45 protein-coding genes (2 of these 45 cut by a window edge) are annotated in these 57,671 nt (G+C 73.2%); 22 read left to right on the forward strand and 23 right to left on the reverse strand.

Annotated elements, in window-relative coordinates:
* Positions 1-587: the 5' portion of a UDP-galactopyranose mutase gene (gene glf, locus J4709_RS21690; RefSeq protein ID WP_307801417.1), read on the reverse strand. It extends 583 nt beyond the left edge of the window; 587 of the gene's 1,170 nt are visible here — the first part of the coding sequence; the start codon lies at positions 585-587; its stop codon lies beyond the left edge, outside the window.
* A gap of 134 nt (positions 588-721) precedes the next feature.
* On the opposite strand from glf, the gene J4709_RS21695 reads away from it, so the two are divergent.
* The 4 genes from J4709_RS21695 to J4709_RS21710 are packed head-to-tail and all read left to right on the forward strand — an operon-like array spanning position 722 to position 5,850.
* Positions 722-2,008, forward strand: a complete 1,287-nt coding sequence (locus J4709_RS21695) for a hypothetical protein (protein WP_208243552.1) — start codon at positions 722-724, stop codon at positions 2,006-2,008.
* A 2-nt stretch (positions 2,009-2,010) separates the two neighbouring features.
* Positions 2,011-3,207, forward strand: a complete 1,197-nt coding sequence (locus J4709_RS21700; protein WP_208243555.1) for a hypothetical protein — start codon at positions 2,011-2,013, stop codon at positions 3,205-3,207.
* Positions 3,204-4,181, forward strand: coding sequence for a glycosyltransferase (locus J4709_RS21705; RefSeq protein ID WP_307801418.1), 978 nt, complete (start codon positions 3,204-3,206; stop codon positions 4,179-4,181). Before J4709_RS21700 ends, J4709_RS21705 begins: the two co-directional genes overlap by 4 nt.
* Complete coding sequence (locus J4709_RS21710) at positions 4,159-5,850, forward strand: glycosyltransferase family 39 protein (protein ID WP_208243557.1); 1,692 nt, start codon at positions 4,159-4,161, stop codon at positions 5,848-5,850. Before J4709_RS21705 ends, J4709_RS21710 begins: the two co-directional genes overlap by 23 nt.
* Here J4709_RS21710 and J4709_RS21715 read toward each other — a convergent pair.
* Complete coding sequence (locus J4709_RS21715; RefSeq protein ID WP_208243558.1) at positions 5,847-7,280, reverse strand: family 43 glycosylhydrolase; 1,434 nt, start codon at positions 7,278-7,280, stop codon at positions 5,847-5,849. The two genes, J4709_RS21710 and J4709_RS21715, sit on opposite strands and share 4 nt — an antisense overlap.
* Before the next feature lie 304 nt (positions 7,281-7,584).
* On the opposite strand from J4709_RS21715, the gene J4709_RS21720 reads away from it, so the two are divergent.
* The 3 genes from J4709_RS21720 to J4709_RS21730 all read left to right on the forward strand — a co-directional run bounded on the left by J4709_RS21720 (position 7,585) and on the right by J4709_RS21730 (position 13,700).
* On the forward strand, positions 7,585-9,069 hold the full coding sequence (locus tag J4709_RS21720; protein WP_208243561.1) for a sulfatase family protein: 1,485 nt from the start codon (positions 7,585-7,587) through the stop codon (positions 9,067-9,069).
* A gap of 89 nt (positions 9,070-9,158) precedes the next feature.
* Positions 9,159-10,283 carry an alpha/beta hydrolase gene (locus tag J4709_RS21725; RefSeq protein WP_208243563.1) on the forward strand — a complete coding sequence of 375 codons (1,125 nt, stop codon included), beginning with the start codon at positions 9,159-9,161 and terminating at the stop codon, positions 10,281-10,283.
* A gap of 111 nt (positions 10,284-10,394) precedes the next feature.
* On the forward strand, positions 10,395-13,700 hold the full coding sequence (locus tag J4709_RS21730) for a WD40/YVTN/BNR-like repeat-containing protein (protein WP_208243565.1): 3,306 nt from the start codon (positions 10,395-10,397) through the stop codon (positions 13,698-13,700).
* A 100-nt stretch (positions 13,701-13,800) separates the two neighbouring features.
* Here J4709_RS21730 and J4709_RS21735 read toward each other — a convergent pair whose 3' ends face one another.
* Positions 13,801-14,901, reverse strand: coding sequence for a glycosyltransferase (locus J4709_RS21735; protein WP_232383853.1), 1,101 nt, complete (start codon positions 14,899-14,901; stop codon positions 13,801-13,803).
* Between the two features lie 327 nt (positions 14,902-15,228).
* Positions 15,229-16,662, reverse strand: coding sequence for an LCP family protein (locus tag J4709_RS21740; protein ID WP_208243568.1), 1,434 nt, complete (start codon positions 16,660-16,662; stop codon positions 15,229-15,231).
* A 140-nt stretch (positions 16,663-16,802) separates the two neighbouring features.
* On the opposite strand from J4709_RS21740, the gene J4709_RS21745 reads away from it, so the two are divergent.
* The 4 genes from J4709_RS21745 to J4709_RS21760 all read left to right on the forward strand — a co-directional run bounded on the left by J4709_RS21745 (position 16,803) and on the right by J4709_RS21760 (position 21,117).
* Entirely contained in the window at positions 16,803-17,747 is a 945-nt protein-coding gene (locus J4709_RS21745; RefSeq protein ID WP_232383854.1) for a DUF6177 family protein, read from the forward strand.
* A gap of 121 nt (positions 17,748-17,868) precedes the next feature.
* A complete protein-coding gene (locus tag J4709_RS21750; RefSeq protein ID WP_208243570.1) occupies positions 17,869-18,609 on the forward strand; it encodes a VC0807 family protein in 741 nt (246 codons plus the stop codon).
* 45 nt (positions 18,610-18,654) lie between these two features.
* A complete protein-coding gene (locus J4709_RS21755) occupies positions 18,655-19,653 on the forward strand; it encodes a glycoside hydrolase family 113 protein (RefSeq protein WP_208243572.1) in 999 nt (332 codons plus the stop codon).
* Between the two features lie 33 nt (positions 19,654-19,686).
* Entirely contained in the window at positions 19,687-21,117 is a 1,431-nt protein-coding gene (locus tag J4709_RS21760) for a DUF1266 domain-containing protein (RefSeq protein WP_208243574.1), read from the forward strand.
* 14 nt (positions 21,118-21,131) lie between these two features.
* On the opposite strand, the gene J4709_RS21765 is transcribed toward J4709_RS21760, so the two are convergent.
* Positions 21,132-21,599 carry a hypothetical protein gene (locus tag J4709_RS21765; RefSeq protein WP_208243576.1) on the reverse strand — a complete coding sequence of 156 codons (468 nt, stop codon included), beginning with the start codon at positions 21,597-21,599 and terminating at the stop codon, positions 21,132-21,134.
* A complete protein-coding gene (locus J4709_RS54815; RefSeq protein WP_208243578.1) occupies positions 21,596-23,398 on the reverse strand; it encodes a MinD/ParA family ATP-binding protein in 1,803 nt (600 codons plus the stop codon). The genes J4709_RS21765 and J4709_RS54815 overlap by 4 nt, the downstream gene beginning before the upstream one ends.
* A 225-nt stretch (positions 23,399-23,623) precedes the next feature.
* On the opposite strand from J4709_RS54815, the gene J4709_RS21775 reads away from it, so the two are divergent.
* A complete protein-coding gene (locus J4709_RS21775; protein ID WP_208243580.1) occupies positions 23,624-24,457 on the forward strand; it encodes a hypothetical protein in 834 nt (277 codons plus the stop codon).
* 94 nt (positions 24,458-24,551) lie between these two features.
* Here J4709_RS21775 and J4709_RS21780 read toward each other — a convergent pair whose 3' ends face one another.
* A complete protein-coding gene (locus J4709_RS21780) occupies positions 24,552-24,752 on the reverse strand; it encodes a hypothetical protein (RefSeq protein WP_208243582.1) in 201 nt (66 codons plus the stop codon).
* A 301-nt stretch (positions 24,753-25,053) separates the two neighbouring features.
* On the opposite strand from J4709_RS21780, the gene J4709_RS21785 reads away from it, so the two are divergent.
* From J4709_RS21785 to J4709_RS21820, 8 genes are all read left to right on the forward strand, one after another.
* A complete protein-coding gene (locus J4709_RS21785) occupies positions 25,054-25,461 on the forward strand; it encodes a YbaB/EbfC family nucleoid-associated protein (RefSeq protein WP_208243583.1) in 408 nt (135 codons plus the stop codon).
* A complete protein-coding gene (locus J4709_RS21790) occupies positions 25,458-25,760 on the forward strand; it encodes a WXG100 family type VII secretion target (RefSeq protein WP_208243585.1) in 303 nt (100 codons plus the stop codon). The genes J4709_RS21785 and J4709_RS21790 overlap by 4 nt, the downstream gene beginning before the upstream one ends.
* Before the next feature lie 9 nt (positions 25,761-25,769).
* Positions 25,770-35,933 carry a WXG100-like domain-containing protein gene (locus tag J4709_RS21795; protein ID WP_208243587.1) on the forward strand — a complete coding sequence of 3,388 codons (10,164 nt, stop codon included), beginning with the start codon at positions 25,770-25,772 and terminating at the stop codon, positions 35,931-35,933.
* Between the two features lie 81 nt (positions 35,934-36,014).
* The gene (locus J4709_RS21800; RefSeq protein WP_208243589.1) at positions 36,015-36,929 is read left to right on the forward strand and encodes a hypothetical protein; all 915 of its coding nucleotides are present in this window, start codon (positions 36,015-36,017) and stop codon (positions 36,927-36,929) included.
* A gap of 79 nt (positions 36,930-37,008) precedes the next feature.
* Positions 37,009-37,809 (forward strand): hypothetical protein, encoded by an 801-nt coding sequence (locus tag J4709_RS21805; protein ID WP_208243591.1) that lies wholly within the window; start codon positions 37,009-37,011, stop codon positions 37,807-37,809.
* Positions 37,806-38,696, forward strand: a complete 891-nt coding sequence (locus J4709_RS21810; RefSeq protein WP_208243598.1) for a glycohydrolase toxin TNT-related protein — start codon at positions 37,806-37,808, stop codon at positions 38,694-38,696. Before J4709_RS21805 ends, J4709_RS21810 begins: the two co-directional genes overlap by 4 nt.
* The gene (locus tag J4709_RS21815; protein ID WP_208243600.1) at positions 38,693-40,117 is read left to right on the forward strand and encodes a glycohydrolase toxin TNT-related protein; all 1,425 of its coding nucleotides are present in this window, start codon (positions 38,693-38,695) and stop codon (positions 40,115-40,117) included. Before J4709_RS21810 ends, J4709_RS21815 begins: the two co-directional genes overlap by 4 nt.
* Positions 40,114-41,016 carry a hypothetical protein gene (locus J4709_RS21820; protein WP_208243602.1) on the forward strand — a complete coding sequence of 301 codons (903 nt, stop codon included), beginning with the start codon at positions 40,114-40,116 and terminating at the stop codon, positions 41,014-41,016. The genes J4709_RS21815 and J4709_RS21820 overlap by 4 nt, the downstream gene beginning before the upstream one ends.
* Before the next feature lie 22 nt (positions 41,017-41,038).
* Here J4709_RS21820 and J4709_RS21825 read toward each other — a convergent pair whose 3' ends face one another.
* Positions 41,039-41,740, reverse strand: coding sequence for a DUF2510 domain-containing protein (locus J4709_RS21825; protein WP_208243605.1), 702 nt, complete (start codon positions 41,738-41,740; stop codon positions 41,039-41,041).
* Between the two features lie 170 nt (positions 41,741-41,910).
* Between J4709_RS21825 and J4709_RS21830 the strand changes: the two genes are divergently transcribed.
* Positions 41,911-42,450 (forward strand): hypothetical protein, encoded by a 540-nt coding sequence (locus J4709_RS21830; protein WP_208243607.1) that lies wholly within the window; start codon positions 41,911-41,913, stop codon positions 42,448-42,450.
* A gap of 10 nt (positions 42,451-42,460) precedes the next feature.
* On the opposite strand, the gene J4709_RS21835 is transcribed toward J4709_RS21830, so the two are convergent.
* From J4709_RS21835 to J4709_RS21870, 8 genes are all read right to left on the reverse strand, one after another.
* Entirely contained in the window at positions 42,461-42,973 is a 513-nt protein-coding gene (locus tag J4709_RS21835) for a hypothetical protein (protein ID WP_208243609.1), read from the reverse strand.
* 52 nt (positions 42,974-43,025) lie between these two features.
* The gene (locus tag J4709_RS21840; protein WP_208243611.1) at positions 43,026-43,715 is read right to left on the reverse strand and encodes a hypothetical protein; all 690 of its coding nucleotides are present in this window, start codon (positions 43,713-43,715) and stop codon (positions 43,026-43,028) included.
* Between the two features lie 9 nt (positions 43,716-43,724).
* Positions 43,725-44,051: a hypothetical protein gene (locus J4709_RS21845; protein WP_208243612.1), complete on the reverse strand. Its 327-nt coding sequence runs from the start codon at positions 44,049-44,051 to the stop codon at positions 43,725-43,727.
* A 14-nt stretch (positions 44,052-44,065) separates the two neighbouring features.
* The gene (locus tag J4709_RS21850) at positions 44,066-45,091 is read right to left on the reverse strand and encodes a hypothetical protein (protein ID WP_208243614.1); all 1,026 of its coding nucleotides are present in this window, start codon (positions 45,089-45,091) and stop codon (positions 44,066-44,068) included.
* Positions 45,092-45,730: 639 nt separating this feature from the next.
* Positions 45,731-46,504, reverse strand: a complete 774-nt coding sequence (locus tag J4709_RS21855) for a hypothetical protein (RefSeq protein ID WP_208243616.1) — start codon at positions 46,502-46,504, stop codon at positions 45,731-45,733.
* Positions 46,505-46,744: 240 nt separating this feature from the next.
* Positions 46,745-47,272, reverse strand: a complete 528-nt coding sequence (locus tag J4709_RS21860; RefSeq protein WP_208243618.1) for a hypothetical protein — start codon at positions 47,270-47,272, stop codon at positions 46,745-46,747.
* Positions 47,273-47,302: 30 nt separating this feature from the next.
* Positions 47,303-49,348, reverse strand: a complete 2,046-nt coding sequence (locus J4709_RS21865; protein ID WP_208243620.1) for a hypothetical protein — start codon at positions 49,346-49,348, stop codon at positions 47,303-47,305.
* A 6-nt stretch (positions 49,349-49,354) separates the two neighbouring features.
* Entirely contained in the window at positions 49,355-49,687 is a 333-nt protein-coding gene (locus J4709_RS21870) for a hypothetical protein (protein WP_208243622.1), read from the reverse strand.
* A 610-nt stretch (positions 49,688-50,297) separates the two neighbouring features.
* On the opposite strand from J4709_RS21870, the gene J4709_RS21875 reads away from it, so the two are divergent.
* Positions 50,298-50,990: a hypothetical protein gene (locus J4709_RS21875; protein WP_208243624.1), complete on the forward strand. Its 693-nt coding sequence runs from the start codon at positions 50,298-50,300 to the stop codon at positions 50,988-50,990.
* A gap of 34 nt (positions 50,991-51,024) precedes the next feature.
* On the opposite strand, the gene J4709_RS21880 is transcribed toward J4709_RS21875, so the two are convergent.
* The 7 genes from J4709_RS21880 to eccD all read right to left on the reverse strand — a co-directional run.
* Positions 51,025-52,431 (reverse strand): S8 family serine peptidase, encoded by a 1,407-nt coding sequence (locus J4709_RS21880; RefSeq protein WP_208243626.1) that lies wholly within the window; start codon positions 52,429-52,431, stop codon positions 51,025-51,027.
* 83 nt (positions 52,432-52,514) lie between these two features.
* Positions 52,515-53,681, reverse strand: a complete 1,167-nt coding sequence (locus tag J4709_RS21885) for a hypothetical protein (RefSeq protein ID WP_208243628.1) — start codon at positions 53,679-53,681, stop codon at positions 52,515-52,517.
* 30 nt (positions 53,682-53,711) lie between these two features.
* Positions 53,712-54,290, reverse strand: coding sequence for a hypothetical protein (locus tag J4709_RS21890; RefSeq protein ID WP_208243630.1), 579 nt, complete (start codon positions 54,288-54,290; stop codon positions 53,712-53,714).
* Positions 54,291-54,387: 97 nt separating this feature from the next.
* A complete protein-coding gene (locus J4709_RS21895) occupies positions 54,388-54,681 on the reverse strand; it encodes a WXG100 family type VII secretion target (RefSeq protein WP_173098462.1) in 294 nt (97 codons plus the stop codon).
* A 46-nt stretch (positions 54,682-54,727) separates the two neighbouring features.
* The gene (locus J4709_RS21900; protein ID WP_307801423.1) at positions 54,728-55,129 is read right to left on the reverse strand and encodes a WXG100 family type VII secretion target; all 402 of its coding nucleotides are present in this window, start codon (positions 55,127-55,129) and stop codon (positions 54,728-54,730) included.
* Between the two features lie 135 nt (positions 55,130-55,264).
* A complete protein-coding gene (gene eccB / locus J4709_RS21905) occupies positions 55,265-56,710 on the reverse strand; it encodes a type VII secretion protein EccB (protein ID WP_208243632.1) in 1,446 nt (481 codons plus the stop codon).
* A gap of 7 nt (positions 56,711-56,717) precedes the next feature.
* On the reverse strand, positions 56,718-57,671 hold the 3' portion of the coding sequence (gene eccD, locus J4709_RS21910) for a type VII secretion integral membrane protein EccD (RefSeq protein WP_208243634.1). Its footprint extends 447 nt past the window's final position; the window shows 954 of its 1,401 coding nt (coding positions 448-1,401); its start codon lies beyond the right edge, outside the window; the stop codon is at positions 56,718-56,720.

The following is a 57,671-nucleotide window of genomic DNA, read 5'->3' on the forward strand; positions in this document are numbered from 1 at the left end:
CCGTCGACCGGCAGGCCCTCGTACACGTCGTTGAAGTAGCGGTTGTCGAAGGTGTACCGGACCGGCAGCCGCGTGATGATCTCCGCCGGCAGGTCGCGGGGGTCGGTCTGCCACTGCTTGGCGGTGTAGCCGCGGATGAACGCCTCGTACAGCGGCCGGCCGATCAGCGAGATCGCCTTCTCCTCCAGGTTGGAGGGGGCGGTCACCTCGGCGGCCTGCGCGGCGATCAGCGCGCGCGCCTCGTCGGGGGTGAAGGCGCGTCCGAAGTACTCGCAGATGGTGCCGAGGTTGATCGGCATCGAGTAGACGCGGCCCTTGAAGGTGGAGTAGACGCGGTGCCGGTACCCGGTGAACGAGGTGAAGCGGTTGGCGTACTCCCAGACGCGCTCGTTGGACGTGTGGAAGAGGTGGGCGCCGTACCGGTGGACCTCGATGCCGGTCTCCGGCTCGTCCTCGCTGTAGGCGTTGCCGCCGATGTGCCCGCGGCGGTCGAGGACGAGGACGCGCAGGCCGAGGTCGGCCGCGCACCGTTCGGCGACCGTCAGTCCGAAGAATCCGGAACCGGCCACCACGAGATCAATGTTCACTGGACGGCGTCCATCCCCGTTCGGGAGAGCGGAAGACTCGGCTGTACAGACAGGCATCAGCCGGGCCAATGGTACGGAATGGGGCTAAGATACCCGGCGTTCGATCGGTACCGAGGCACGAACTCAGGAACGCGGTGGCAGCCCCGACCTCCCAGAGCACGGCGCAGCGCGCGCGCCCCGCGGTCTTCCTGCATGTCGGAGCCGCCAAGAGCGGCACGACGTACCTGCAGAACGTCCTCTGGCACAACCGGGACCGGCTGCGCCGGCACGGCTTCAACTATCCCGGCCGCGACCCCGCCGCCCACGTCAGGGCAGCCTTCGACCTGCGCCGGACCTTCTTCCGCGACGCCTCCGACCCCTCGACGCGCGGCGCCTGGCACGAGATCGTCGGCGCGGCCCGCGACTTCCCCGGCACCACGATCATCTCCCAGGAGCTCTTCGCGCCCGCCCGGATCCGCTACACCCGGCAGGCCATGGCCGACCTGGACTTCGCCGACGTGCACGTCGTGTTCACCGTGCGCGACCTCGCCCGCCAGCTGCCCGCGCACTGGCAGGAGGACGTCAAGAACCGGTTCACCACGAACTTCGACGACTTCGTCGCCGCCCTGCGGCGCGCCGACTGGCGCAGCTTCGAGACCGCCCGGCTGTTCTGGGGCCTCCAGGACCCCGTCGCGGTGCTGGCCCGCTGGAGCGTGGAGCTGCCGCCCGAGCGCGTCCACGTCGTCACGCTCCCGCCGCCCGGCGCGCCCCGCGACCTGCTCTGGCAGCGCTTCTGCGCGGCCGTCGGCCTGTCCCCCTGGCGGTACGACCTCGCCGGCTCGTTCTCCAACCCGTCGCTCGGGCTCGCCGAGACGCTGTTCCTGCGCGACCTCAACGACGCCCTCGACGAGCGCGTCGGCTGGCACGTCTACAACGAGCAGGTCAAGCTGCACCTCGCGCAGGAGGTGCTGACCGCCAGGCGCGCGCCGACCAAGATAGCGCTGTCCGCCGGCGACCTGATGTGGGCGACGGAACGCGCCATCGAGACCGTCGAGGACCTGCGCGCGGCCGGCTACCACGTCGTCGGCGACCTCTACGACCTGATCCCCACCGCGCCCCGCGGCCGGCCCTCCGCCGCCCCCTCCGGAGCGGAGATGGCCGACGTCGGGACCGACGCCATCGCGGCGCTGCTGCGGCGCCTCCTGGAGGAGGACCGGCGCGGCGCGGACGTCGAGGGCGCCGCGGTGCCGGTCGCCGACCGCATCGGCCTGCTGCGCGCCGAGACGGCAGCGCTGGCCGAGCACACCGCCCGGCTGGCCCACGACGCGGCGCCGCTCTCCGAACGGGCCGCCGAACGCTACCCGGCCGTGCGGCAGCTGCGCGGCGCCTACCGCCGGATCCAGCGCGGCGGCCGATCCGACGTCGAGACGAACACGGGGTGACCATGGGCGGGAACCGGCCCGGCAAGACCGTCTACCTGCACGTCGGCGCGCCGACAGCCGGCACGGCGTTCCTGCACGAGGCGCTGTGGGCCAACCGGCGGCGCCTCGGCGACGCGGGCGTCTGCTACCCGCTGTCGGGCCCGCAGGAGCACTTCGGCGCGGTCATGGACCTGCGCGAGATGAGCTGGGGCGGGCACCGCGACCCGGCCTGGGACGGCGCGTGGGAGCGCATGGCCCGCCGCGTCCACGACTGGGACGGCCCGACCGCCGTCTTCTCCCAGGGCCTGCTCGGCGGCGCCACCGAACCGCAGGCCAAGCGGGCCGTGGCGGCGCTGGAACCGGCCGAGGTGCACGTGGTGTTCGCGACCCGCGACCTCGGCTGGCAGCTGATCTTCGACTGGCAGGAGCAGATCCGGCACACCCACACCATCTCCTTCGAGCGGTTCGTCGACGACCTGGTCGCCCTCGGCCCGGCCGCCCCCGAGCCGTACGGGGAGATGTTCTGGGGGCTGCACGACGCCGTCCGGGTCCTCGGTACCTGGGAGGCGGTGGTGCCGAAGGAGCGCATCCACGTCCTCACCCTCCCGCCGCCCGGGGAGCGCCCCGGCCTGCTGTGGGAGCGGTTCGCCGCGCTGACCGGCATCCCCGCCGGCGCCTGCGACCTCGGCGGGATCCCCGAGGACGAGCCGCTGTCGGCGATCGAGGCGGAGCTGCTGCGCCGGCTCAACGAGAAGATCGCGCCGGCGCTGGGCGGCGACTACGAGCGGCTCGTCCGCGAGTACCTGATCGGGCACGGGCTCGCCGAGGGCACCGACGACACCGGCCGCACCCGGATGGGGCTGCCCGCCCGGCACGCCGCCTGGGCCGCCGGGCGGACCCGCGAGCTCGCCGGGTCGCTGCGCGCCTCCGGCTACCGGGTGGCGGGCGACCTCGACGAGCTGACCACCTCCCGGCACCCGGACACGGTGCTGCTCCCCGGCGACGTGCCGGACGAGCTGGTCGCGTCCGCGTCCGTCGGCGTCGCCGCCGCGCTGCTGCGGGAGCTGGCCAGGGCGAGCGAGCGGATCGGGCTCGCGCACGTGCAGGGCGAGCTCGCCGACGTCCGGGAGAACCTGGACCGCCTGGTGCAGGCGGCGGCCGCCGCGCCGCCCGCGCTGCAGCGGGCCGCCCGCCGCGCGACCGGCCGGCGCACCCCGTGACCGGCGGACCGGCGGAGGGCGCCGCCGCGCCCGCGTCCGTCACCGCGGTGGTCGTCACCTTCAACCGGCGCGCGCTGCTGGAGGAGGCGCTGGCGGCGCTCGCCGCGCAGTCGCGCCGCCCGGACCGCGTCGTCGTCGTGGACAACGCCTCCTCCGACGGCACCGCCGAGGCCGTCGCGAGCGGCTTCCCGGACACCGACCTGCTGGTCCTCCCCCGCAACATCGGCGGCGCCGGCGGCTTCGGCGCCGGCATGGCGCGCGCCCTCGACGCCGGGACCGACCTGCTCTGGCTGCTCGACGACGACACCGTGCCCGAGCCGGACGCCCTGCGCGAGCTGCTCGCCGCCCGCGACCGGGCGACCGCCGCCGACGGCCCGCCCGCGCTCGTCGCGAGCAGGGTCGTGTGGACCGACGGCCGCGACCACCCGATGAACACCCCGCGCGCCAAGCCCCGCACCCCGCCCGCCGAGCGGGAGATCGCGGAGGCCGCCGGGTGCATGCCGGTCCGCTCCGCGTCGTTCGTCTCCGTCCTGGTCGACGCGGCCTCGGTGCGGGAGCGCGGGCTGCCCGTCGCCGACTACTTCCTGTGGAACGACGACTTCGAGTTCACCACCCGGCTGCTGCGCGGCCGCCGCGGCGTGCTGTGCCCGCGCAGCGTCGTCGTGCACAAGACCAAGGAGTTCGGCGGCGCGGACGCCGACCCCGGCGACCGCTTCTTCTACGAGGTCCGCAACAAGATCTGGCTGTTCAGCGGCAGTCCCGGGCTCGCGCCGCCGGAGCGCGCGCTGTACGCGGGGTCCACGCTCCGGCGCTGGACGCGCACCTTCGCCGGGTCCGGCGACCGCGCGGTGCTGCGCCGCGCCATGCTCCGCGGCCTGCGGGACGGGCTGCTCACCCGACCGAAGCCGACGGCCGACCTGCTGCGCGAGGTCGGAGTGGAGGTCCCCGACGATGACGAGCGCCGTACTCGCTGACCCCGCGACACGGCAGGCGGCCGGCCCGCAGGGGCGGCTCGCCCGGTGGGCGGTGCCGCTCGTCCCGGCGGCCGCCGCGCTCGCCCTCGCCCTGACCTACATCGGCCGCCCGGCCTTCTGGCTGGACGAGTCCGCGACGATCAGCGCGACGGGCCGTCCCGTCGGCGAGATGCTGCGCCTGTTCCAGCACCTCGACCTCGTGCACGCCTTCTACTACCTGGCCATGAAGGTGTGGATCGCGGTCTTCGGCAACGGGGAGACGGCGCTGCGGCTGCCGAGCGCGCTCGCGACCGCGGCGGCGGCCGCGGGCATCGCGGTGATCGGGCGGCGCTGCGCCGGGCGGGCGGCCGGCCTGCTGGCCGGGCTGGCGTACGCGGGGTCCATCCCCGTCGCGACGTACGCGCACGAGGCCCGCTCGTACGCGATGGTCGCCGCGGTCGCGGTGCTGGCCACCTACCTGCTCATCCGGGGGGTCCACCCGCGGGAGCCGCATCCGTGGCGCTGGTTCGCGGGCTACGGCGCCGCGATCCTCGTGCTCGGCCTCCTGCACCTCGACAGCGTCCTGCTGCTGGCGGCGCACGGTGCGACGCTCCTGATCGCGCGCGCCAAGGCCCCCCGGACATGGTTGCGCTGGACGGTCTGCGGCGGCCTGGGCGGCGCGCTCCTCGTCCCGCTCGCGCTGGCCGCGCAGACCCAGTCCGTGCAGGTCGCCTGGCTGCCCCGGCCGTCGTGGCCGCTCGTCTGGCAGCTGGTGAAGTTCCTGACCGGCGGCCGGGACCTGGTCTGGCCGACCCTGGCCGCGGCGCTCATCGGCGCCTGCGTGGGCGTGAAGAGGCGCGGTGCGGAGGGCGCCGGAGGCTCGGAGGAAGACGCGAGCACGGACGGGTGCAGCATCTCGCTCACCGTCCTCGCACTGCCCTGGCTGATCGTGCCGTCGGCGCTGCTGCTCCTCGCGTCGCTGGTGGCCGACCCGATGTTCATCTTCCGGTACGTCCTGTTCTCCGTCCCCGCCCTGACGCTGCTGATGGGCGCCGGGCTGGCCCGGATCGCCGCCCTCGGCCGCCCCTGGCTGGGCGGGCTGCTGCTCGCCGCCGCGGTCGCGGTGCTGGCCGTCCCGGCCGTGCAGCCGCAGACCGCCCTGCGGCGGCACGACTCCAAGCTCGACGACATGCGCACCCCCGCGCAGGTCGTGCGCCGCGAGGCGCACAAGGGCGACGCGATCATCTACATCAACGGCGTCGCCCGCTGGGACGCGGCCGCCTACCCGGACGCCTTCGGCCGCCTGCGCGACATCGGGATGGCCGAGGACCCGGTCCACGCGGGCAACTTCGAGGGCCGCGACAAGCTCCCCTGGCAGCTGCGCGGCCCGCTCATCCACTCCGAACGGGTGTGGCTGTTGACGCGCGCCAGAGCCGTGAACGTGAACCCCGGGCCTCTCGTCTTCAAGCGGATGAAGATGATCGACGCCACCGGTCCCTGGAGGATCGCGGGCAACTGGAGGTTCAAGGGCGGGGCGCTGACCCTCTACGTGCGGACCGGGCCGTACCGGTCACCGTCGGCGCGCGGGACCGCCGGCAAGCCGCAGCGCGCCGTCCCGAAACCGCGCTCCACCACCGCGCCGAAGCGCGCCGTTCCGAAGCCGCGCCGCACCGCGCCGGCGAAGCCCTAGCGCAGTTCGAGGTAGTCGACCTGGCCCTGCCCGTCGACCCGCGACAGGCTGAGCGTGTTCCATCCCGCGTTCAGGACGGCGCCGACCGTGGCGGACGCCCAGTCCGAGTCGCCGGTCTCGCGCAGCGTGAACGTGGAGGCGGCGGCGCCGTTCGCCGAGAGCGCCAGGTGCGCGGCCTCGCCCGACCGGTCGGCGTACCCGATCCGCACCGAGTACCGGCCCGCGGCCGGCGCGAACACCGGGACGTCCAGGCGGCAGCCGTCCCGGTCGAACGGGCCGACGGCCGAGCCGCCCGACGCGTTCGGCCGCGGCAGCGCGGCGACGCAGCCGTTCAGCCGCCCCCGCTCGGCCTCGAACCGGGCGGGCACGCCCCGGACGACCGGCCGGGACCCGTCCCAGCCGAGCGAGGCCACGAACATCCCGCGGTCCACCGTCGAGCCGCCGTGGTGCTTCAGGATCCCGTGGAAGACCAGGTGGTCGCCGGTCTCGTCGGTGAGGACGTCCGCGCTCCCAGGCCCCTCGACCGCGCCCCCGTACGCGCCGGTGGACTGCACCGGGCGCGGCTGCTTCCGGTACGGGCCCTCCAGGGACGGCGCGATCGCGTAGCGGGTCTGGTAGTCCGAGCGGAAGTACCAGCCGGCCGAGTACAGCAGCACGTACTGGCCGCCGCGCCGCACCAGGTCGGGCGCCTCCACCAGGACGGGCTCGCTCCGGTCGTGGCCGAGGATGCGCTTGGCCGGCCCGTTCACGCGCAGCCCGTCCGCGGTGAGCGGCACGAGGTAGATCGCCGCGGTCTTCCTGGCGTCGCTCTTGTACAGCAGGTACCGCGTCCCGTCCGTCTCGATGTAGGAGGACGGGTCGATGGCGCCGCCGAGGTCCAGCGGGCACACCAGCGGCGGCCCGTCGACCGGGACGAACGGCCCGGCCGGCGAGGCCGACGTCGCGACCCCGATGCACTGGACGTCGCGGTCCCGGCGCGCGGCGGAGAAGTACAGCACGTAGGCGCCCGATCCGGCGCGGGGCGGGACGACCTCGGGCGCCCAGGTGCGTCCGGCCTGCGCCCAGGACGGGAGCCGGGCGAGGCCGTCGCCGGGCGAGCGGGTCCACGGGCCCTCCGGCGACGGCGCGGTCGCCACGGGCATCGTCGCGTCCCCGTTGTTGGTGCCGTAGGCGTAGTACCGGCCGTCCACCTTGATCACCGTCGGGTCGGCGAACCACCCGTCGATCACCGGCTCGACGGGCGAGTAGCCGGGCGGGGTCAGCGGCGCCTGGGTGCCGGCGGGCGCCGGCGGCGGGGCCGCGGCGCGCGGCCGGGGGGCGGCGGAGTGGGCCGCGCGGCGGGCGTCGCCGGGCCCCGCCGCGCCGGGCAGGCAGGAGGCGGCCAGCGCCACGACCAGCGCCAGGACGGCGCTGATCGCGGTCCCGCCCACCGGCGGTCTCGGCAGCCCGAGCTCTCGCAGATCCCCGCCCTCCCTCGCACGTCCCCCGCATGATGCCAACAAGCCGCATCGGACCGCGAACCGGCGCCAAGTGCACGAATCACCGCAGGGCTGGTTACCCTTGCAGGCCGGAACCGATCACCGATCGCGGCGCGAGCCCGCGCCGGGGCACCGCGGGCCGGACGCGCCGCGCCCCCGCGCCCGGAGGGAAAGGCGGACATTGACCCGACAACGGCGGCTCCGCCCGCGCGTGCGATCGGGCCGGCCCGCGCCGGCGCGCGTGCGCGGACGCGCGGTGGCCGCCCTGCTGTGCCTGCTGGCCGCGCTCGCGGCGGGCGGCTGCAGCGGCGGGTCCGGAACCGGCCACGGCAAGCGCGGTGGCACGCCGGGCGCCGCGGCGAAGAAGCCGAACATCATCTTCGTGCTCACCGACGACCTGTCGTGGAACCTCGTCCCGCACATGCCGCAGGTGCAGCGGATGCAGCGCGACGGCCTGACCTTCGACCGGTTCTACATGGCGGACTCGCTGTGCTGCACGTCCCGCGCGACGATCTTCACCGGCCGCTACCCGCACAACACCGGGGTCCGCACGAACTTCCCGCCGCTCGGCGGCTACGAGGTCTTCAAGCAGCGCGCCGGGGAGCAGAACGCGTTCGCGCCCGCGCTGCAGAAGGCCGGGTACCGCACCGCGCTGCTCGGCAAGTACATGAACGGCTACCAGCCCGCCGACGCCCAGGGCGGCGCGGAGCCGTACGTGCCGCCCGGCTGGAGCGAGTGGTACGTCGCGGGCAACGGCTACCCCGAGTACGGCTACAACCTGAACGAGAACGGCCGCCTCGTCTCCTACGGGCACAAGCCGCAGGACTACCTGACCGACGTCCTGGCGAACAAGGGCGCCGACTTCGTCCGGCGCGCCGGGAGCACCTCGCAGCCGTTCTTCATGGAGATCTCGACGTTCGCGCCGCACGGCCCGTTCGTCGCCGCGCCGAAGTACGCCAAGAGCTTCCCCCATCTGAAGGCGCCCCGGTCGCCGTCGTTCAACGAGAAGGACGTCAGCGACAAGCCGTCCTGGCTGCGCAAGCACCCCAAGCTGGGCAAGCGCGCCATCGCCCGGATCGACGAGGGGTTCCGCGACCGCGTCCGGATGGTCCGGTCCGTCGACGACATGATCGGCCGGCTGCGGGGCGAGCTGGCGAAGCTCGGCATCGACCGCGACACCTATGTCGTCTTCGGGTCCGACAACGGGTTCCACATGGGCGAGCACCGGCTCGCCGGCGGCAAGATGACCGCGTTCGACATCGACATCCACGTCCCCTACGTCGTCACCGGGCCCGGCGTCGGCGCGGGACGCCGCGTCGGCGCGTTCGCGCAGAACACCGACCTCGCGCCCACCTTCCTCGGCCTCGCCGGGCTGCCCGCCGGGCCCGGCACCGACGGCCGGTCGCTGGTGCCGTTCCTGCAGGGCCGCACGCCGGACGGGTGGCGGCAGGCCGTGCTGATCGAGCACGTCAAGCCCGCACCGTCGCGCGACGACCCGGACCGGCAGGACTCCGCGCCCGGCGCGCCCACCACCTACAACGCGATCCGCACGAACGACGCGCTCTACGTCGAGTACGCCGACGGCGAGCGCGAGTACTACGACCTGACACGCGACCCGGACGAGCTGCGGAACACCGCCGGGCGGCTGCCCGAGCAGCGGCGGCGGCAGCTGTCGAACCAGCTGTACGCGTTCGTGCACTGCGCCGGGCAGGGGTGCACCGCCGCTGGGCAGACCGGGTGATCCAGACAGACCAGTGATCCGACGGAAAAGGTGAACCGGGCCAGGCGGGCGCGCCGGGAGGACGGTCCGATGAGGGGGGAGCACGACCCATGCAGCTGACCAGCACGGCCTTCGTCGTCCTCGTCTGCCTGCTCGCCGCGGCGGCGCTGGCCGGGACGCTGTGGGCACTGCCGAGGATCACCGGGCGCGGGCTCGGCCCGCAGGCCGCCCGCGGCGGGCTGCTGGCCGGCTGCCAGCTGTTCATCACGCTCGCCCTCGTCACCGGGATGAACGCCTACTTCGTCTTCTACAACAGCTGGAGCGACCTGTTCGGCCAGCTGGACGGACCCGTCGCCGTGCACGGCGCCAGGGCCGGGCAGGGCGCCTGGTCGGGCGGCCCGCTGCCGCGCACCGTCTCGCCGCTGTCGGTGCAGCAGGGCCTGCACGACCCGGCCCGCGACGGGCGGCTGGAGCAGACGACGATCCACGGCGCGCGGACCGGGCTGCAGGTGCAGGCGTTCGTCTACCTGCCGCCGCAGTACTTCCAGCCGGAGTTCAAGGACCGCAGGTTCCCGGTCGCGCTCGTCCTCGCCGGCTACCCGGGCGACCCGCGCGGCATCATCGAGCGGCAGTCGATGGTGAAGCTCGCGGCCCGGGACATGCGCAGCGGAACGATCCAGCCGACCGTCTACGTCATCACCCGGACGATGGTCGCCCCGCCCCGCGACACCGAGTGCACGGACGTGCCGAGCGGGCCGCAGTCCCTGACGTTCTTCGCGCAGGACGTCCCGGCGGCGCTGAGCGCGACGTACCGGCTGACGCCCGGCGAGCAGGGCTGGGGCGTCATCGGCCAGTCGACCGGCGGGTACTGCGCGGTCAAGCTGGCCATGATGCACTCCGACCGGTTCGTCGCGGGCGCCTCCCTCGGCGGCTACCTGCACGCGATCAAGGACCCGACCACCGGCGAGCTGTACGGCGGCAGCGCGCAGGTCCGCAACGACAACGACCTGATCTGGCGGGCCGGGCACCTGCCGTCGCCGCCCACGTCCGTCCTGCTGGCCTCCAGCAAGGTCGAGAAGGGCTACCGGCAGGCGCAGCAGTTCATCCGGCTGGTCAAGCCGCCGCTGCGGGTGGACACCCTGTTCCCGGCCGACGGCGGCCACAACTTCGGCACCTTCACCCGGCTGACCCCCGAGATCATGCAGTGGATGAACGGGCGGCTGAAGGCCGGGTGACGGCGGTACCGCCCGCATCGCGGGCGCCCGGGGGCGAATGCCCCATTATCATCGCTCACGACCATCGGACACGCGGGCGACGTGTAGTGACCTCAGGCGGGGAGTGCGGGCGTGACTTCGACCGGAAACCAGGACGGCGACCACGGGTCCGGCCAGGACGGCACCCGTGAGCCCGGCGAGGCCGGGGACGGCCGTTCCGACGCCGGGCGGCCGGGGCAGGCGCCGCCGCCTCCCCAGTGGCTGAACGAGCAGGGCCCGTCCGGTGCCGCGCCGCTGCTGCCCGAGCCGGCCGAGCAGCCGCCGCCGTTCGGTGAGCCGCCGCCCGAGCCGGAGGACACCGAGTCCGACCGGACGGTCGGCGACATCGACATCAGCGGCACCATGCGCACGCAGGTGTTCTCGCCCGGCGGCCGGGCCGGGAGCCCGCCCGGCGGCTCGGACGACGAGCCCGCTCCCCCGGCGCTCCCGCCGTTCCCCGGCCCGGCCGGCCCGGCGGGTCCCGCCGGTCCGGGCACCGACGGCCCGATCGGCGACCAGACCATCCTGGACGCGTCCGCATGGCTCGGCGGCACCGGCAGCGACGACGAGGAGGACGACGACGACCCGGACGTCACCCGCGTCGAGCGTCCCATCGCCCGCGACCCCGAGGTCACCCGCGTCGAGCGGCTCGGCGCCGGCGACCCGCAGCCCGCGCCGCCGCCCCCGGTCCAGCCGCCGACCGGGCCCCCGCCCTTCGCGCAGCAGCAACCGCAGCCGCCCGCGCCGTTCCCGTACGCCCAGGACATCCCCGGCACGCCCGCCGCGCCGGAACCGTTCCCGTACGCCCAGGACATGCCGGGCGCGCCCCCGGCCTCCGCGCCCGAGCCGTTCCCGTGGGCGCAGGAGATCCCGGGCCCCGCTCAGGCCGCGCCGCAGCCGGCCCCTGAACCCTTCCCGTGGGCACAGGAGATCCCGGACAGCAGGCCCGCACCCAGCGCACCCGAGCCGTTCCCGTACGCCCAGGACATCCCGGGCGTCCCGCCGCAGCAGCTCCCCGGGCCGCTGTCGGCGCAGCCGCCCCCGCACGCGATGCCCGCGCCGCCGGCGCTCGACGAGCCGTGGCGCACCGAGCCCAAGAGGAAGGGCGGCGCGAAGCGCTCCAAGAAGCCGATCCTCATCGGCGTCGCCGTGCTCGCCGTGGCGGCGCTCGTCGCCGGCGGCGTCGTGCTCGTGCCGCGGCTGACCGGCGGCAAGGACGGCGGGGACACCGGCGACGGCGGCGCCCGGCTGGCCGGCGCCCTGTTCCCCGTCGGCCGCTCGGCGCAGACCGACGGCCGCGACCAGCAGATCACCGGCGTCGCCTCCGTCGGGTCGACCGTCGTGGCGGTCGGCGGCGAGAGCGACCCGGAGAGCGCGCGCGGCCTGTTCCTCGTGTCCGCCGACGGCGGGCGCACCTTCAAGCCCGCCGACCTCAAGGGCACCGGCGGCGCGGTCCCCGCTCCCGGCGACGTGCCCGCCGCGGTGGGCGGCTCGTCGCGCGGCTGGGTGGCCGTCGGCGCCCGCACCGGCGGCGGCGCCGTGTGGACCAGCACCGACGGGCAGGAGTGGACCCGCCAGCCCGACCCGGTCGGGGACGCCTTCGGCGGGCACAGCCGGGTGGAGCGCATCGTCGGCACCGACTCCGGCTTCCTCGCCATCGGCGAGCGGAGCCAGAAGGGCGACTTCAGCGACGCGGTCCCGGTCGCCTGGCTGTCGGGCGACGGCCGCCGCTGGGAGGCCCGCGCCGGCGACCAGATCGGCCTGCACGTGGAGAACGGGAGCTTCTCGCTCGTCCAGGCGGCCGCCGCCGGCAAGGTGGTCCTGCTGGAGGCGCTCATCACCCCGAAGGGCGGCAAGCAGGGCCCCTACCGCAAGGTGTGGCGGTCCGAGGACGGCGGCCGGACCTGGGCGGTCTCGGAGGTGCCGGTGCCGAAGGGCAGCCGCGGCCTGGAGATCGGCGGCGGCCCGGCCGGCTTCCTCGCGATGCGCGAGGTCGCGGCGGGCGGCCAGGCGTTCGTCTCCAAGGACGGCAGTTCCTGGACCAAGGCCGGCACGCTCAGCACGAGCGGCTACCGGCGCACCAGCCTGGTCCTCGGCGGCGAGCGCGGCTTCGCGGCCGTCGTCGTCCGCGGCCGCGACGTGCTGCTGTCGCGGAGCACCGACGGGCGGACCTGGCAGGACGCGGGCGCGTCGGAGTCCAAGGCCGGGCGCGAGCTGAAGGGCGCGGCGCTGGCCGGCGACGACACGGTGGTCGTCGGCAGCGAGCCCGGCGGCGGCGACAGCGACCCGCTGCTGAGCGTCTGGGACGGGCACGGCGCCGCGGTCCCCGTCGACCTGTCGAAGGTGCCCGGCGCGCTCCGCCCCGACCACACGGTCCGCGACGTCGGGTCGGCCGGCGGGCTCGCCGTCGCGGTCGGCAGCGCGTCCGGCGACGCCGCCGTCTGGACGTCCAAGGACGGTTCGTCCTGGCAGGAGGCGCAGGGGCTCGGCGCGGCGTTCACCCGCCCGGGGCCGCAGCGGCTCGTCGACGTGGCGAACGGGAAGGCCGGCTGGCTGGCGGTCGGCTACGACCAGTCCTCGCCCCGCCGCCCGCTCGTCGTCACCTCGCAGGACGGCGCGTCCTGGCGGGCCGCCGACACCGCCGGCGCGTTCGCCGGGAGCGGGCACGGCATGCCGGTCACGGCCGCCGCCACGAGCGGCCCGGCCGGGTACGTGGTCGTCGGCACCGAGGGCCCGTCGGCGGCGACCTGGTTCTCCGCCGACCTGAAGAACTGGGAGCGCGGCAAGAGCGCCGCCGCGAACGCCCTGGAGGGCCGCGCCGGCGCGGGCCACTGGATGCTGGACGTGACCGGCGGCTCGTCGGGCTACATCGCGGTCGGCGGAGGCCACGACGGCAACGGCAACCACCCGAACGTGTGGACGTCGGCGGACGGCAAGCAGTGGACGCTCCAGGAGCTCAAGCTGCCCGGCGGCGTGAAGGAGGGGCACCTCACCCATGTCGCCGCCAAGGGCGCCACGGTGGTCGCCACCGGGCTCGCGGCGACCCCGCAGGGGCTCGGCTGGCTCGGCTACGTGTCGACGGACTCGGGCCGGACGTGGCGGCCGCTGTCCTCGCCCGGCGGCGGGACGAAGCTGACGGTGACGGCCCTGACCGCGACGCCGAAGGGGTTCGCCGCCGCCGGCACGACGGGCGAGCCGGGCGCGCGGGACGTCGTGTCGTGGACGTCCGCCGACGGCTCGACGTGGACGGCGTCGTCCCCGACCGGCAAGGGCCTGTCCGGCGCCGGCGACCAGCAGGTCACCGGGCTGGGCGTCGTCGGGGGGTCGCTGCTCGGCGTCGGCGACACCGTCGGGCAGAGCGGTGAGCAGCCCGTCCTGTGGAGCCGCCCCGTCCCGTAGCGGACGCCGCCGCGTAGCGGACGCCGCCGCGGGCCCGGCACGGCCGCCGGGTCCGCGGCGCCCCGTTCCCCGGCACGGTCCAAGCCGGGCCGGGGGCGGGTCAGCCTTCCCGGGGGTCGGCGGTCGTCGGGTCCTGCGCGCCGTACGCCGGCCAGATGTCGTAGCCGGTCTGCACGTCGTCGTCGGGACGGGCGTGCCGCGGCCGGTACGCGGGCCGGTCGGGGACGGTCATCGTCGGGTCGCCCCCGGACGCGACCAGGTCGCCGGCGGGCTCGGTGAGGGCGGGGTCGGTGATGACCATGGCGGGCAGCCGGGCGGCCGCGTTCGCGGCGGCCGCGTCCGCCGCCTCCGCGGCCTTCGCCGCGTTGCGGCGGGCGCCGTACGGGGCGACCAGCATCCGGTAGAACGGCCGCCGGATCACCGTGGGCACGAGGCGGTAGCCGCCCCGGACGAGGACGTTGCGCACGTACTGGCGCCGCGAGATGAAGCCCTCCGCGAGCATCTCGCGCTGCAGCCGCAGCTCCGAACGGAGCAGCTCGCGGCCGCCGCGGCGGTGGTAGGCGCCGTCGCCGACCCGGTAGTAGACGAGCGGCTCGGCGACGTTCACCAGCCGGGCGCCGGCGGCGATCATCCGGACGAACAGCCAGTAGTCCTCCATCAGCGGCAGGTCGCCGTAGCCGCCCGCGGCGATGACGGCGCTGCGCCGGTACACGACCGTCGGATGGTTGAACGGGTCGTGCAGCCGCGAGTAGCGGACGATGTCGGTCGGGTCGCTCGGCGGGATGCGGCGGCCGACGACGTCCTCGGTGTCGCGGCCGAACTCCAGCAGTCCCGCGCCGACGAGCTCGGCGCCCGCGCGCACCAGCGGGACCTGCAGCTCGAAGCGGTGCGGCATCGCGATGTCGTCGGCGTCCATCCGGGCGACGATGTCGTGCCGGGCGGCCTGCAGGCCGGCGTCCAGCGCGGGCCCGAGACCGCGGTTGACCTCCAGCGGGACGAACGTCACCTCGACCGGGCTGGCCGCCACGAGCTCCTTCAGCACCACCGCGAGCTCCGGCCGGACCGGACCGTCCTGGACCAGCACCACCTGGTCGGGGCGGAGCGTCTGGTCGTCGACCGCGCTGCGGAAGGCGTCCCGGACGTACTCTTCACGGTCACCGCCGTAGACGGTCATCAGGAGGGTGAAGGGTTCGGGCTGCATCGGTCCGTTTCCGGGTGAGGCCGTGGCGGCCGTCGGAGCGCGAGCCGCGGCGGGCGGACTCGGGAGCGGCTCCTCTGGGGGTCGTCGTTCGGGCGGGGGGACAGGGGTCGGGGCAGGCGGGGCGGCGGAGACGCCGCCCTTCATGTGACGCTTTAGTGCGGTTGATGGTTGCGCGCCGCCAAGATACCGGTGTGATGTGACTTCCGACGATGGAACGTGCCCGTCAGAGCGCTGCGGGGCCCCGTCCGGCGTGACCGGATCAGGCCGATCCGCGTGTCACGCCCGGCCCTCGCTCACACCCGGCCCTCGCTCATGCCTGGCCGTCTCTCATGCTTGGGAGCACACGTCGCGGTCGGCGCGGATCTCGCCGGCCACCTTCGGCACCGCGGGCCCGCCGCCGCTCAGCTTCGCGCCGTCCTTGCCGATGATCAGGTAGACGTAGCCGGGCTTGGCCTTGGCCCAGGGGGCGGGCGGGTGGCCGGGGAGCGCGATCGCGGCCCGCGCGGCCTGCGCCTCGGCGCCCTTGCCGTACAGGATCCGGGTCTTGGCCGCCGGCTTGACGGTGCCGACCTTGACGACCTTGAAGCCGCGCTCGCTCAGGCTGTCGGCGGTGCGCTGGGCGAGGCCGTGCTCGGCGGTGCCGTTGAAGACGCCGATCCTGACCTGGGAGGGCGGGACGGGCTGGACCTTCTGCTGCGCGGGCACCGGTGCGGGCGCGGGCTCGGGCGGGGTGTTGTCCTCGCGGATCGCCTGGAACAGCGGCTCGGCGAGCGCCTGGTTGAACTGGACCCGGTTCTTGTCCTTCGGGTACGCCATCGTCGGCACGGTGACGAACCGGACCTTCCCGGCGCTCATCCCCTTCAGGCCGCTCGCCAGCTTCTCCATCACCGACAGCGTCAGCTTGTCGTCGGCCTTGATCGCCTTGGTGGCGGCGGACAGGAAGTTGTAGGTGCGGCCGGGGTCGGTGAGCATCCCCTTGTCGGTCGCCTTCTTGACGACCGAGGCCATGAACGCCTGCTGCCGCTTGATCCGGGCGAGGTCGGAGCCGTCGCCGAGGACGTACCGGGTGCGCACGTAGCCGAGCGCCTCGGCGCCGCGCACGGTCTGCTTGCCCGCCTTGAGGTGCAGCTCGGCCTTGGGGTCGTTGATCGGCCTCGGGACGCAGATCTCGACGCCGCCGAGCGCGTCCACGACCTGCTTGAAGCCGGCGAAGTCGACCTCGACGAAGTGGTCGATGTGGATCTTGGTGAGCGACTCGATGGTGCGCCAGGTGCAGGCCGGGCCGGCGTTGGAGAACGCGGCGTTGATCATGCCGAACTGGGCCGGGACGGTGGCGCCGCCGGACTTCTTGCAGGTCGGCATCTGGACCATCGAGTCGCGCGGAAAGCTGATGCCGATCGCGCCGGCGCCGCCCGGTGAGATGTGCAGCAGGACCGTGGTGTCGGACCGCTCGCCCAGCTCGGTGCCGTACTGCGCGTTGGCGCCCTGCCGGCTGTCGGAGCCCATCAGCAGGATGTTGATGGAGTCGTTCAGCTTGGCGGGCCGGTTCGTGCCGAGCTTGTCGTCGACCTTCTCGCGGTGGATCTGGCCGTCGAGCCGCCGCCAGAACCCGTACGCGGTGAGGCTGCCGCCGACGAGGACGACCGAGAGGGCGATCGACATCCAGCCGAGCACGCGCCAGAGGCGCCCGCGCTGCACCGGCGGCTCCGGCGGCGATGGGGCGCTGTAGTACACCGGCGGCGGTGCGGCGGCTCGCTGCATCCGTAACATTTCAGCACAGATTGGACACCCGCCACCCCCGCCACGAAAAACTCGGCCGGGACGGGCCGCCGCCCGCCCCGCGCGGGCGGGCCGGACCCTCCCGGAGCGCCGCGGCGGGGTGGCTAGACTCCGGTGACAGGATGAGCATCGTAGACGCGCTGACCGACCAGGCCATGGTCGTGCTGCAGGACCGCCCGGTCGTCGCGCTGAGCGCGTGGCTGAACCGGGCCCTCGGCGAATGCGCCGCCACCGGCCGCACCCTGCAGCTGGTCACGCCGCTCGGCTCCCGGCTGTCGCTGCCGCTGCGCAGCGCCGCGTCCGGCGCCGAGCTGCAGTGGGTCGTCCGCGACGGCGACGGCTACTACGAGGGCCTCACCGGACGGCCGCTGAAGTGGGGCGGCGCGATGTTCGTGCCGGTCCCGGAGGCCCGCGACTACGCCGCCGGGTACACCACCCGGCCCGCCGGGCGGATCGGCTCGCAGCTCACCCTCGTCTACCGGATCCGGCACGGCGCCGACGGGCACCTCGCCGGCCCCGTCGAGCGGCTGCTGCAGCTCACCACCGGCAAGCTCCCGGCCGGGCTCGGGCCCGCCGAGCCGGTGGAGCACCCGTGGCGGCCCGACCGGCTCACCGAGTACGCCCGCGGCCGGTCCACGTCCCGGCTGCTCGTCGCCGGGGACGGGCCGCGCCCCGCGCAGGCGATCTGCGACTTCACCGCGACCGAGGGCGGCGGCGTCGCCGAGGTCAGCACCGTCACCGTCGGCTACGACCCGAAGGACCCGCCGCCGCTGCAGCACCTCGGTTCGCTGGTCGGCGCGCTCGCCGCCGACCAGCCCGTCGCGTCGCTGTTCGTGCAGCTCACGCCCGGCCGCGCCGACCTCACCACCGAGCCGCGCTGGACGGGCGCGCCGGCGCCGGTCGCGCTGGCCGTCGCGGGCGCCGTCGGCGGGCCGAACGGCATCCCCGGGCAGCAGGTCGGGCCGCCGCGCCAGCCGCTGACGATGTTCCCGCTGGGCGACGGCCGCTCGCAGGACGGCTGGCAGCGCCACAGCCTGCTGATGCAGCACCTCCAGGCGACCTCGTAACCGTCCCGCCCGCGGCGGTGACATTTGTCCTGCCGAGGCGTGGACGGACGGCTCTGCCGGGCCCGCCCCGGTTCTCGCGAAGCTGGGAGCACCGCAAGCGAGGACCGCCGGGAGGCACCAGATGAAGATCCACCAGATGGACGCGGGGCACCGGGCCGGAACCGGCCGGCAGGCCGCCGCCGGCGACGGGCGGCAGATGGCGAAGGTGCTGGCGCCGCTGGCCGTGGACGTCGCGGTCCCGCTCGGCGTCTACTACCTCGCCCACAAGGGGCTCGGCATGGACCTGGTGGTGTCGCTGGCGCTGAGCAGCGTGGTCCCCGCCGTGCGGACGGTCGCCGGCGCCGTCCGGGACCGGTCGGTGAACGGGCTCGCCGCGCTGATGCTGGCGGTGAACGCGGCGGGCATCGCGCTCAGCTTCCTCACCGGCGACCCCCGGCTGATGATCGCCAAGGACTCCGGGATCAGCAGCGTGATCGGGCTGACGATCCTGGTGTCGGCGTTCGGGGCACGGCCGCTGATGAGCGCCGGGCTGAAGCCGTTCCTCACCAAGGGCGACGCCGCACGCGAGGCGGCCTGGGACCGGCTGAGCTCCGGCGCGTCCCGGTTCCGCGCGCTGGAGCGCCGGTTCACCATGGTGTGGGGGCTGGCGCTGCTCGCCGAGTGCGCCGCGCGGATCGCCGGCGCCTACACCGTCCCCGTCGAGACGATGGCCTGGCTCGGGACCGTGATGCTGGTCGGCGCGATCGGCATCGGCGCCGTGATGAGCGGCAGCGCGACCGAGCCGATGAAGGAGCTGCTGGACGCGGAGGTGCGCGCGCAGAACACCCGGGAGACCGCCGCCCCGACCACCGCCGCGGCCTGAACCTTCCCGAACGAACCCTGCTTGAAAAGGACTGGAGACAAGGCCATGCGCGCGCGAGGCATCAACTACGACACCGGCTTCTTCCCGGGCGGACGCGACAGCAACCCCGGCTTCGACCGGGCCGATGCGCGGCGCGACATGCGCGCCATCGCCGGCGACCTGCACTGCACCGCCGTCCGGATCAGCGGAGGCGACCCCGACCGGCTCGAAGCCGCCGCCGAGGAGGCCGCGGCCGCCGGCCTGGAGGTCTGGTTCGCGCCGTTCCCCTGCGAGCTGCCGCCGGACGGGATGGCCGCGCTGTTCGCCGACTGCGCGGACCGGGCCGAGCGGATCCGGCGCGGCGGCGCGGAGGTCGTCCTCGTGACGGGCTGCGAGGTCAGCCTGTTCGCCCAGGGGTTCGTCCCCGGCGACGACGTGTACGCCCGCATCCAGGCGATCGTGTCCGGCGACCCGGCCGTGTACGCCGCGATGGGCGACGTCCCGGGCCGCGTCAACGCGTTCTTCGCCGAGACGGTCGCGGCGGTCCGCGAGCGGTTCGGCGGGCGGGTCACCTACGCGTCCGGCCCCTGGGAGGACCTCGACTGGGGGCCGTTCGACCTGGTGTCCGTCGACGGCTACCGGTCCGCCGAGAACGCCGCGCACTACCGCGACTGGCTGCGCGGCCACTTCCGGCACGGCAAGCCCGTCGCGATCACCGAGTTCGGCTGCTGCACGTACGCGGGCGCCGGCGAGCGCGGCGGCACCGGCTGGATGATCGTCGACCGGGACGCCGAACCGCCCCGGCTCGACGGCGCGTACGTCCGCGACGAGCAGGAGCAGGTCCGGTACATGCGCGAGCTGCTGGACGTCTTCGAGGCCGAGGGCGTCGACGGCGCGTTCTGGTTCACCTTCGCCGGCTGGGGCCTCGCGCACGACCCCGCCGACCCGGTCCACGACCTCGACATGGCCTCCTACGGCGTCGTCACGGCCGCCCCGGACGGCACGTGGCACCCCAAAGCCGCCTTCCACGCCCTTGCCGCCGCATATGGCACGAACAGCCGATGATCTACCCGTAAGGGATGGGATAGCGTCCCCTCCATGGAAGATCCGGACGGCCAGCTCGGCGCGCTCGAGCGGGCCGTCGAGGGGACGCTCGCCGAGGGCGTGCTGGAGTTCGACGACGACGCGGCCGTCCTGCGGATCGAAGGCTCCCTCGTCCTCACCACCGGCTGGTTCCTGACCTGCGCCGCCGCCGGCGTCGTGCTGCTGCTGGCGGGCGCCGTCCTGTCGCTCGCCGGGCTGCGGTCCGCCGCGACCTGGGCGCTCGCCCCCGGCGCCGTGATGGTCGCGGTCGTCCTGGCGTTCCTGCTCGCGCTGCGGTTCACGCCGCTGCCCGCGCTCTGGCCCGAGCTGGAGCTGCGCTTCACCGAGCAGGCGATGGTGCACCGGCGCACCCGCGTCCCGTTCGGCGACCTGCGCCCCGAGCACCTGGTGTGGAAGAACGGCCGGTTCTTCCGGCGGCTGTACGTCCGGCACCCGTCGCTGCGCAAGCAGCTCGCCGGGTTCTTCGACAGCGAGGAGCGGCAGGCCGCCGAGTTCCGGCGCCGGCTCTGGGAGCTGATCTCCGCGCCCGACCTGCCCGGCGTCCTCGCCCACGGCAGCGACCTCACCCCCGTGCAGCGCTGGATCGTCGGCGCGGGCGCCCCGTACGGCGCGATCAACGGGTTCCGGCTGGACCGGCTCGGCGCCGCGCCCGGCACGTCCGCCGCGGCCGCCGACCGGCGCACCGCGCAGGAGCTGCTGCGCGAACCGTGGGGCGCCTACGACCTGGAGCAGCTGCTCGCCGCGGTGAACTGGCTCGTCCAGGAGGGGCACCGCGCCGACTTCACCATGGACGCCGACCTCGCCGCCCGCCCGCCCGAGCTGCGCGAACGCTACGCCGCGCTGCTGCGCGAGGTCGACGGCCTCATCGCCGCCGACCGGCTGGAGCCGCCTTTCGTGGAGCGGCTCATCGAGCTCGTCCGGGTCCGGTACGGCGCGGCGGGCGCCGCGTACGCCAAGCTCGTCCCGCCGCTGCTGCGCGACGAGCCCGGCGCGGACGCCGCCGAGGAGGGCGCGGAGCTGGCCCAGTTCCTGCACCGGCTGTTCAACGACCGCGGCCACGCCGCCGAGGAGCTGCACCGGCTGGACGTCCTCGCCGACCCCGCCCTGCGCGCCAACGCCGGCCGGTTCCTGGTCTGGGACTACGCGCGCGCGTTGATGCTGTACCGGTGGGGCCACATCGTGGGCTGGCTGACCGAGGAGTACTGCTGGGAGCGGATGCTGCCGCTCGCCCTCGACGTCCAGCGCCGGTACACCTCCTGGCACGACATGGCGACCTGCTACCTGCAAGGACGGCTGCTGTGGTCGGGCGGCGGCGGGCAGGCGCAGGCCGAGTACGAGCGGCTCGTCGAGCACCTCGCCGCCGAGCGGCGCAGCCCGTGGAACCTCGTGCCGTGGGACCTCGAACTGACCCGCGACTGGACCTGATCGGGCCCGGGGGCTCAGCCGCCGATGACCCCGCCCTGGTAGGCGGCTCCGTCCGCCGCGCCCGGCGCCTCCGCGGCCGCGCCGCCGCCCTCGCCGGACGCCCGCCAGCTCTGCGCCGGCGCATCGCTCTCCCCGTCGGGGTACACCGTCCCGCCGAGCCAGTGCACCAGCGAGTCGGCGAACTTGCGGGCGACGCGCGGCGCGTCCGGCAGATCGGCGACCGCGCGGATGTCGACCCACCAGACCGGCGCGACGACCCGGGCCGCGAACTCCGCGCCGAGCAGCCGGCCGATCTCGCCCTGCACCGACACCTGCACCGCGTCCTCGATCGCGACGAGCAGCCGGCCGTCCGCGTCGTACAGCAGCGTCGGCTCCGGCTCGCCGCCGCGCAGCTCCAGCGGCTCGCCCATCGCGATCATGCCGTCGGCGACGGCGTGCACGTCCGGGCGGCGGCGCACCAGCGCGACCAGGTCGCTGCTCATCGGACCGCCCCCGCGCCGAGCGAGCGGGCGAACACCTCGTGCACCACCTGGATACCCGCCATCCGCGCCGCGGCCGACACCCGGCCGAGGTCCAGCGAGCTGCCCGTCGCCAGATGCCGGTCGTAGGGCACCGCCACCACCGGCAGCCCCCACGCGGCCAGCATCTGGTGCGCGCGCTGCAGGTCGGCGCCGACCTGCGGGGCGTGCGACACCATCGCGATCACGGTGCGGCGCAGCACGTCCTGCTGGTCGTTGGAGACGAACCACTCCAGCGCCCCGCGCGCGCTCAGCGCCCCGTCGACCGTCCCGGGCGTCACCAGCACCAGGCCGTGCGAGCCCGCGATGACGCCGCGGTTGACCTCGGTGAGGATGCCCGCGCCGCAGTCGACGACCGTCGCCGCGACGTACCGGCTCACCGCGCTCAGCGCCGTCTCGAACGTCTCCAGCGTGAACTCGCCGGCGATCCGGCCGCCGCGCGTGGACGACAGCACCCACAGGCCGTCGGGCGTGCGGGTGAGGAACCGCGCCGCGTCCTCGAACGACTGCGGCCTCTGCGCGGCCAGGTCGAACAGCGACAGCTGCGAGCTGACGCCGAGCCGCAGCGGCAGCGAGCCGAGCTCGGCGTCGGCGTCGGCGGCCAGCACGCGGTCGGCGCGGTGCCGGGCCAGTTCCGTCGCGACGAGCGCGGCCATCGTCGTCTTGCCCGCGCCGCCGCGCACGCTCGCCACCGCGATCTGCCGGGAGCTCGCCACGGACCGCTGCATCAGCTCGCTGAACGCGGCGAGCAGCCGGGCCTCGCGGGCGCCGCCGCCGACGGCCTTCAGCACGCCGCGCCCGACCCGGCGGCCCAGCGCGTCGCCGTGCTGGTTCCTGCGGACGAGGTCGGAGGGCGGGATCTGGTGGCCGGTCGCCTGGCCGGGGCCGGCGGGCTGCCCGGGCATGCCGGGCTGGACGGGCGCGGCCTGCTGCGCGGCGGCCTGCTGCGCGGCGGCGGCCGGGCCGGGCCAGCCGGGCTGCTGCCCCTGCTGCCGGGCCGCCGGGTCGCCGGCCTGCGGGACGGCGCCGAGGACCGGGTTGACCGCGGCCTCCCAGTCGAAGTCCGAGTGGACGAGCGGGTCGGCCTGCTGCTGCGTCTCGGCCGGGACGTCCGCCGCCTGCTGCGCGGCCGCCTGCTGCGCCGCGGCCTGCTGTGCGGCTGCTTGCTGGGCGGCTGCTTGTTGTGCCGCCGCCTGCCGGGCGGCCGCTTGCTGCTGCATGGCCTGCTGCTGCGCGGCGAGCTGCTCCTGGAACGCCTGCTGCTGGGCGGCTGCGGCCTGCTGCGCCGCCGTCTCCTGCTGGGCCTGGGGGGACGGCATCGGCTCGGGCATCGCCGGCTCGGGCGGCTCTGGCAGCAGCGGGGCGGGCTCGTCCTGGACGCCCTGCGGCACCTCCGCGACCTGCGGGAACGGCGGCGCCTCAGGAACCGGGTCCGGCTGCGGGAAGGGCGGCGCCTCCGGAACGGGAGCGGCCTCAGGGGCGGGAGCGGGCGCCTCCGGCACGGGCTGCACCGGCGGCAGCGCCGGCGCGGACGGGCCGGGCCCGGCGGCCTGCGGCTCGGGCTGCGGCTCCTCCTGCGCGGCCTGCGCCACCTGCGGCGGGACGGACGCGGCGGGCGCCCTTTCCTGGGCAGGCCGCGGCGGAGCATCGGCGCCCCACGTCCCCTGCGCGGGGCCGGACGGCGTCGTGTCGAGGACCTGCAGTCCGCGCCCGGACACGCCGATCTCGCGCAGTACCGCCTGCTGCCAGCTGGAGTCGGACACCTGCCTCCCCTCTCCTCGCCAAGACTACGAGACACCCGTCGTCCCACGCACCGCCGCGGCCCGCAGGCCCTGCCCGCAAAGGGATCCGGGGCATGGTGCACACCGGTCTCACCGGCACAGACGGCATCAGACCGGCAATCTGCCCTGAAATCACCATGACCTGCCCGCTAGTCTTGCCGGACCTCAATCGGCACCCCGCCACGCCACACACCGCCCGGAGCGATGATGAACCCCCCTGAATGGCCCGGTCAGCCCGGCGGGCCGGGCTACCCGCCGCCGCCGGCGCCGCCCGGCCCCCCGATGCCCGGCCCGCCCGGCCCGCCGATGCCCGGCGCGCCGATGGGCTTCCCGCCCCCGCCGCGACGCAGCGGCGGCGGCCCGCTCGTGCCGCTGCTGATCATCGGCGTGGTCGTGGTGCTCGCCGTCGTCGGCGTCGGCGCCTTCCTCGTCCTGAACAGCGGCGACGACGACAAGCCGAACCGGTCCGTCGCGATGCCGACGCTGACCCACCTCAACCCGTCCTCGGGCACCACCTACGCGCCGCCGTCGCCGCGCACGTCCAGCGGCGGCGGGACGGGCGACCCGTCCAGCGTCCTCACCCGGACGATCCGGACGGCGAAGGGCAACACCTTCACCCAGGCGGGCGTCCGGACCGAGTCGTGCATCACCCGCGCCAACGCCAAGCTGCTGCCCACGCTGCGCCAGCACCCGTGCGTCGGGCTCATGCACTCGGCCGTCTACGCCAACCCGGGCCGGACCATCATCACGTCCGTGTCGATCATGACGCTGGCGAGCCCGTCCGCGGCGATCAGCGTCAAGGGCGCCACCGACCAGAGCGGCTGGCCGAAGCTGCTCACCCCGTCGGACGCCAGCGGGATCCCGCAGCCGCGGGCGAACCCGGCGTACTGGACGCGGACCTGGTCGCAGGGCCGGAACGTGATCTTCGCGCAGTCGTACTGGCGGAGCGGCGGCCCGACCGGCGGCCGCACCGGCAGCGTCTTCGCGACCGCCGGCGAGCTCGGCGTCGAGGTCACCAACACCCTGCTCTGGTCGAACTGACGGGGCTCTGGTCGAACTGATGGAACGTGCCGCACGGCGGCGGGACGGGCGGACGGCCGCCCGTCCCGCCCCGCAGCGGCCCGTCCCGGCCCGGTCAGCCGTCCTGCCGCTGCGCCTCGCGCTTGCGGGCCAGCGCCCGCTCGTAGGACGCCAGCGCGCGCTCGCCGCCCGGCCGCATCTCGAACCGGATCCCGCGGTCGCCCTCGAACGGCTCCCGGTGGTCGAAGCCGCCGGTGTAGATCTCGGCGGGCACCCGCTCGGGGAACGCCTCGCAGTACGGGACCCACGCGTCCATCGACGTCTCCGCACCCGGGTTCGCCCGCTGCCGGAGACGCACGCACGCGTCACAGATGCTGGGTCTCCTGCGCATGGTCGGGCCGTCCTCTCCGCTGCCTGCTCGCGCCGCCCGCACGCGCCGCCGGCGGCCACGCCGCAGTGTTCCACACCCGCGGCGACATGCCCCCCGACCTGTCACGATCACCAGGGAACGGGTTGCGACTTGAGCGACCAAATCATCATAATGAACCCTCTCTGTGTGTCTGTGATCGTGCGCGGTCGCGGGCTCGTTCAGCTCCCGACGAACAGAGGGGTCCCCCGTGCGCGCTGAATGGCAGGCGCATATCGACGAACTCCTGCAGACCTACCAGGAGAAGCGCAAGCAGATCCAGGACATGCAGTCCCGGCTGGAGACCATCGAGGCGTCCGCCGAGGCCGCCGACGGCATGGTCCGCGTCAAGGTCGACCGGCAGGGCCGGCTGACCTCGCTGGAACTCGACCCGCGGATCTCCCGCAAGCTCGGCACCGAGGAGCTCGCCGAGGCCGTCATGGAGGCGTCGAAGAAGGCGCAGGCCGACGTCGCCGAGCAGATGCGCGCCGCGATGCAGGGCCTCACCCCCGCCGGCGCGTCCGGCGGGGAGGGCGGGTTCGACCTCGCCAAGCTGCTGCCCGAACGCCCCGACGACATCGAGGCGGTCCGCGACCGCCTCGGGATCCAGCCGAAATGACCTTCGACGGCTACGAGGTCGACACCGAGGACCTCAAACGCGCCGGCGGCGGCTTCGAGACCAACGCCAACACGCTGCAGCAGATCCTCGACGCGCTGAACTCGGCGCTGCAGGCCGAGGGCAAGTGCTGGGGCGCCGACGAGACCGGCCAGAAGTTCGAAGAGGGCTACGCCGAGCCGAGCAAGAACGTCCTGGAGGCCTTCCCCAAGCTCAAGACGGGGCTGGACGGCATCAAGAAGGGCGTCGACGAGATGGCCAAGGAATACAAGAAGGCCGAAGACGCCTCGAAGCTGAAGTGAGCTGATCGCGTGGGTCTGGAAATCCCCGCCGAGGTCCAGTGGCTGTCGTGGATCGTCGGCTCCGACTGGCCCGAGGGCGACGAGACCGCGATGCGGCGCTGCGCCGACGCCTGGCGCCAGGCCGCCACCTCCATCAACGACCTCGTCACCGACGTCACCGGCAGCGTCAACGACGTGCGCGGCACCCTCGACGCCGAGGCCGCGGAGAAGTTCCAGAAGAACGTCGAGCAGTGGATCACCACGGACCCGCGGCTGCTGCCGAGCATGGCGGAGGCCTGCGGCAAGCTCGCCGACGTCATGGACAACGGCGCGCTGGACATCGAGTACGCCAAGTACATGTTCATCGCGCTGCTGATCGTCACCGCGATCGAGATCGCGATGCTGATCGCGGCGGCGTTCGAGACGTTCGGCGCGTCGACCGCGGGGATCCCGGCCGTGGAGGGCGCGGCGCAGGTCACGGCCCGCACCATCTTCAAAGAGCTGATGGAGAAGCTCGGCGAGAAGTTCCTCGGCGCGGTCCTGAAGGGCGCCGCGTTCGGCGCGCTGCAGGGCGGCGGGCTCGACCTGGTCGTCCAGGGCGTGCAGATCGCCCAGGGCAACCGGAAGGGCGTCGACTGGGGCAAGACGGGGCAGGCCACCCTGGACGGCGCGATCGGCGGCGCGATCTCCGGCGGCATCGGCTTCGGCGCCGGCAAGATCCCCGGTGTCGGCGACGCGGCCGCCACCCCGCTCGGCAACATGTTCAAGGGCATGGCCCGCGACGGCGCGTCCGAGGCCATCAGCGGCGCGGCCGGCACCATCGCCACGTCCGCGATCCACGGCGACCCGCTGAGCTGGGACGCCATCGCCAAGGGCGCCACGTCCGGCGCGTTCGGCGGTGCGGTCGGCGGGGGCAAGGGCGGCCTGAAGGAGTTCGACGGCGGCCTCCCCGGCGGCGACCCGTCACCGCCGAGCGTCGACCCGACCCCCGTGACGACGCACACCCCGACGGGCGGCGGCCCGCACGTCACCGGCGGTGGCGGTGGCGGTGGCGGTTCCAACGACGGCGGCGGCTCGGGCGGCGGTTCGGGCGGTGGCGGTGGCGGCTCGCACGGCGGTGGCGGCGGCTCCCATGACGGCGGCGGAGGCTCGGGCGGCGGAGGCGGCAACCGCATCTCCACCCTGCTCGGCGACAACGGCGGCGGATCGAACCCCGGCGTCACCCTCGCCTCGGCGACCCCCGAGAGCGGCGGCGGAGGCGGCTCGCCCTCCACGGGCGGCGGCTCCGGCGGCGGGAACCTCGGCGGGAACCCCGCCGCCTACAGCGGCGGCTCGCCCACCGGCGCCGACGGCGGCTCCCCGGCCTCCCCGTCGAGCACCCCCAACGGCGCCGCCCCCGTCCCCGCCGGCACCACCCCCGGCGCGACCCCAGGCGGCACGGCCCCGGGCGCTGGTGGCACAGGCGCCGGCTCGGGCGGCGCGCCCGGCGCCCGCCCCGGAGGCGGCGTCCCCGGCAGCACTCCACCCCCCTCGACGGGCGGCGCTCCGTCCACCGGCTCCGGTGGGCCCGGCGCCGGCTCCAACCCGTCAGGCGGCTCCGGCCGAGGCCGCGACGAAACCCCGTCCGGCGGCTCGGCCCCCACCAGCCACCCCGGCACCCCGACTCCGGGCGAAACACACACACCCACCGGCGACGGCACCACCCCGTCCGGTGAACACACCCCCGCCTCGGGCGACCCGCACACGCCGACCGGCGAACCGACCAACCCCGCCGGCGGCGCCACCGAGCCACGTCCCGGTGGCGAAAGCACGCCCCCGAAGAGCGGCGACGGCACCACCCCGTCCAGCGAACGCGCCCCGGCACCGGGCGGCGAGCACGCACCCCGCGACACTCACACGCCCACCGGCAGCGAGCACACGCCTCCCAAGAGCGGTGACGGCACCACTCCGGCCCGGGACCATGCTCAGGCAACAGGTGGCGCGCGCACGCCGACCGGCGGCGAGCGCACGACCACACCTCGCGAGCACACCCACGCGCCGGGCAGTGAACCCGCATCCACACCAGGCGGCACGCACACGCCCACGGGCGGGGAGCGGACGCCTGCCTCGGGCGGCACCACACCGAACGGGGACGGGACGGCACCGGCGAGTGGCGGCGGGTCCACGCCGTCCGGGGACGGCAGCGCGGCCTCCACCGGCGGCGGATCGGCCCCGGCGGACACCGGGTCGCTTCCCGGCGGCGACCCCTCGACGTCCGGGGGCGGCGAGACTCCCCCCACGTCCACGGCCGGGAAGCCCGACTCGCAGGACGGCGGCCGCTCGACCGCCGACCTGCCCGACGCCATGGAGGCGCCCGACCACGGCGCGTCCGACGGGGCGAACGGCCAGGGCGGCGTCGTCGCGGGCGTGCCCATGCCAATGGGCGGGATGGGCTCCATGGGCGGCGGTGGCGGTTCCATGCGCAGCGGCGGCGGGCCCGGCGCCGGCGGTTCGCGCGGCCGTACGCCCACGCCGTCCCCTGAGGCGAGGCGCCCCGAGTCCCCGGCGCGCTCGCCGCAGGAGGCGCAAAGCAGGAGCCCGAGGCCGTCCGAGCCGGGCGACGCGCCGCACGAGAACGTCACGGACGGCGCCGAGGACGGACCGCGGCCCACGCCCGAGACGTCCCCCGGCACGGACGACGTCCTGCCCTCCTTCGAGGACACTCCGCCCGCCGACGCGGGGGGCACCGAGCAGGCGCCGCAGGAGAACACGCCGGCAGGCGACGAGGGCGGGCCGGAACGTCCGCTCACCGACGACGGCACCCCCGCCGAGCACCCCATACAGAACCTCGACGACCAAGGCGTCGTCCGGCCGGACGGGCCGCAGGAGCACACGCCGTCCGCCGACGAAGGCGGACGGCCCGCGCCGGAGCGTCCACTGACCGACGACAACGCCCCCGCCGAGCACCCGATCCAGGACGTCGACGACCAAGGCGTCGTGCGCGGTGACGCGCCGGAGAGCGGCACCTCACCTGAGGGCGACGCGCCGTCCCCGCGGAACGCCGAGCCCGGCGACGCGGCGGCGGACAAGCCCGGCGAGCACGAGCCGCCGGAGGGGTCCGCCCCGCACGACGGCCAGGGCGACGACGGCACCACCGACCACGACGGCGGCGCGGACGACGCGCCCGGGGACCACGACCCCGCGCAGGACCTGGCGGACGCCGAGGACGGGTCGCGCGAGATCCTGTCGCGGTTCGGCGACGACGCGCCCAGCGTCGACTTCTCGTCCCACCCGATCGACCCGGCCGCCGTCCACGAGATCAACCGGGCCCTCGGACGGCTCGCCGCCGACTATCCGGGCATGATGCAGCGGCTCAACCGGATCGAGTCGACCACGATGCCCGGCGAGGACGAGACCCTCGCCTACGCCCGGCCGGGCGGCCCCGACCAGGGCATCTACATCAACGACGAGGCGTTCGGCGACAACGCGGCGCGCACCGCGGAGGGCGCCGACGAGGAGGCGGACGGCTTCACCGTCCCGGGCGGCGGGTCGACGGAGGGCGTGTTCACGCACGAGTTCGGGCACCAGCTCGGGCAGCGCCTCCTCGACGACCCGGCGATGCGCGCCGAGCTGAACAAGGCGATCTCCGACGCGCTCGGCGTCCCCTATGACGCCACGCAGCCGCACGACCCCGCCATGAAGTCCCGCATCGAGGACGCGCTCTCGCAGTACGGGGCGACGAACCCGCACGAGCTGATGGCGGAGGCGTTCACCGAGCACCGCCTCGCGGAGAACCCGCGCGCGCTGGCGCGTGCCGTCGGCGACGTGATGGACCGCCACTTCCGCGGCGAGGCGACGCCGTCCGCGCACGACGGCGCCGCCCCCGCGCACCACGACGGCGGCCCGGCCCGGCACAGCGACGGCCAGATGCGTCCGGACGACGGGCGCCCGCGCACCGGCGAGGAGCCGCCGCGCCACGACACCGGGCGGCAGCCGGCCAACGACGGCCGGCAGCGTCCGGCCGAACCGCGCCCCGACGAGGGACGTCCGCGCTCCAACGACACCGAGCCCCGCCCGGACGACGCCAGGCCGCGGACGAACGAGACCGAACCGGGCCGCGGCGAGGCGCCGCCCCGCCACGACAGCGGCGAGCTGAGCCCGGGTGAGCGCCGTCCGGGCGGCGGCGAGACCGAACCGCACCCCGGCGAGCGGACGCCCGGCGAGGACGAGCCGCAGCTCCGCCGGTCACGCCCCGGCGAGGACGAGCCGGCCGGCGGCGACTCCAGCCCGCCGTCGAACCCGCCGCCCGCAACCCCGGGCGACGGCTCCGGCGGGCCCCGCATGCCGCACCAGCAGGCCGGCTGGAACCCGCCGCGGCACACCGGCGACGCCTCGATCGACCTCGCCCCCGGCCAGCGGGTCGTGGACGCCGGGCCGCTGCGCCCCAACACCCGCTACACGGTCCACGAGACCGGGCCGGACGGCCGGCGCACCCCGCGCACCGTCGCCTACACCGACGGCGACGGCGAGGTCACCCACGTCACGAACCACACCTCGGACGACCCCGCGGCCCCGGCCGTCCCGCCGAACGACAACGTCGACGTCACCCGTCCCGAGCCGGGCGTCACGCACCGGATCGACCTCGGCCACGTGAACCCGCACGTCTTCACCGGCGAGGAGAACAACCACGGGCAGGGCTCGGCGCCGTCCGCCACCCGCTTCGACCCGCCGGCCGGCGCCACCCCACACAGGTGGCCCGACCGGTATGATCCCTCGTCGGAAGGCCCCTTCAGCAACCGGACCGGCCTCCCCGGCAACGCGCGCATCGAGGTCACCGGCCCCGACGGCAAGCTGCACGGCGTCTTCTGGACCGACGGCGACGGCAACGTCACGCACGTCCGCACCTGGTACGGCGACAGGACGCGCGGCTTCAACCCCGAACTCGGCGACTCGATCGCGACCACCGCGCAGGGCGTCCCAAGGCCGAACACCCACTACATGGTCGAGCCGCACGACCGGTTCGAAGTGGCCGGCCCCACCCGGCTCGACCCGTCCGACGCGGCGCGCAGCGGCGACTACACCGACAACGGCGTCCCGCCCGGCACGTTCACGTACCACACGAACGACCACGGCCAGACGGACACGGCCAGCGGACGTCCCGAGTACGACGCGGGCATGAAGCAGCGCAACGGCCCCGTCCAAACCGACGTCGGCCACATCGCGGCGGGCAGCCCCCCGAGCGCGTCCACCACCCACCCGGGCGAGTACAGCGGCGGGTCCTTCGACGGCGGTCACATCTTCCCCCACGAAGCCCGCGGCCCCGGCGAACGGATCAACTACTTCCCGCAGGAGTCGAAGACCAACCGGGGGCACACCGGCGCGGACTTCACGCCGAGCGAGAGCTGGCGCCACTCCTTCGAGGCGCACCTGCACTCGCAGAGCGGCGCCGGCCACTCGATCGACCGCGTCGACTTCTTCGCCGAACCGAACCACGACGGGATCACGCCCCAGGTCGTCCACGTCCGCTGGACGGAGACCGTCCCGAGCCCGGTGCCGGGCGGGGAACCCACCGTCTACACGCACTACCGCAGCTACCACAACCTGGAGCCGGGCCTCCGAGGCACCCCTCCGGCGACCGGCGGCCCGTCCGCGCACCCCGGCGGTTCCGACGCCCCGCAACCCCGCATGCGCGCCCCCCGCCCCGACCCAGGCGACCAACGAGTAGCCGGCGAGCCGCCCGCACCCGGCGCCGAACCCCACACACCTGCGCCATCCGGCGCGGAACCGCACACGAGCGAGCCCCGCACAGACGAGCCCCGCACCGGCGAGCCACACGCGACCGAGCCCGGGGCCGCCGAGCCGCACACGCCCGCACCGTCCGACGCCGAGCCGCGCACAGGCGAGCCACCGGCCACCGAGCCGCACACCGGCGAACCGCGTGCGACCACCCCAAGCACGGCCGAGCCCCATGCAGCCGAGCCCGGGACGGGTGAACCGCACACACCTGCACCGTCCGACGCGGAACCGCACACCGACGAGCCTGGGGCCGCCGAACCTCGCGCGGGCGACCCGCGCGGCGGTGAGCCCCGCACGGACGAACCGCGTACCGAGCCACGCGCGACGGACCCGAGCACGGCGGAGCCGCATGCGGCCGAGCCTGGGGCCGCTGAGCCGCGGACGCCCGCACCGTCCGGCGCAGAACCCCACACGGCAGTTGAGCCAAGCTCGACCGAGCCGGGGCCGAGCGAGCCGCGTGCGACGGACCCGAGCACGGCCGAGCCGCTCGCGGACGAGTTGGGGGCGTCGCGTCCGGACGCTCGTTCGCATTACGGCTGGTACGAGTCGGAGGCGCCGAGCCCCGGCACGGCCGGGCCCTCGTCGTCTGCGGGGGCACCGCGTCCGCGCGGCGGCGAGACCACAGACAGCGGCGCGCCCCGGACGGAGAATCCCGCCGGCGCGGCGAACCGGTCCCCGGAGACGACGCGTCCTGGGGAGGCCGAGGCGCCGCGCGGCGAGAGCGCCGCTCCGTCCGACGGCGGCCGCCCGGACACCACTCCGGGCACGGCGGACGCCCGGCCCGAGCAACCGACCGGCGAGAATCGGCCCGGCGATGACGGCCCCGCGCGGCTGGAGGGTGACGCGCCCCGCGCCGAGACCGAGCCGCAGCCGAGGTCGCGGGCCACCGAGCCGGAGGGCGAGCGTCCCCGCACGGCCGACCCGGAGCTGATGCGCCGCGTCCACGAGAACGAGCAGATCCGGCAGGTCGTGGACCAGGCGCGCGACACCGTGGTCAACGACCGCGGCGACCGGCTCGGCGACCTCCTGGACGACGACCTGCACACCCGGCTGCCGGACCATCCGGAGCTGGCGCGGATCATCGAGGGCAGCGGGCCGCCGCCGCTGACGCGCGCCGAGCAGGCGATCCACGACTCGCTGCTGGCGAGGCCGCGGACGCTGCACAGCCTGCTGTCCCACCCGGAGGCCGTGCACATCCTCGAGGACTCGATCCGGGAGGTGAACGAGCGGGGCCCCGGCGAGATCCTGGCGGAGGGGCCCGCGAAGCCCGTCCGGACGCCGCTGGAGGACTGGCAGACGCTGATCAGCGACCGGGTGATCGGCGAGATCGGCACGTCGAGGGCGCCCGGGCAGCCGGGGTTCGACCACGAGGCGCTGAACGCCGAGCGGGCCAGGGCCGGTGAGGACCGGCCGCTCGCGAAGGACAACCCGCTGGTCAACGACTACCTCGACGACCTGTACCGGGCGGCCGAGGAGCAGCGGGGCACGCTGCACGACGTCCTGCGGGACCTGGCGAACGAGCCGGAGGACGCGAAGATGCGGCCCGGCGCGAAGGACCGCGTCCGCGCCCTCGACAAGATCATCAACGAGAACGACGGCGACGCCTCCACGCTCAACGACCTGCTGGGCGGCAAGGTCCAGTTCGACAGCGTCGCGGACCTGTACCGCGCGCTCGACCGCGTCCAGGACGTCACGCGGCGGCACGGCGTCGACGTGGTGTCGATCAAGGACCGGCTGCGCAGCCCGCAGCCGAGCGGCTACCGCGACATCCGGATGACCGTCCGGATGCCGAACGGGCACATCGGCGAGCTGCGCCTGCACCTGCGGTCGTTCGACGGGGTCGCCGACCACGAGCACTCGCTGTACGAGGTGTCGCGGGACCTGCCGAACGTCGCCGACGAGCAAGCCGCCCACGGTGAGCGCGAGCCGGGCCTGACGAACGAGGAGCGGGCCGTCGTCGAGGCGGTCAACCGGCGCCTCAACGAGCAGTTCGCGGACGCCCTGAACCAGGCGCTGCCTCCGCACCTGCGCACCACGCACGAGGACGGCCCCCCGGAACCGCACCACCGCGAGACCGACGACCGCGCGCCGTCCGCACAGCACCCCGAGCACACCCCCGCCCAAGAGGCCACACCACCCACCGCCCCCACACCACCCCACGAGGGCCAGCCGATTCACGCCGGGCAGCCGACCCACGAGGGGCAGCCAGCCCACGGCCTCGCGCCGACGCACAGCGGCCAGCCGACCCGCGAGGGGCAGCCGACCCGCAGCGACGAGCCGACGTCCGAAGGCCAGCCGATCCACGACGGCCAGTCGGCGCATGAGGGTGAGGCCTCACACGACGGTGAGCCGGGTCACGATGGTGAGCACGAGGCGGCGGGGCCGCATGACGTGGTGGTCCCGGCGGACCTGCCTTCGCACCTGCACGAGGTGTTCCGGGGCAGCGACGAGACCCCGGCGGGCCGGTCGTTCCATGATCCGTCCGACCCGGCGATGCGGGATCTGGCGCAGCGTGTCCCGGCGGACCCGCACCGGTTCGTGGTGGACGGGCACGGCGACGCGGACGGGCTGCGGCTCGGCGGCGGGCGCCGGCTCGGCGTGGACGACCTCGCCGACCTGATCCGCAACGACCCGAACTGGAACGGCCGCGAGGTGCTGCTGCTGTCCTGCCACACCGGCGACGGCGAGTTCGCGGCCAGGCTGGCCGAGCGGCTCGGCGTTCCGGTCGTGGCGCCGCACGGTCTGGCCTGGTCGGACGGCGACGGCAACGTGTACGCCTCGTCCGGGCATCCGGACGCGGACGGCCAGGTCCGGCCCGGGATCCCGCCGGACGGCTCGTGGACCGCCCACCACCCGGACGGCACCACCACGCCCGCGGGCGAGGGCGGCTACGCGCCCGGACACCGCGGCGGGGACGACGCACACCCGCGCGGCGACGCGGAGGCGCGCGGCCTGCGCGACTGGTTCCGGCGCCGCCGCGACCCCGAGCCGCCCGCCGGTAACGGCTGGAACGGCGGCCCGCCGCACACCGACCCGCGCCGCCCGGCGCCCGGCTACGGCCCGCCGCACACCCCGTACAACCCGACCGCGAACCCCGGCGCAGCCCCCGGTGTCCACCCGGGCGCCGCACCGGCCGCGCATCCCGGCGGGACGCCGTACGCGCATCCCGGCGGCGCGCCCGGTGTCCGTCCGGGCATGGCGCCCGGTGGGGCTCCGAGCGGACGTCCCGGCGCGCATCCGGGCATGGCTCCGGACGGCCGTCCGGCGGGCCCCGGCGTCCCGACGAACGGGCGTACCGCCGCACCAGCGTCGGCGCATCCGGGTACCGTGCCCGGCGCCCGCCCCGCCGCGCATCCTGGGACGCCAGCAGCCCACCCCGGAACGCACCCCAGCACGGCACCTGGAGCGCATCCGGGTGTGCATCCCGGCACCCACCCCGGTGGTCACAGCCCTGCGGCCGGGCACCCCGGCACGCACCAGCCCGGTGAGCATCACCCCGGCCACCCCGGAGGCGGGGGGCATCAGCAGGAGATCGGGCATGTCGGGCCCGATACCGTGCGCCGGTTCCAGACCGACCATGACGGCGAGTTGTACGGCGAGACGCGGCTCGGGCATGTGTTCCATCAGTTGCCGGAGCATCTGCAGCAGGCCATGCACTGGTACACGGTGCAGTCGATGCCGAACCCGCATCTGCGGCCGGGCGCCGATGTCGGCGGGTTCCTCAACCGGGTGCGGCTTGAGGAGAACTACGCGCAGCATCTGATGTATCTGAACGGCGGCCAGATGCCGGCGGACGGGCATGCGCTGAACGCGATGTGGCATCGCCCGGACCTGTCGGATTACCAGCGGCAGATCGTCCAGCACGTCATGTCGTACGAGAGCCCTGAGCTGCGGCTGCAGGAGATCTGGCGACAGCACCAGGAGCATGACCGGCTGCGGGAGTATCTGGGCGGGGATCCGACGCCGGAGGCGTTCTGGCGGCGGATCGGTGAGCTGGACGAGGCGCTGCGGCAGCCGCTGCTCGAGCCGGTCGAGACGGTCCGGGGCCTGCACGACGTGTCGTTCCTGCTGGCGCCGGACGGCCTGCCGCTCGGTGACCGGGACCCGCGGCTGCTGATCGGTATGACGCAGTCGGAGCCGGGATACATGTCGACGTCGCTCGGGGCGAACCCGACGGTGGTCGACAACAGGCCGTTCGGGCTCCGGATGCGGATGCGGTTGCCGGCGGGCGCGCACGGGCTGTGGATGGGCCGCCGGAGCGCCTATCCGGACCAGCGGGAACTGGTGCTGCCGCGCAACACCAGATATCGCATCACGAACGTCGTCCATACTGGATTCGGCTGGTCGCAGACCAGGGACGGCGGCTGGGTGCAGCGGCCCACGTTCGACATCTGGGCGGACGCGTACCCGCCGCGGTGACGCCGCGCGCAGGCGGCAAGGCGCGCGGCGGGGACGCCGGCGCGATGGGGACGGCACGCAGATTCGGAAGGGACAGATGCCATGAGCACCCCGCCTCACCCGGGCGGTAGCAGCGGGTTCCCGGGCCTGCCCTGGCCTCCGGACCCCTCGCGGCCGCTTCCTTCCCCGGGCGACGCGCACGACCCGCCGGACCTGCCGCCGGCGCCGCCGCTGCAGGGCGAGCCGGTTCCGCCGAGGGAGGGCTACGAGCGCTCGACGCGCCAGCGCGTGCTCTATCTGCCGGTGGTGGCAGGCGGTGAGCTGCTGGGGTACCTGTGGGCGGCGGAGACGAACACCAACGCCTGCGGTTTCCTGCGGAATCTGGCGTTCTTCGAGCGCAGCCTGAGCGCGTCGTCGCTGTGGAGCCGGCGGCTGGACGAGGCGTACGACGAGGGCCTGCCCGCGCAGGACGCGGTGCGCCGGTGGCGCGGCGCCCCCGAGGACCCCGAGGGCGGCGCCGTTCCGGCGGACGCGCAGGAGCAGTGGGCGCCGGGCCTGAACGAGCTCGGCGCGTCCCTGAACCCGGACGCCCCGCGCTCGCCGGGCCCGCTCGTCCAGGACGGCCTGTACCCGGACGGGACGCCGGCGGACCGGTCGAGGGGCTGGGGTCCGCTGGTCAGCGCCCCGCTGCCGGGCTATCCGGAGGAGACGGCCGGGCCGGTCGTGCACCTTCCGGTGGTGCTGGGCGGGGAGCTCGTCGGGTACGTGTGGGCGGCGGAGTCGGGCGACGCGGCCGGTTACCTGCGGCGCGTCCCGGCGGGCCGGGCCGGGGAGATCGCGATGGGCCTGTGGAAGGCCCGGCTGTCGGACGCGTTCGAGGCGGGCGTGCACGCGGTGCAGGCGATCCGGGCGTTCCGCGGGCTGCCGGAGGACCACCTGTCGGGGACCGTCCCGGCGGGCGCGGCCGAGCGGCAGGCCCCGGCGCTGGCGGAGCTGCGGCGGCTGGCCGAGCAGTGACCTGCGCCCCTGACCTGCGGCGCCGCCGCCCTATCCTCGGTCCGTGTCCCCCTGTCCGCCGTAACGGAGATCGACTGCGATGAGCCCGGTGAGGACGACCCGTCCGCGCTACTTCACCTATGACGACCGGCCGGTCGTGTTCGTCGAGCCGCCGGGCGGCGGGCTGGTCTGCGTGGCGTGCACGCCGCGCAGGGGCGACTTCGTGCGGGAGATGCGCTACTTCAGCGAGATCAACTTCAACCACGACGCCGACATCGAGGAGCTGGCCTTCGAGGACTTCGTGCCGGCGGTGGAGATGTTCCGGGCGCGCAACGGCCTCGGGGAGGGCGCGCTCAAGGCCCTGTACGAGACCATGGACGGCCTGGAGAAGACCGCGGAGCAGGAGCGGCGGCCGCTGGGCGCCGAGGAGCGGGCGCTGATCCGGTCGCTGAGCAAGCGGACGCATCCGCTGTTCGAGGAGCACCTGAGCGGCCGCGGGCTGGCGGGGACGCCGCCGCCGGTGCCCGCGGCGCTCCGCGTCGCGCGGGTCTTCGACGAGGTCGGCGCCGACGGCACGCCCCGCTATGACCGTCCGCCCGTCCCCGAGCACGAGCGCGAGCCGCTGCTGCGGTACCTGCGGGAGGCGCCGATCGTGCTGGCGGCGCGCGGTTACGACACCGACCGGCTCGACCCGGCGCGTCCGGCGGAGGTGCCGCTGACGTTCCACACCAACGGCGTGTGGATCTGGCCGGGCGCCGTCCACTACTACCTGCGGGTGCACGGCGTGCCGCCGGAGCCCCGCCTGGTCCGGTACGCGTCCGCGGAGAACTTCCGGATCCCGGAGGTGGACGAGGAGACCCGCGCCGAGGCCGTCGCGACCATCAACCGGCCTGCGGAATGACCGTCCTCCCCCAGGACGAGCACGAGCTGACCTGCGCGCTCGCGCCGGAGAGCCCGATCCTCTTCTACCGTGCCCGCCGCCTGCTGGGCGACTGGACCCGCGACGCGGCCGCCCGGTTCCGGGTCGGGCGCGTGGAGGACGGCTGCTGGTCGGTGCTGCGCACCGGGGACGGCTGGCAGGCGGTCCGCGGTGCGGGCGGCGAGGCCGGCGTCCACGGGACGGCCCGGGCCGCCGTCGCCCGCGCGGTCGGCGGTCTGCTGGCCGAGGCGGGCACCGGCCTCAACCCGCAGGTCTTCCGGATGGCGGGGATCATCCGGCCCGCGCCGGACGACTACACCGACTGGGGCCCGTGGTTCCTGACCGAGGACGGCGAACGGCTCCGCGACGAGTCGGAGCGCGGGCCGCGGCCCGGGCCCGAGGTGCCCTGCGTCCCGCTGGAGCGCCTGCTCGACCGCGGACACGGCTACTTCACGCTCCGCCGTGAGAGCGCCCCCGAGCGCGGCGGGTTCGTGACCGTCCACCAGGTGTTCGAGATGGCCGCCTGCCACCGGCTTCCCGACGGTCCCGGCGTCCCGGCCGAGACCCTTCCGGAGGGGACCGTCCTCGACGGCTACGGCCCCGATGACCAGGTGTTCCTCTACGACCCCGATACGCCGTTCCACAAGCGCGGCCTCCAAGGCAGGGCCGATTCGTACGAGCACCGCTTCTACGAGGTCCGGCGGCCGCTGCTCCTCCACCCCGCCTTCCCCCTTGAGCACACGGTCCTCCCGCTCGGTCGGCCGACGGACGACGGGCGCGGCTACTACCTCGTCGACTCCGTGGCAGCCCTCCTCCGGGACGGCTGCCTGGCCGAGACCGCCGCCCTTCACGAGGAGGCCACGTCATGAGCGTGCAAGGCCCCGAGGGCGAAGAGGAGCACCTGCAGGGACTCGTCGACGAGATCGTCCGGCTGCTCCCCGAGGACTGGCGGGACGTCCGGCTCTTCTACCGCGCCGTCGGCGATGACGAGGTGATCCGGCTCGTCGGACACCAAAGCGACTCCCGCGGCGACGGCATCTCGCGGGCGGCACGGATGATCCCGCAGACCGCGATCCCCAACCTGCTGCGCCGCCACCGGGAGATCACCTACCACCCCGACTTCGGCACCTGGCTGTCCCTCAAGTACTCGCTCTGGAACCGTCCGGACGGCACGGACTGGGGCGTCGAGGGCGAACCGTCCAGCGAGTTCGCCGCGGCGGACGAGATCGCTCCGGCGGACGCCGCCGCCGAACTCGCCCGGTTCCCCCGCCCCGACGAGCGCGTCCCCGCATGGCTCGGCCGCCTCAACGCCCTGCACGCGATCGGCGCGGCGTTCGACCCGCGAACCCTCCGGACGGCGCCGCAGGACGAGAACGACCTGGTCGCGGAGCTGCCGCCCGGCCTCGAATCGCTGTTCGCCCGGGCCCGCGAGAAACTCGCCCGCTACGTGCCCGGCGAGGACCGCCTCCGCATCGGGACCGTCGAGGACGGCTGCTGGACGATCGCCCGCACCGGCGGCGCCTGGCTCGCCATCGGCCCCGGCGCGGCCGTCCGCCCCTTCGACGACCCCCGCGCCGCCACCCTCCACGCGATGGCCGGCGTGATGGCCGGCGCCGAGATGGAGATCAACAGCCAGGTCCTGTACGACGCCGGCATCGTGGCGAGGGAGCGCCGCCCCCGCCGGAACATCGACGCGTGGGTGTCCTCCCGGAAGGACGACTCGCCGGCCGCCCGCACCCTCGCCTCCCCCCGCCCCAGGGCCGCCGGCCCGTACATCGCCCTCGACGGGATGTCCAACCGGCCCGGCGGATACTTCGTCTGCTTCCCCGGCCCGGCCCCCGAGCGCGGCTCGTTCGTCTCCGTCCACGAGGTCTACGCCAGGCTCGCCGAGCCCGGCCTGCCCGAACGGACACCCGAACCCGAACCTGAACCTGAACCCGCGCCGGAGCCGGCGGGCGAGATCCTCCCGGCCGGCAAGGAGGTCGACACCTACCACGACCCCGCCGACCAGTTCGTCTTCGAGATCGGCACGCCCTGGCTGCGCCGCGGGCACAACAACCGGGGCGGCCTCACCTACCGCGTGTACCGCGTCCAGCAGCCGCTGCGCGCCTACCCCGGCCTGTTCGCGGTCGGCCCCATCGGCTCCGACACGCCCCCGGCCGAGACCGGGATGGGCTATAACCTGGTCCACTCGATCGCCGACCTCGTCGCGTCCGGCCACCTCGTCGAGATCACCGGGCCCGGCGGCGGCCCGGGCCCCACCGTCCACCGGCCAGAGGAGCAGCCATGACCCAGCCGACCGGTCCGGCCCCCGGCCGCGGCCCCCTCCCCTACGACCAGGCCCGCTACCAGGAGCTGACCCGCGGCATCGCGGTGCTGCTGGCGCAGGGCGCACCGGACGGCTGGCGCCGCGTCGACCTGCGGATCATGATGACCGTCGCCGTGTCCGACGCCGCGCTGACCGTCGCGATGCAGGACGGGACCACGCAGCCCGTCGAGCTCGCCGGCGACGTCCTCCCGATGGCCGCCGAGCTCCGCTCGATCATGTACCGGCAGGACCGTGGCACCTGGTTCAGCATGCGCGTGATGCTCGACCCGCCCGGCTCGTACTACACCAGCTTCAACAACGACCACGACCCGCACTGGGAGCCCGACATCCCGGACGACGCCTTCGTCCAGGACCTCGCCGCGTTCCCGCGCGCCGAGGAGAGCATCCCGGGCTGGCTGCGCGCGCGCACGGGCCGCCCGCCGCTGCCGCCCGCGCCCGTCCCGCCGCTCGGGCCCGTCGAGCAGAAGGACCTCCTCGAGGACATCACCTCACTCCTCGTCGACGCGCTCCCGCCCGGCTGGCAGCAGGCCGACGTGTACCACAACGCCCTCGGCCCGCACGCCGAGACCGTCTCCCAGATCCTCGTGTGCAACACCCACATGCCCAGGCTGTGGACGCCGCCGCCCGCCGCGGGCGAGCCGTTCGACCGCCTCCGCCGCGGCATGTACGCCGACGGGCTCGGCACCTGGTTCACCGCCCGCTTCCTGCTGAACTTCCCGTTCTCCTACCAGGTCGAATACACCCGCGACACCGAGCCGCGCTGGAAGACGCCTCCGGAGCCGTCCGCCTACGCCGAAGACCTCCGGATGTTCCCACGCGCCTCTGACAACACACCGGCCTGGCTCCGGCCCCGCGCCTGATCCCGCGTGCCCGCGGGCGGCGTCAGCGCTTGAGGGCGTCGAAGATCCGCGGGAGCAGCATCACGTTCTGGTTCTGCTGCGGGACACGCAGGATCGGCTTGCCCGCGCCCCTCGCGTGGACGAAGTACCAGCCCTGGTCGAACGTGACGCCCTCGATGCCGTCCCAGCCGCGCGACACGTTCCCGCCGACGAACCCGTTCCGGTTGATCCGCACCTTGCCGACGTCCACCGTCTGCCCGGCCTCGACCGCCGCGAGGAACTGCCGCAGCAGCCGCGGCTCCACATGCGTCCTGGCCAGGTCGACGAGGAACTGCCAGTCCGACGGCGGCTTGTTCGCGCGCAGGCCCGTCTCCTCGAACGCGATGCCGGGCGCCTCGTTGACGGGGAAGAACCCGATCTCGAAGTGGTAGTCGGTCGAGGTGTGGACGCTGCCGATGTTCAACGGCCCGCGCATCCGGCTCTGCACGGCCGTGTAGCCGACGAACTCCGCCTTCGCCAGCTCGATCGTCGTCCCGTCCCAGGTGATCGCGTGCGCGTCGGCGTGCAACTCGACCCCGGACCGCGTCTTGTGCAGCACCGGCCCGGCCGCATGCTGGGCCTGCTGGGGCTGGGGTTGGGCCTGCTGGGCGGGCGTCGCGTTGACGTGCTCGGTCCACCTCGTCCCGTCCCACCAGCGGTGCCCGCCCCCGCCGTACGGGTCCGCGTACCACCCGGCCTGCGTCACTGTCCGCACCTCCCGGCGACCTCGGCGATCCGCTCCGAAGATATCCGCCCGCCGCGGCAGGAACGGCCCGCCCGCCGTCGTCCCGGCACCGGAGGGTTTGTGGTAGGACCGGCCGTGCGGGGTGAGTTCCCAGCGGGCCACCTGCCCCCGCGGCCCACGGAGGAGGACCCGTGCTCCGCCTGAACACCGGGCCGTCGGCCGCGGCCTGGACCGCCTGGCTCGGCTGCATGGGCCCGGTCATGCTCGCGCTGAACGTCGCGCTCGGCGCGCTGTGCGCCGTGTTCATCACCGACCCGGACCTTCAGGTCGTCGGCGCGCTCGGGCTCGTCCCGCTGGTCCTGCTCGACGGCCTGATCGTCATCCTGTCCGTCCAGTACTACCGGGGCGCGTTCTGGCTGGACGGCCGGACCCTCGTCCGCCGCGGGTTCCCCGGCCGCAAGAGGTACGACCTGACGTCCGCCGAGGTCACCGTGGAGAGCGCCCAGCCGCTGTGGACGCCGTGGCGGGGCGGCGTGCTGCCGCGGCTGACCGTCCGGACGTCCGGCGGCGGAACCGTCCGGATGTGGCTGCGCGACCCGGTCCGCAGGGGCGCCCTGCTCCCGCCCGACCAGCTCGGGGCCCTCGCCCAGGCCATCGACCCCTGGTTCCGGCACCCGGTGGCGGGCCGGCTCCGGCAACTGGCCGCCGACCCGCTCCACGGCACCCTCTGACCGCCCGCCCCTAACGCGGGTAATAGGACCCGTACGGCCCGCCACGGCCGGCCTCCGCGGCGACCTCCCGCGCGAACTCGGTGAGGCCGCGGGACGCCGACCACAGCATCGCGCCCGGCTGCAACTGCATCAGCATCCCGAGCACCATCCCGATCCCGGCCATCGCCCGGCCCGTCCCGCCGTGCGTCACCAGGGACGCCAGCCCGACCACCGCGGTGAGCGCCAGGGCGACGAGCCAGAACACCCGCAGCGCCCGCAGCCGCGCACTGATCTCGCCGGGGCCCCACGTCCCGCGCCCCTCGGCCCGGACGGCGCGCCGCAGCGACGAGATCCGCGTCCCGACGCCGAACGACAGCAGCGCGCCGAGGAGCAGCCCGGCCGCCAGCGGGAGGAGGAGGGCGCCGAGGTCCCCGCCGTCCCCCACCCCGACGGCCCCGATGATCAGCCCCAGGGCCAGGTACAGCGCGCCGACGAACCAGCCGCCGAAGATCATCCTGCCGAGCCTGGCCACGGTCGCCGACATCGGAATCCCCGTCTCCTCTCAGGTCACCGGACGCTCTCGCCGCGCCGGACGGTCAGCTGGTCGTCGCGGGCGGCCACGCGTTGCCGGGGAACGAGCGGCCGGGCCCGAGGTTCGCCGACAGCTCCTGTTTCGCGGAATGCGTCTCCAGTAACAGCGTCGCGACCGCCCCGACGATCGCGGCGATCGCCACGACGAGCCCCGCGATCGCCCCCACGATCGTCTCCACCGTGACCAGCGCGGCGATGGCCGACACCACCGCGATCGACATGCCGATGTAGAAGCCGTAGCCCGCGTTCCGGATGTCCGTGCACGCACCGGAGATGGCGTTCGCCTTCGCCATGATCGCGTCCATCGCGACCGGCTGCTCCTTCACGCCCTCCTGGTACGCGCCGCCCGCCAAGCCGCCCCACACCCGCTTGCCGTTGTCGTTCACTTCCTTCTGCATCGTCGAAGCGGCCTCGACCGCGTCGCTCCCGATCGCCAGCCAGCGGTCCTCGTACCGGTCGAAGATGAAGGGGACCTGCGCGTTCTTCAACATCTCGACGACCAGCTCGCGGAACTTCTGAGCGAGCCCGATGCACTTGTTCCAAGCCCATTTCAGGCCGGCGCCCAGCGGCCAGATCAGCTTGGAGAGCTGCTTGTTGACGACCTGGCGCACATGCTCCATCGCCGGGCCGAGCTGCTCCATCTGCTGCTCGGTCTTGACGATCGCCTGCTCGAACGTGGCCGCACTGATGCCCATCGCCGTCTCCTAGTTCCCGCCGCTGCCCCGGCCGCCGACGTTCTTGATCGCGGCCTTGATCTCCTCCTCCGTCGCCCCGTACTTGCGGGCGGCGCCCGCCAGCGCACTGGTGATCTGCTCCATCACCTTGGTGCCCTGCGAGGTGAAGCGGACGATCTCCTGCTGGTTCTGCCGGTACAGGTCCACGCAGTCGCCGAACGCGCGGCCCCCGTCGGCCTCGATCGTCATGCTCGAGGCCTCCTTGTTGAACTTCGCCAGGAGCGTCGCCTGGTCGTCCCACATATGCGCCTCGGCCAGCAGGCCCTTCTTGTCGTACTCGGTCTCGGGGGGTGCCATGCTCGATCCCTCGTCTAGCGGTTCCGCGGCGACCGGAAGGTCACCGCACTGGCATCAGCGATCAGTTCCGTCAACCCGGCGACGTCCACGCCCGGCACGCCCGACGGCGCCGCCTCCACGGCCCGCGCGAGGTCGGCCCGGGCCCGTTCCAGCACGCCGTTCAGCGCGTCCGCGATCTGCGCGCCCGACCGGCGCTCCGCCCACCTGGCGTCGATCTCGCAGGTCACCGCCCCGGACGCGGTCACCGTGAGGGCGACCGCACGGTTGCGGTCCGCGCCGGACCCGCGCGGCTCCGGCGGAGGCGTCCCGTCATGGGACGCCAGGAACGAGTCGAGGGCGTCCTGCGCGCCGAGCGCCCGGTCCGCGAGCAGCTCCAGCGGCGGGCGATGGACGGCCGTCTTGCGCTGGAGCCCGGGCGGCAACGAGTCGTCCAGGCCCGGCGAAACGGCGCCGGCCTGCGCCTCCAGCCGGTCGATCCGCTCCATCTCCTCCAGCAGCCCCCGCTCCTGCATGGCCTCGCCCCAGGCCGCCATCCGCTGCTGCAACGCGATCTCGCACGCCTCCGCGACCGCGTGCCCCAGGGACCGCACATCGACCTTGCGGTTCCAGTCGTTCGCCACCCGGAACCGCTCCGGGACACCGTCCGCCCCGAGGACGACGCGCACCGCACCGCTCTGGTCCGTCGCCTCGCTGCTCGCGGGCGTTGCCGAGTTGATGCCTTCGAGCGTCTTCTGCAGCTCGGACGCGTACTGCAGAAGCGCGTCCATCTCCCACAGTTCCTTTTCGAGCCCGTCCCCACGCCTCGTCACCGGCGCCGCCTGCGGCGGCGCGGGCCGAGACAGCGGAGCCGGGCGCGCGGACGCCTCATCCTCCTGCTCGGTCTCACCGGCGGCCGGCGGCTCGGAAACCTGCTCCCCCTCGGCCTCCTGCCGCGACCGGCTGAGCGACTCGAGACGCTCCCTGGCCTCCTCCTCGCTCTGCGGAGCATTCGGAACCCGGGTGTTCAGCAGCCGGTCGAGGGGATTCGTTTCATCGCCCACGTGCCCTCCATCGGTGCGCCAACGTGTTTCGAGCATCCAACTATGGAGGAATCGCTTGTCACGGGTCAACGCACCGACTTGCCAAACACTCCGCGGAATCCCATGCATAACGCGGCGATACGCCAAACCAACAAGCATTCACCGCCACAAACTCCCACTTCATCCCCGACAGCCCCGCCGAGCACGCCCGCCCGCATACCCGTGGCTCTACTCGAAGAGATTTCCCACCGTGGCCGCTATCGGCAACCCCAACGCCATCAAGCACCCCCACACGACAAGCGCCAGGGCCCCCATCCTGACAAGAGACCGACGCCCCTCATCGACCACCGCACCGCCACCAACAATGATCACCCCTGTCACCTTGCCCAGCCTTCTCCCCACACCCAACCGAGCATTCCCCGCGCCCCCCAAACACCCTCGTCCAGAAGCACAGACCCCCACTGCCTAGACGCAACTGACAGACCTCCGCCTGCGGCCCGCCATCACCGACGACTGAGACGCAGTGAACGACACACCTCACGCCCGAAGCGAGGGCGCAGGTGGAGCGCTCACCCGGCAGACGCCGGACGCCGTAGCCGACCACGTCCTACCGGTCCGATCGCCAACACCTGACGTCCGAGACGGTGACCGCCCCACGCGCTAGTTGCCGACCGCCGCTATCACGATCCGTCCCTTCCCCGACGGCCCCTCGGAAGTGGCGACGAACAGATTGTTGTTTCCAGCGGTGACCCAGAAGACATCGCCCTTCATGGCCGGCCGTACGGCGACCGGCGCCAGCCGCCCGACCGTTGCCACATCAATTGACCCGTCCTCGCGAACTTCGTACACCCGAACGCCATCGAACGTCGCCACTGACACCTCCTCCGCAAGGCCCAAAATCGAGCCCTGGGAACCGCTGGTGGTCATAGCCGCAAAATAATGCTTCCCGTCCCTCACTATCGGAACAACCATCTTTCCATTCACCGATACCAACGGCGAGAGAGGGCCCCAAATATCACGAGACCGAGCTTTACTCAACGCCACTTTGACTTGCCCCGAGGGAGCCTGGACGATCAAACTATGCGAGCCCTTTCGGGCTCCTCGCTCAAATACGCCATACCCAACGTCATTGATGCCGACGAACCTGTCGCTTGCGGCCGACAGCGGGGAGTCGTCCGGGTTCATGACGCCATGGCGCCAAGCCACTCGCCCTGATCCGGCGTCGACCGCGACAACGGCGTTCCTCGTGCCACAAGTAACCGGAACGGCAAGCCAGTTCCTGCTGACATACCGCTTTGTTTCGACGCTGCCCGACTGGGCCATCGAGTCCGCATCCGGCGTACAACCGTAGAGTTGCTGCCGGCCGACGCTCCACTTGATGCGCCCGGTCCGGCCGTCCACGCCGCGGATGGTGCGGGTGTCGACCGAGACCACGGGAACCACCGCCGAACCGGCCAGTGCTTGAAGTTGGCGTCGAGAGCCTCGACCCCCTGAGCCGAGGCAGCCATCAGAACTCCTCCGGCCAAGGCATATCGGACGAACCCCGAGGTCACCGAAAAGGTCTCTACCCACTCGAGCCAACGGCATCCACGCCCGCACGCCCACGACGGACAGGGCAGGAAGTCCGCCTACCGTGCACACGGCAGGCTCCACCGGCCCGTGCTGGATTTTAAACTACGACCGGTACCTACGCATTACGCCCTGAGCAAGCCGCCGGAAATTCGCCTCATGAAGTTCCGGGCAAGTCGATGGACACACTTTGACAGAGTCGACGGGGACATAATTGATCCACACGATGACATTGTCATAGCGAAGTGCGATGTGCATGTACCAATAATTTCCGTAATACCATTCCCATATCTCATCCACCTTGCCGACCTTCGCGGGTGGAGTCCGAACGAACGCTTGGGAAGGTCTGTACTCGGCAACAGCACGATCGGCCCGCTGCTCTCCGCCAACGTTTCCCTTATCGGAGAACCTCTGGACCTTGACCATCAGGTCTTCATGGCCTCGCGTCCACGAGCATATGGCGGTGTCGTTGTCGACGAGCCGTCCCTTCTTCGCAAAGTCTGGCACCAGTCCTTGAGCATCCTGGGTGGGCACCAGGGAACACGGATTCGCCACCCTCCCTGCGCGATTCACCGACCACCATGCCACGGCGATGGCTACCATAAAGACCCCGACGATGACGATCACGGTCATCCGTCGACGGATAGTTCTTTGCCGCACTCATCACCCTCCGGTTCCCTGAATCGTCACGCCGCCGGCGTGATCTCGCGCTTGGGAAAATTCGAGTTGGGCCCGCTCGTTCAAATGGGCCACATCACCGTGCCCGTACTTGGCCGCCTCGCGTGCGAGAAAGTTGACGTAGTCTTCGGTTCGCCCTGTGTTCATCGCCGATTGCGCAGAGGCGGCTTCAGAGGTATTATGCTGCGCCGATTTGAACGCCCCGTCCACTCCTCCCGAGAGGAGTTCCCCGACGCCAGGGACCGGGATTCGGCCAGCGACATTCCCGACTACCAGGTTAGTGACCTTCTGATAACGCCCCAGCGCCTGGTTGTACTGTGCGTCCGATTTGCTGGCGTCGGCGCGAATCGCTTCGTTCTCCCCGTGATCGAGTGTCCCGAGCACGCGAGCGGCAGCATCGAGGTCGCCGGCCGGATGATGTCCGTGCATCATCTGGTGCGCATGCAATTGCTCTGCGGTGTACACGACAGCATAGTCGTTCGGGTCCTTGGCCAGGTCGGCGAGAACTCTCCGGTAGTTATCAGTGCCACCGTCGAGGTTCTGGCCGAGAAACTTGCCGTGCACGTCATTGATGTCATTGGCGATGACATTCGAAATGTGTCCGCGCAACCCATCGGGGATGTGGCCGTTGAGCCCGCCATAGTCGGTCGGTCGACCGATGGTCTCGATCGTGTGGCGTGCGATCTCGGCTGAAGCCGGATCGGTGGCGGCATTGGCGGTCGCGGATTCGAGTGCTCCGCCGAACATACCCATGGCCGGTGGCTGATAATTCTTGGGAATCGCCGGCTCCGTGAAGTCGAGCGGCCACCTCCGCTGAGTGAGGAAGTAGTCGATCTTGCCGTGATCAGAGAAGAACTGCCTCGATGCCTCAGGATTGTCGGACATGGCGCGCATAAGGCCGTACATAGGATCGTTGCCCGCGCCACTACCATCACTGATATTGAGGTGCACGTGACCGTTAACCCCGGTCGGACTGTTCTGCTGCCAAATCCCGGGATGACTCTTCTCGAAGTTGTACATGTCTCCACCGACGCTTTTGATGAAGGGCGTCGAGTAGTGACCGCTGCGCATGAGATTCCCCAGGACCTGATACCCGTAGGGCTGGTAATCGCGCAGGCCGATGTCCATTTTCTGCTTACCGGTCGCTTCGAGTTGCTTCACCCATGCGTCCGGGACATGCTGGTGATTCGCAGGATCTGTTCCAGCCGACAGGGCGGTGCCCATCTGGCGCTGGAGGTCGCCTAGCAGCGCAGTACGCTCCTTGTCGCCCCCGTAGGGATCCATCGTCGAGAGGATCCCGCCGAATCTGAGTGTGCCTTGGGGGCCGAGGTCGTTGAGGAGTGCTGTGGCGAACAAGGGATTGCCCGAGTTCTGCTTCAGCAGGCCGTCCAACTCCTTGAGCTCTGCCTTGCTCAGAATCGGAGCCTTCTTAGCCAGCTCCGCTGCCCGCTTTGCCTGGGTGCTCAGCTTGGCATCGTTCGCCACCTGGGTGTCGGCGTCCGGCATGGCAACCCCCCAGTTCCGCAGCTGCTGAGCCGCCGCCTGGTCGGCCTTGGTAGCGCGGTCGACTGCATCCTTGATCAACTTTGCGATGTTGTCGACCACCCCTTGCATTTGCTTCTCGCGCTGCGCCGCGAGGTCCGACTGGCCGACCGGTACAGGGATCGTCGGGGCGGTGACTTTAGAGCCATCGCTGGATATCGTCACGTTGCTGCGGCGGGCTGCGTCCAGCGCGCTGTGCAGTTCCCGTTGGGCGCCGGCGATCTCCTCGGAGAGGGTGCGGAGGACGGCTGCCACCTGACGCATCTCATCGACGGCGTCCGTGGTGGCCTGCTCGACATTTCCACAATGTGCGGCCGCCGCCTGGGCGGCGGGCCCCGCCCACACATCGGGATGCTGCATTGGCCGGAAGACCTGGGAGGTCAGATGTCCGGCCTCGTCATCGAGTTTTGCCGCGCAGTGGATCCACGCCTTGGCAGCCTCGCCGAAGAGTTCTGGCTTCGCCTTCTGCAGTTGGTCGAAGCTCACCATGTCGCGTCACTCTCCCCCGACCTGGCGAACGTGGTGGATAACTCTCTGCTCAGCCTCGTGATAATGCTGTACGGACGTGTGCAGCTTGCTGCCCACATCGGTTGCCTGGCTGCCCAGCTTCCCGATGTTCCCTATCCATGCCGTTGCGCATTGCGACAGCGCGGAGCCCGCCTCCCAGCCGCCGTGAGCGGTGGCCGCGTCCAGCGATGGCCCGCCAATCGTCTTCGACAGCTCGGCGATCCGCTTGCCGATCGTGTCGGCCTTGTGCGCGATGCCGGTCAGTTCACCGCGATGGACCCGGAACTCAATTCCATCGGCGGTCACTGTGGGGATGGTCATGTGGGTTCCTCTGCGCTTGCAGAATGGAGACGGTCACGCCCCCACTCTGACTTCCAATTGCTTCGGCGTTGCGCGGCGGCGAATCCCTGTAGGCCAGCCGAGCTCCGGACCGGCCGCACCGCACATCCGCCTCAACGAGACGGTGGACGGCGACGTCGGGATTCGGCGGAATCTTTCCGCGTCTGGCAAGGCAAGTCAAGCCTTAGTCAAGCCGTCCACGACGCCGAGGTCACCACCTTCGAACCCCTGCATGGGCAGCGTCAGGCCTCCGCGTGCCCTCACCTGCGCCGGGGCCCCGTGAAGGGTCTTCAGTTCCGGGAGGGAACCAGAGACCTCGTTCGGTTCGGTGTTAATCTCACAGCGGGTTGGATGGCGAACTTATTGTGGTTTGGGGGCTTTGAGGTTGGCTGAGGGTTCGCGGCCGGAGTTCGTGGCTCCTGACCAGAGCTTGGACGGGTCGTACCAAGCGGCTCAGGAGGCCGGGGGCTCGGCTGAGGTGGCGCCGGAGTTCGTTGCGCCGGGGTTCGGTTCCGAGGAGACGGAAAGTCCCTCTGCAGTTGAGGGGACAGGACGGGCCTCTGGGGTCGGGTGGATCAAGAAGAGGTCGCGGGTGGCGATTGCCGGGGCTGTCGCGGCGGTCGTGGTGATCGGTGGCGCGGTGGTTTGGGGCACGTCCGGGTCGGACGACAAGGGTGCGCCGGGAAATCACTTCGTCGCGCTGCCGGCGGGTTGCGAGGCTCCTTCTGCCAACCTGCTTGCGCAGTACATGCCGGCGGCCGGGAAAGCGACGCCGGACGTCGGCGGGGTCTCCGGTGACCAGAAGTACGCGTCGTGCGATTGGCGGGAGCCGCTCAGCGCGGAGAAGGGCAAGACGCTGACCTCCCGGCATTTGCGGGTCGCGATTCGTTTGTTCGTCGGCGCGTCGGGACTCGCCGATGCGAAGTCCGATTACCGGTCGGCCTGGCGGACCTCGAAGCAGGGAACGGTCACCGACAGCGTCGGGGCCGTCCACAACGAGGCGCCGATCCTGACGCGCGGGCTCGGAGACGAGGCGTTCCTGCACCACAGCGTGACGACGACCGGGCTCGGACGCAGCGGCACGACGAGGATGGTCGTCCGGACGGAGAACGCCGTCATCACCGTCGACTTCGACGGCACCTCCTACCCGCTCGACCACGACGGCGTCGCGGTTCAGAGGAAGGGCGTCCCGCTCGACGAGACCGTGACGCGCGGCGCGGCGCAGGCCATCGCGCGTGACGTCACCGCGGCGCTGTCGGCCTGCCTGACCTGCGTGCGCCACTGACCCGGGCCGGACAGCCGGCCCGGGTCGGCGGCGATCATTCCTGGGGCGGCGCGAGGTAGGGGTTGGGCTGACCCTGCGGCGGTCCGTTCGGAGGCGGTGCCATGTTCGGGTTCGGGTGCCCCAGCGGCGGCGCCTGGAACTGCTGCCCGCCGCCCTGCGGGGGCAGCGGCTGGCCGCCGGTGCGGCCCCCGAAGGAGGGCGGCGTGCCCGGCTGGCCCATCTGCTGCGGCCCGTTCGGGAAGGGCCCGGACGCGTACGGGCCGCCGGGCTTCCCGCCTGATCCGCTCCGGCGCCGCAGCGCGATGAACACCCCAACGGCGATCAGCACGACGACGACCACGAGCCCGCCGATGACCAGCGGCATGTTCGAACTGCCGGAGTCATCGCTGTCACTCTTCGTCTTGGGTGCGGTCTGGTTGCCGCCCGCGGGCTTCTTGACCACGGCCTTGTCGAGCCGCGCATAGACGGGATTCTGCGCGGTCTGCGGAACGTTGTTCTTCAGCGCACGCGGAATGCTGATGACGCCATAGCCCAGCTGGTCGTCCTTGCCGGGCTTCCCGAAGTCCTTGGCCGTGTTGGTGAGGAGCTGGACGACCCGCCGCGCCTTCATCTGCGGGTACTTGGCGCGAATCAGCGCGACCGCGCCCGAGGTCAGCGCGGACGCCTGGCTCGTCCCCGCGCCGCTGTTGTAGACGTGGCCCGTCTTGCCGATAGCGCCGACATCGGCGCCGGGCGCTCCGACCGTCACGTAGTTCTGCCGCTGGGTGTGCTCCCACGGCTTCAGCTGGCGGTCGATCGCGCCGACGGCGAGCACGCCCGGGCAGGAGGCCGGGTAGATGGAATCGTTCGAGTAGTCGCCTTCGTTCCCCGCGGAGGCGACGATGACGATGTCCTTCTGCTCGGCGAACTTGAGGGCTTGGAGCACCTCGTCCGGGCACTGCTGCTTGAACACCGAGGACGACTCTCCGCGCGAGAAGTTCATCACTTTGGCGCCGTGGTCGGCGGCGAAATGAATCGCCTTGGAGACGTCCGTCGGCGAGTTCCCGGGGCTGTAGATCGGCAGGATCTTCGATTCGGGGGCGATCCCGTAGAAGCCCGAATGCGTGCCGCGAGCCGCGATGAGGCTGGCCATGGCCGTGCCATGGCCCTCATTGGTGTCGTGGTCCTGCTGCCCGTTGCCGCTCATGTGGTCGTGGAAGAGGTCGATGCCGGGCAGTACGGCGGGCCTCATGTCGGGCAGCGAAGCGTTGACCCCGGTGTCGACGACGGCGACGGTGACGCCTGCGCCCTTCGTCTGGGGCCACACGTCGGTCGTCATGTTCCAAGCGCCGAACCACCACTCGTTCGGGCTAATGGGGGCGGCCTGGGCCACGGTGACCGGCCCCAGGGCCAGGCCCACCGCCGCCGCCGCGGCCGTCGCCGTCTGGATCAGCCGTCGCATGTGTCGTTTCCCATCCAGTGCGGAAAGGGCGGACGGGAGCCAGGTCCCCGTCCGCCCTTGTCACGTCGTCGGTACTGCGGAGATCAACCGATCACCGGAGGTGCGGTGTCGTCGTCGGCTCCCCAGACGTCGTCGTCCTCGGACAGCCAGGTCGTGCGCTCGCGCTCTTCGCTGTCGCCGCCGCCGTGGCCACCATGGCCCATGGGCATGCCGCCCATGCGTCCGGCGCCCGCGCGTCCGGCCGCACCGGCCGCTCCGCCGCCGGCCAGGCCACCGCCCGCGGCGCCGAGGCCGCCAGGGCCCGCGCCGAAGCCGCCGAGGCCGCCGCCAGCGCCGCCGCCGAGACCGCCCGGGTCGGCGCCGAGGCCACCGCCGGCACCGCCGCCGAGGCCGGAGGGCATGCCTCCGCCGCCCCCGCCGCCGGGGAAGCTCGACAGGTCGCTGCCGAGGCCGCCGCTGCCACCGAGGCTGCCTCCGCCGCCGTGGCCGAGACCGCCGGGGTCGGTGCCGAAGCCGCCGCTCCCCACGCCGCCGCCCGGCAGGTGCGGACCGCTGTTGGCCGCGGGCGCGAACGGGCTGGTCCCGCCGGAGCCGCCGGAGCCGTACTTGCCGAGGCCGCCGGGGTCGCTGCCGAAGCCGCCGGCGCCGCCGCCCGCTCCGCCGCCGGGAATGCCGCCGCCCCCACCGGGAATGCCGCCGCCACCGCTGCCCGGACCGCCCGGGCCGCCCGGAGGCGTGTCGGTCAGTCCGCCCTTGTCCTGGGGCAGGTCCTTGGTGATCTGCGTCGGGTGCGCGTTGAACGCCTCGCCGGTCCGGTTCAGGAACCGCTGCATCAGCTCCCGGCCGTGCTTGTCGTCCCCGCTGGTGTGGATGAGGCCGTCACTGGCGTCCTGGCCGGCCTGCTTGTACCAGTCGAGGATCTGCGTGCCGTACCAGTTGTAGGTCGAGGCGTTCGTGTGGCTGCTGTTCGAGAGATTGATCGAGGTCGCGTGGACCTGCTGGAGCTGGGCGACCGCCTTCTTGGCCTCGTCGCCCTTCCAGTGCTTGACGAGCGTCTGGGCGAACCCGCGGAGCGCGGTGCTCATCTCCGCGAGGGCGTCCGCCGCGTCGGAGTAGGCGGTGCCGGCGTCCTTGACCGGCGCCGAGTTGATGCTCGACAGCTTCTTCTTGACGTCGTCGAGGCTCATCCCGTCGGCAGTCGGCTTGGACCACGACTGAGAGCCGCGGATGACGTAGTACTCCTCGGTCATTCCTCTTCCCCTCCTTCCGCCTACCCGCCGTCAGGCCAGGCTGCCGTTCCCCGGGTGCACGTTGTTGACCTGCTTCTGGGTCTTGCCATGGGCGGCCTCGTAGCCGTCCGCGGTCGCCTTCAGCTTCTCGATCACACCGTTGTAGGCGTCGGTGATGTTCTTGATGTACGTGCCGAAGCCGTCGCGCGACTGGCCGGCCAGGTCGACGAAGCTCTCGCTGCCGGGGACGCCGCCGAGGTTCCCGGTGGTGATGGCGATCTTCTGGACCTTGGCGAGGCGCTGCTGCCAGCCGGTGAACTCGCTGTGCATCTTGCTGGCCAGGTCCCGCAGTTCCTTGGGGTCGACCTCGTACCCGTCGTCGGCCTCGATGCCCCACTTGCCGTCGTCGGGCTGGGAGCCGCGGGGGGCGGCGTTGGAGGGGTCCGTCGGGCTCTTGGCCGGGACGCCGTACTGGTAGTAGAGCTGCCGCTGCTCGTACTCCGGCAGGTTGTTCCACTCCTGCTGGGTCATCCCGTGCTGGGTGTGGACCTGGGTGTACTCACCGGCACCGGTCGTGTAGGTGTAGTCGACCTTCGCGAGCGCTTCAGGCGGCAGGGTGTACTTGCTCATTGCTCATCCTCCTGGCGAATGGCCTCCGGACCCCCCTGGCGCGCCTACGCCGTGCTGCCCGGGCCGGGCGGCACGACGTAGGCGGTCCAGCGGTCGTTCAGCCCCAGATGCCCTGGTTACGGCGCTCCGCGGCGCTGTAGTTGCTGTGGGCGTCGCCGATGACGACCCCGAGCTGGTTCAGGACCTGGCCCATGTGGGCGGCGGCGGCGTCCCACGTCCGCTTGGCCTCCCAGTAGGCGCCCTGGGCGTCGCCCTCCCACTGGGAGAGGTGCTGCTCCAGGTTCTTCTCCAGGTCGTGGAGCTCGTCGGTCAGGGCGCGGTAGGCCAGCGAGAAGTCGGCCTGCGCCTGCTGCATGGTGCCGAAGTTTGCCTTGGTGTAGCTGTCGCTCACGTCACGAGTCCTTCGCGTTCAGGGGCCGGGGCGGGTGGAGGGACGATCAGGTGCTGCCGTTCAGCAGCTGGTTGATCTTGTTGACCGCCTCGGTCTGCTCCTGCTCGGTCGACTCGTAGGTGATCTTCGTGTGGGTCAGCTTCTGGTGCATGCCGTCCAGGGCGGTGCGGACCTTGTTCATCTCGGTCTGGAACTCGTTGAAGACCCGGTCGAACGACACCGCGGCGTTGCCGGCCCAACCGGACATCAGCGAGGACTTGTGGCCCTCGAGCTGGCTCTGCAGGCCCTTGACGATGTTCGCGGAGTCCTCGATCCGCGTCGCCGCCTGCTGCATGGCGTGTCTGTCGACTGCGGACTGTCCACCCACAGTGTCACCTCCGTTTGCGAGTCTGTGGCGCCGCGCCGCTGGAGCCGTGGGGCGACGGCGCGCGGCCTGCCCGGGGAGCACTCCTGAGGCACGAAATGTCAGCGATCATAGGTCGTATGCCACGCCTATGTCGACGTGAATAGTGATCTAGCGGTTCATGGTGGGATGTCAATATTTGCGTGATCTGCATCACATCAATTTCGGACGGTCCCTCCGTTAACCGTGGGCGGTCGGAATCGGCTTTCGGGCCTGTGTCGGGTCGAGGGCGGGGCCCTGCGGGATGAGGTGCACCACGCTGGACGGCACCGGAGCGGCCTTCTTGGCGTCGTAGCCGAGCTTCTTCGCCACGTCCGCCGACGGCAGCGCGAACCGGATGCCCTGGTCGTTGACGAGCGACAGCGACCCCGAGCCCTCCGTCCCGCCGGACGAGTCGCCGCCGCCGGGCACCAGGCTCATCAGCGCCGCGCCGCCCGGCGGCAGCACCATCTGGTCGACGGTGCTCGCCCCGCCGGCCGAGCCGGACCCGAGCACCCCCGCCGACGGCGCGGGCAGCGAACCGCCGACCGTCAGGTGCGACGCCGACGACCCGACCGGGAACACCGAGCACAGCGGGGTGGACGGGTCCCACTTGGCGAACTTCGGCAGCGTGGGCGGCAGGTTCTGGTCCAGCAGCCGGGTCGGCGACGGGATCTGCCGCGCGGACGCCACGTCGGTGTCGATGGGCTGGACGCGGGCGCCCGGGTAGGCCTGCTGCTCGTTCGGGTCCAGCAGCAGGAGCTGCGCCTGCGTCCCGTTGATCTGCGACAGGCCGTCCTGCAGCATCACGTACCAGAGGGCCTGCCCGCCCGCGCCGGTCCCGGCCTTGAACACCTGGCCGACCCTGGCCTGGGCACCGCGCGGCCCAGGCACGGCCTTGCCGCGGCCCGGGACGTTCGGCGCGCCGAAGGCGCCCGCGGACGGGATGGCGTTCAGCCACGTCGGCGGGACCTGCGCCGCCTCCGGGCCGTTCGTCAGCACCGGCACCTGGTTCACCGGCAGCGACAGCTGCATCCGGTGGTCCTTCCAGATCACCCAGGGGGCGCCGCGGGACTGCACGACCAGCGCCTCGCCGTCGCCGAGCCCGCGCCCGCCGACGTCGCGCCCGGCGGCGAGGGCGGTGAGCTCCTGCGGCACGCCGTTCGCGGCCTGCGTCTCGCGGACGCACACCGACCACGGGCCGCGGATGAGCTGGTCGCTGCCGGGCAGCGAGTCCGGCGCGCCCTGGATGCCGATCATCGCGCCGCGCTCGAACCCGTCCAGCGACTTGCGGGACACGGTGCGGCGGGTGACGTTGTCGGAGTTCAGCGCCAGCATCGCCGAGGCGTAGTTGGCGACCGGGAACATCTTCTTGGTGTTGGCGTCGTAGATGTACTTGGTGCCGGTCTCCTTCTCGATGATCAGGACGCCCGGCTGGTCCAGCCCCTTCGCGCCGCCCGGCGACAGCACACCCCAGATGCCGAACACCGCGACGACGAGCAGGCCGACCATCACGCCGCCGAACCCGGCCGCCGACAGCCGCCGCATCGGCGACTCGGCGACGTCGGGCTCGCCCTGCAGCAACGCGAGCCCGACGCGCTGCGTCATCAGGCGGTGCGCCTGGTAGAGATCCCGCCGGCTCTGCATCAGCGCCTCACCCGGCCAGCCCGCGGACGCGGGAGTAGACGTCCAGCACCGCGAGCGCCAGCGGGATCAGGGAGATCATCACCAGGACGTCGAGGATGTCGCCCCAGCGCCCCCAGAACGGGGTCGGCTTGTGGGTCGGCAGCCACATCGTCACCCCGACGACGATGCCGACGAGCACCAGCAGCGGGACGAGCGCGGCGGCGAGCGCGACGACCTGGCTGCCGTGCACCGCGACCCCGATCACGGTCAGGACCAGGCCGAACAGCCCGACGACCAGCATCCAGGCGCGCTGCGGCACGCCGCGGAAGACGCGGGCGCGCAGCAGCAGCGACACCGACATCACCGCGCTCGTCGCCGGCCCGGCCCAGCCGTGCGCGCCGAACAGGAACAGCATCGCGCCCGCCGCGACGAGCGCGATGGCCGCGATGAGGCCGGTGGAGAAGCGGTCCGCGGCGGCGGTCCGGGCGAGGACCATCCGCCCGTCGACCGTCTCGGTGTCGCTGCGCAACTCCTCCGCGCTGGCCGGGACGGGCGGCAGCGGCACCCGCGCCAGCTTGAACGACAGCGACGGGACCGCCGCTATGAACATCATCACCACCACCGCGGCGACGGCGGCGATCCCCGCGGCGGGCAGCCGGTCGAACGCGAACCCGACGCCGGCGCCGATCGCGCCGACGAGCCCGGCGAACGCGACGCCGAGGAACACCGGCAGCCCGTCCGCGACGCCGAACGCGGCGATGATCGCGGCGAGCGCGGCCACCCCGAACCCGGCGAGCAGGTGCGGCGCGCCGAGGTCGGTCAGCTCCAGGCCCTTGCGGGCGGGGGCGAGCGCGCCGGCGAGGAACGCGTACGGCAGCGCCGCGTAGCCGAGGACGACGCCGGCGCCGGAGTCGGCGACCGCCCGCGACAGCGCGATCGCGACGACGAGGGTCAGCAGCGCGATGAGCCCGGCGGCGGCCGC

The sequence above is a fragment of the Actinomadura violacea genome (assembly GCF_017573465.1).
In the GTDB taxonomy this organism is placed as follows: Bacteria; Actinomycetota; Actinomycetes; order Streptosporangiales; family Streptosporangiaceae; genus Spirillospora; species Spirillospora violacea.

Excerpts from the sequence above, each read along its gene's own strand:
- J4709_RS21700 (WP_208243555.1), top strand. The coding sequence starts at position 2,011 with ATGGGCGGGAACCGGCCCGGCAAGACCGTCTACCTGCACGTCGGCGCG.
- J4709_RS21710 (WP_208243557.1), top strand. The coding sequence starts at position 4,159 with ATGACGAGCGCCGTACTCGCTGACCCCGCGACACGGCAGGCGGCCGGC.
- J4709_RS21725 (WP_208243563.1), top strand. The coding sequence starts at position 9,159 with ATGCAGCTGACCAGCACGGCCTTCGTCGTCCTCGTCTGCCTGCTCGCC.
- J4709_RS21735 (WP_232383853.1), bottom strand. The coding sequence starts at position 14,901 with ATGCAGCCCGAACCCTTCACCCTCCTGATGACCGTCTACGGCGGTGAC.
- J4709_RS21740 (WP_208243568.1), bottom strand. The coding sequence starts at position 16,662 with ATGCAGCGAGCCGCCGCACCGCCGCCGGTGTACTACAGCGCCCCATCG.
- J4709_RS21745 (WP_232383854.1), top strand. The coding sequence starts at position 16,803 with ATGAGCATCGTAGACGCGCTGACCGACCAGGCCATGGTCGTGCTGCAG.
- J4709_RS21750 (WP_208243570.1), top strand. The coding sequence starts at position 17,869 with ATGAAGATCCACCAGATGGACGCGGGGCACCGGGCCGGAACCGGCCGG.
- J4709_RS21755 (WP_208243572.1), top strand. The coding sequence starts at position 18,655 with ATGCGCGCGCGAGGCATCAACTACGACACCGGCTTCTTCCCGGGCGGA.
- J4709_RS21760 (WP_208243574.1), top strand. The coding sequence starts at position 19,687 with ATGGAAGATCCGGACGGCCAGCTCGGCGCGCTCGAGCGGGCCGTCGAG.
- J4709_RS21765 (WP_208243576.1), bottom strand. The coding sequence starts at position 21,599 with ATGAGCAGCGACCTGGTCGCGCTGGTGCGCCGCCGCCCGGACGTGCAC.
- J4709_RS21775 (WP_208243580.1), top strand. The coding sequence starts at position 23,624 with ATGAACCCCCCTGAATGGCCCGGTCAGCCCGGCGGGCCGGGCTACCCG.
- J4709_RS21780 (WP_208243582.1), bottom strand. The coding sequence starts at position 24,752 with ATGGACGCGTGGGTCCCGTACTGCGAGGCGTTCCCCGAGCGGGTGCCC.
- J4709_RS21790 (WP_208243585.1), top strand. The coding sequence starts at position 25,458 with ATGACCTTCGACGGCTACGAGGTCGACACCGAGGACCTCAAACGCGCC.
- J4709_RS21800 (WP_208243589.1), top strand. The coding sequence starts at position 36,015 with ATGAGCACCCCGCCTCACCCGGGCGGTAGCAGCGGGTTCCCGGGCCTG.
- J4709_RS21805 (WP_208243591.1), top strand. The coding sequence starts at position 37,009 with ATGAGCCCGGTGAGGACGACCCGTCCGCGCTACTTCACCTATGACGAC.
- J4709_RS21810 (WP_208243598.1), top strand. The coding sequence starts at position 37,806 with ATGACCGTCCTCCCCCAGGACGAGCACGAGCTGACCTGCGCGCTCGCG.
- J4709_RS21815 (WP_208243600.1), top strand. The coding sequence starts at position 38,693 with ATGAGCGTGCAAGGCCCCGAGGGCGAAGAGGAGCACCTGCAGGGACTC.
- J4709_RS21820 (WP_208243602.1), top strand. The coding sequence starts at position 40,114 with ATGACCCAGCCGACCGGTCCGGCCCCCGGCCGCGGCCCCCTCCCCTAC.
- J4709_RS21835 (WP_208243609.1), bottom strand. The coding sequence starts at position 42,973 with ATGTCGGCGACCGTGGCCAGGCTCGGCAGGATGATCTTCGGCGGCTGG.
- J4709_RS21840 (WP_208243611.1), bottom strand. The coding sequence starts at position 43,715 with ATGGGCATCAGTGCGGCCACGTTCGAGCAGGCGATCGTCAAGACCGAG.
- J4709_RS21845 (WP_208243612.1), bottom strand. The coding sequence starts at position 44,051 with ATGGCACCCCCCGAGACCGAGTACGACAAGAAGGGCCTGCTGGCCGAG.
- J4709_RS21860 (WP_208243618.1), bottom strand. The coding sequence starts at position 47,272 with ATGACCGTGATCGTCATCGTCGGGGTCTTTATGGTAGCCATCGCCGTG.
- J4709_RS21865 (WP_208243620.1), bottom strand. The coding sequence starts at position 49,348 with ATGGTGAGCTTCGACCAACTGCAGAAGGCGAAGCCAGAACTCTTCGGC.
- J4709_RS21870 (WP_208243622.1), bottom strand. The coding sequence starts at position 49,687 with ATGACCATCCCCACAGTGACCGCCGATGGAATTGAGTTCCGGGTCCAT.
- J4709_RS21880 (WP_208243626.1), bottom strand. The coding sequence starts at position 52,431 with ATGCGACGGCTGATCCAGACGGCGACGGCCGCGGCGGCGGCGGTGGGC.
- J4709_RS21885 (WP_208243628.1), bottom strand. The coding sequence starts at position 53,681 with ATGACCGAGGAGTACTACGTCATCCGCGGCTCTCAGTCGTGGTCCAAG.
- J4709_RS21890 (WP_208243630.1), bottom strand. The coding sequence starts at position 54,290 with ATGAGCAAGTACACCCTGCCGCCTGAAGCGCTCGCGAAGGTCGACTAC.
- eccB (WP_208243632.1), bottom strand. The coding sequence starts at position 56,710 with ATGCAGAGCCGGCGGGATCTCTACCAGGCGCACCGCCTGATGACGCAG.